Origin of the sequence: Flavobacterium aerium (assembly GCF_030766725.1) — a bacterium.
Classification (GTDB): domain Bacteria; phylum Bacteroidota; class Bacteroidia; order Flavobacteriales; family Flavobacteriaceae; genus Flavobacterium; species Flavobacterium aerium.
The window spans coordinates 230,686-288,356 of the sequence record NZ_JARQWR010000005.1 but is presented as its reverse complement, the minus strand read 5'-3'; the positions used below and the strand labels follow the sequence as shown (position 1 = coordinate 288,356).

Genomic DNA, 57,671 nt, shown 5'->3' with positions numbered 1-57,671 from the left:
ATTGAAAGTACAAGAACCTCAAAAAGTAGTATTACACTTTGAAAAAGGAGAATTAGTGGGATTAAACGATACCAAAAATAATCCTACACAAAACATTGTTGCTTTAGAAGAATTGGCCAGTGCTTATGCAATTGGTAGAGATATTCACGTAGGTGATACTATTATTGGAATTAAAGGAAGAGTAGGTTTTGAAGCCGCAGCACCAATCATTATTATAAAAGCACACCACTTGTTAGAAAAACATGTATTGACCAAATGGCAACAATACTGGAAAGAACAATTGGGCAACTGGTATGGAATGTTATTCCATGAAGGGCAGTTTTTAGATCCGGTAATGAGAAACATTGAAACATTCCTAGCCGATACACAAGCAACCGTAACAGGAAGTGTCACAGTATGTTTAAAACCTTATCATTTTTCATTAGAAGGAATTGAATCGGCACACGATTTAATGAATACTACTTTTGGTCAATATGGTGAAATGAACAATGCTTGGACTTCAGATGATGCCAAAGGTTTTATAAAAATACTAGGGAATGCACAAACAATATATTCATCTGTAAACCAATTGAGTTATGATTAAAGTTGGAATAATAGGCGGTTCTGGATATACTGCCGGTGAATTAATCAGAATATTGATGCACCATAGTAAAGTAACCATTGATTTTGTGTACAGTACAACGAATGCCGGAAAATCAATTGCTTCGGTACATCAAGATGTACTGGGTGATTTGGAATTAGATTTCACCGGGCAAATCAATCCACAAGTGAATGTTGTATTTCTCTGCTTAGGCCATGGAAAATCGAAAACATTTCTTTCCGAAAACACTTTTGAATCCCATACCCGAATCATCGATTTGAGTAATGATTTCAGATTGCAAAAAGAGGCTGAATTTCAAGGAAAACCTTTTGTATATGGATTACCTGAATTGAATAAAACAGCTATTCAGAAAGCCAATTACATTGCCAATCCAGGTTGTTTTGCTACAGCTATTCAACTGGCATTATTGCCTTTAGCAGCGCAACAAAAGCTTACAGAAGCAGTGCACATTAATGCCGTAACAGGAAGTACAGGAGCTGGTGTGCAACCAGTAGCAACAACTCATCATAGCTGGAGAGCTAGTAATATGTCCCATTATAAAGCATTTTCACACCAACATTTGGATGAAATCAATCAAAGTGTAGTGCAATTGCAAGAGAATTATACGGACGAATTACTGTTTATTCCTAATAGAGGTGATTTTTCAAGAGGAATTTTCGCAACCTTATACACAAAAGTGAATCAGAATATAGAAGACATTCTTGAAATCTACCAATCGTATTATCAAAATCATCCTTTTGTAACGGTTACCACAGCAGATATCCATTTGAAACAAGTAGTTCAAACCAACAAATGTATTATCAGTTTGGTAAAATCTGGAGATCAACTTTTAATCACATCTATCATTGATAATCTGATTAAAGGAGCATCTGGACAAGCGATTCAAAATATGAATTTGATGTTTGGTTTAGAAGAAAAAGAAGGTTTACAACTAAAACCAGGAGGTTTTTAAAAAATAAAAAAATGAGTTTATTCAACGTTTACCCAATATATAATATTACCCCAACCAAAGCATTAGGAGCAACCGTTTGGGACGAGAACAACCAACCTTATCTGGATTTCTATGGCGGTCACGGTGTGATTTCTGTAGGGCATTCCCATCCAGATTATGTAAAAACGGTTACAGAACAATTACAAAAAATTGGATTTTATTCCAATTCAATTCAAAATCCGTTACAAGAAGCATTAGCGAAACAACTCACACAACAATCGGGTTATGGAGATTATAGTCTTTTCTTGTGCAATTCAGGGGCTGAAGCCAATGAAAATGCATTAAAGCTCGCTTCATTTTATACCCAAAAATCGAAAGTAATTAGTTTCAACAAAAGCTTTCATGGTCGTACTTCTGCTTCTGTTGCTGTAACGGATAATCCTTCTATCGTTGCTCCAATTAATGCAAATCATCCCGTTGTGTTTCTACCTTTAAATGATATTGACGCTGTAAAACAGGAAATTGAAAAAGGTGACATCTGCGCAGTAATCATTGAAGGTATACAAGGTGTTGGCGGATTAGATCAAGGAACTACTGCCTTTTTTCAAGCATTGGAAAAATTATGCCACGAGCATAACGTAATTTTAATTCTAGATGAAATTCAAAGTGGTTATGGAAGATCTGGTAAATTCTTTGCGCATCAGCATCATGGCATTCAAGCCGATATTATTTCGATGGCAAAAGGAATGGGGAATGGATTTCCAATTGGTGGAATATTAATCAATCCAAAATTCAAAGCTTCCTTTGGTTTACTAGGAACAACCTTTGGAGGAAATCACTTGGCTTGCGCCGCAGCATTATCCGTTTTGGCTATTATGGAACAAGAAGCTATTTTGGAAAATGTAATGATTCAAAACGAGTATTTCGTCAAAGCAATGCAAAATATCCCTGGAATTAAGGCTATTAAAGGTCGTGGTTTGATGTTAGGTCTGGTTTTCGATTTTGATGTCGCGGAACTACGAAAAAAATTAATCCTTGAACAGTTTATTTTCACTGGAAGTGCTTCTCAAAAAAATCTTTTGAGAATCTTGCCACCCTTGAATATTACACACAAGGACATTGACCAATTTGCCCAAGGATTACAAAACGCTTTACAAACATTATAATACTAAAATCATGAAAAAATTCACTTCTGTAGACGATATAACAGATTTAGAGGAATTGATTTTACTGGCTAAAAAAATTAAATCAAACCCTTATAATAATGCCGAATTAGGCAAGAACAAAACACTAGGATTATTATTCTTTAATCCTAGCTTAAGAACAAGATTAAGCACTCAAAAAGCTGCTTCAAATTTAGGCATGCATTCGATGGTCATGAACCTCAACACAGAAGGTTGGAGTTTAGAGTTTGAGGATGGTGCTATCATGAATGGTGGAAAGGCAGAACATATTAAGGAAGCTGCTCAAGTGGTTTCTCAATATTGTGATGTTATTGCAATAAGAAGCTTTCCTACTCTAACCGACAAAGAAAAGGATGAAGAAGAGCAGGTCATTAGTGCTTTTGTACAATATGCTTCAGTACCCGTAATTAGTTTAGAAGGTGCAACTGAGCATCCTTTACAAGCGGTTGCCGATGCTTTGACTATTCAGGAATATAAAACCAAGAGAAAACCAAAGGTGGTTTTAACATGGGCCCCACATCCTAAAGCATTGCCGCATGCAGTTCCCAATTCTTTTGTAAAAATGATGAAATTATCAAATGTAGATTTGGTTATTGCACATCCAGAAGGATATGAACTGAATCCAGAAATTACCAAAGGAGCTACGATTACGCATAATCAAGATGAAGCTTTTGCAAAAGCCGATTTTATTTATGCTAAAAACTGGAGTTCGTATCAAGAATATGGGCAAATTATTTCTAGTGATCCAAACTGGACTGTAACTCCTGAAAAAATGGAATTGACTAACAAGGCAAAATTCATGCATTGTTTACCCGTAAGAAGAAACATGATTGTCAGTGATGCGGTATTGGATAGCGAAACCTCTATAGTAATTCCTCAAGCGAATAACAGAACGTATGCAACACAGGCTATTCTGACTCAAATTTTGGAACATGAAAATTAAACAATCATTAACCATCGTAAAAATTGGAGGTAATATCATTGATGATGCTCAGGCATTGACATCATTTTTAATGGCTTATTCCAATATTTATGGTCCAAAAATATTAGTCCATGGTGGCGGAAAATCTGCTACAAAAACAGCCGAACAGTTTAATTTAAAACCAGAATTTGTTGACGGTAGAAGAATTACTGATGCTCCTATGCTAGATGTTGCAGTAATGGTATATGCTGGTTTAATTAACAAACAAATTGTTGCACAACTCCAGGCTTTAGGCACTACTGCAATGGGTTTTACAGGAGCGGATGGAAATTTAATACAATCCGAAAAAAGACAACATAACACTATTGATTTTGGTTACGTGGGTGATGTCGTTACGGTTCAAACCAGTTTGCTTGAAAAATTATTGGCTACCGATATATCCTTAGTTTTTTGTGCTATTACCCATGATAATAAAGGACAATTATTAAACACAAATGCCGATACTATTGCAAGTGAATTAGCGATTGCATTATCGGATGAATACGATGTAAATCTGATGTATTGCTTTGAGAAAAAAGGAGTTCTATTGGATTTAAATGATGAAAACAGCGTTGTAAAACAAATGACTTTTGATTATTACAATGAATTAAAAACCGCTCAAGTTATCCATTCTGGCATGCTTCCAAAATTAGACAACTGTTTCTATGCCTTATCAAATGGTGTTCAGAAAATCAGTATTGGGGATCAAAGTCAAATAGAAAATACAACGGCGCAGTACACAACAATAAGCTTATGAAAGATAAAGCCACATTAACCACAGCAGCAATACAGTTACTAAAAGAGCTGATTACAACGCGTTCTTTTTCATCAGAAGAAGATCAAACGGCCTTGCTGATTGAAAACTGGTTTACAGAAAATCAAATCTCATTTCATAGAGAAAATAATAATATATGGGCATACAACCATTTTTTTGATCCTGAGAAACCTACGTTATTATTGAATTCTCACCACGATACGGTAAAACCAAATCATGGTTATACCAATGATCCTTTTGATGCTATAGTAAAGGAAGGAAAACTCTATGGCTTAGGTAGTAATGATGCGGGTGGTTGTTTAGTTTCACTGATCGCAACATTTACACATTTTTACAAAAATGAAAACCTAAGCCATAATATCGTGATCGTGGCTTCAGCGGAGGAAGAAAGTAGTGGTCCAAATGGTTTAAACAGTGTTTTGAAACATTTACCTCAACTGGATTGTGCTATAGTGGGTGAGCCTACAGAAATGCAATTGGCCATTGCCGAAAAAGGATTATTAGTCCTCGATGTTGCTGTTCAGGGTACAGCCAGTCATGCTGCACATCAGAACAATGACAATCCAATCTATAATGCGCTTCCTGTTATACAATGGTTCAAGGATTTTAGTTTTGAAAAAGTATCACCTGTTTTAGGCCCCGTTAAAATGACCGTTACCCAAATCAATGCGGGAAAACAACACAATGTTGTACCATCTGATTGTCATTTGGTTGTGGATATCCGTGTAAATGATTGTTATAGCAATCAGGAAGTGCTAGACATTGTACAAAACAATATTCAAGGTGTACAACCGCGTTCTCTGCATTTAAATGCTTCGGCTATTGCAATCGAACATCCATTAGTTCAGGCAGGAATTGCATTGGGTAGAACAACCTATGGCTCTCCTACTCTTTCGGATCAATCTGTATTGAGTTGTCAGTCTCTTAAACTAGGACCTGGTAATTCGTTACGCTCTCATACTGCCGACGAATTTATTTTCGTCGAAGAGATAGAACAGGGTATCGCCTTATATATACAAATACTTTCAGATTTTCTGAATCAATACTAATATCCTAAATACAATACTTATGAAACTTTGGGAAAAAGGAATAGCAACCGATCTGCAAATTGATCATTTTACCGTAGGAAATGACAGAACATTGGACTTGGTTCTCGCAAAATATGATGCTTTAGGATCTATCGCTCATGCAAAAATGCTGCATCAAATTGGTCTTTTGACTTCTATTGAAACGGATGCCTTAGTACAGGCTTTGGAAGAAATTTTAAATGATATCGAAAAAGGACAGTTTGTGATTGAAGATACTTTTGAAGATGTGCATTCAAAAATTGAATATTTATTGACTGAAAAAGTGGGTGAAGCTGGGAAAAAGATTCATACAGCACGTTCTAGAAATGATCAGGTTTTGGTCGATATGCATCTGTATCTCAAAGATGAATTGATTGCAATCAAAGAACAAGTATTGGATTTATTCGATTTGCTAATGGAATTATCCCATCAGTATCAAAATACCTTAATGCCAGGTTATACACATTTTCAAATTGCGATGCCTTCTTCTTTCGGATTGTGGTTTTCTGCTTATGCCGAAAGTTTGATTGATGATATAACCATGCTGAATGCTGCACTTGAGATTGTAGATCAGAATCCTTTGGGTTCGGCTGCTGGTTATGGAAGTTCATTCCCAATCGACAGAACATTTACAACTAAAGCACTGAATTTCTCTACTTTGAAATATAATGCTGTGGCCGCACAAATGAGTAGAGGTAAATCGGAAAAAACAGTTGCATTTGCGTTGAGCAGTGTAGCGGCTACCCTATCTAAATTTGCTATGGATGTTACAATTTATATGAGTCAGAATTTTGATTTCATTACACTACCCTCGCATCTTACTACAGGATCGAGTATTATGCCACATAAAAAAAATCCAGATGTTTTTGAATTAATCAGAGGCAAATGCAATAAAATTCAAGCGTTACCTTACGAGTTAACCTTGTTAACGAATAACCTTCCAAGTGGTTATCATAGGGACTTTCAATTGTTGAAAGAGGGATTATTCCCTGCCCTTCAAAATCTAAAAGCCTGTTTGGACATGTCTTTGTATGCAACCAAAGATATTCAGGTTAAGGAACACATTTTAGAGGATTCAAAATATGATTACCTCTTTACTGTGGACGCTTTAAATGAATTAGTCCAACAAGGAATGCCTTTTAGAGATGCGTATAAAATAATAGGAGAACAAACTGAAAAGGGTACTTTTCAATCACCTAAGAAAACACAACATACGCATGAAGGGAGTATCAACAACCTTTGTTTAAGTGAAATTAAACATAAAATGAAAAACACTTTCTAATCAAAAGTATTGGCAATCAAAAAGTTTCGAATATAGATTCGAAACTTCTTTGGTTGTTTGTAAACAACAAATCTTTTTATTCGAAACCAAAATTCCTACTAAATACATATATTTGAGTATTAATCATCTTAAATCATATCGTATTGGGACAATTCGAAGAACAAGCTACCCAGACTCTTTTTGAAAAAAATCTAATTTCAGCAGAGCAGCTTAACCAAATAAAGGAATATCGTAGCTTGAGTATTTTTTCTCTTTATGGAGAGCTCAAATTATTTCTGTATTTATCGGTTATATTATTTACATCTGGAATTGGAATTTTAATTTATCAAAATATAGATACGATAGGACACATTGCTATTTTGTCTCTATTATTGATTGTTACAATAGTCTGTTTCTATTTCTGTTTTAAAAATGCTACAGGTTTCCAAAAAGAAGATTCCAGCTTTGAAAATCCCGTATTACATTATCTAGTACTGACCGCAACAATCTTAAGTTGCATTTTTGTAGGGTATATCCAATTCCAATATGAGCTTTTCGGAACGCATTATGGCATTGCGACATTAGTGCCTACTATTATTAGTTTTGGTTGTGCTTATTATTTTGACAATAAGAGTGTTCTAGCTATTGCAATAACAGGTTTAGCGGCCTATATTGGTCTATCGGTTAGTCCACAGACTTTACTTCACAATGATTTTTACACCACAGATACATTAAGTTATTCTGCTATTTTACTGGGTGTTTTATTAATTGTTTGGACAATATACAGTTCGAAAATTAATTTAAAAACACACTTTAATTTTATTTATTTAACCTACGCCTTACATCTGATTAGTATCGCCTCCATCAATAATTTATTGGAAAGCTATTGGTTGATTTCTGCCGTTATTTTAGCTATTTCAACCTATTACTTCTATAAAGCTAGTTATCAGAATTCCTCCATTTCACTATTCGTCTTTACCATTGTATATGCCTATATTGGAATAAACATTGTGATTTCTAAATTCATATTCAATCATTTTGATGAGTATGTATTATATCTATTACCTTTTTATATCATAGGATCCATTTTGTTATTTATCAAATTAATTAAAAACTTCAATAAACAAAAAGCAAATGATAGTATACGATAAGAATTTATTGAAGAATCTCTTTTTAGTAGATGAAGTTCAGACTTTACAAAAAGCACATTTCATTACCAAAGAACAGATGCAAAATGCAATCAAAGAATTGCCAATACTTAAACGTCAGGAAAATATTTTAATTCGTCTGGGATTCTTTTTATTAGGCGTGTTTTTATATTTGTCAGTTTGTGGTGTAATATCCCTATTAGGGCTTCCCATTATTTCTGATTCTTACAAGGCTTTCTGCTATCTTTTTGCTATAGTGGGCTTGGCAGGAACAGAATTTTTTGCAAGACTAACGTATTATGGATATGGCTTAGATGATGCATTCGCCTTTGGTACATTATTAACTCTTGCTCTAGCCATTGGCATTTCAACTGAGGGAAATAATATATTAGCCATTACAATAACGACATCCATTGTTTCTCTTATCCTGTACCTCCGTTATGTACACTTACTTTCAATAATTATTTTTTGTGTTGCTTCCATTGCAACATTGGGATATGCGACCTATAATTATCTAGAAATTGGAGAAGTGATTCTACCCTTTGTAATAATTTTGTATTCCATCCTACTCTATTATACCAGTAATATGTTCCTTAAGAATTTAAAGGCTCCCTTTTATTATAATGGGCTTATATTAGTAAAAAGCATTAGCTTGTTATTATTCTATTGCTCTGGTAATTACTATATTGTGAGAGAACTTTCGGCAACGATTACATTCGATTATTATGAAATAAGTCCAGAAATTCCTTTTGCATTCTTTTTCTGGGGTTTTACGTTTATTATTCCAATTGTATATTTAATTTTTGCATTACGAAATAAAGATCGAATCTTACTATGGATGGGCTGCTTGGCATTTTGTTTCTCCATCTTTACCTTCCGATCCTATCATCATATTTTACCAACTGAAGTTATGCTGACTTTTTGCGGATTGTTGCTTTTTGCTTTTACTTACTTTTTTATAAAAAAGATAAAAGATAATGTCGTGGGACTTACCTTTAAACCGGATCGATTTGACAATCCTAATGCATTGCTGAATGCAGAAGCATTGCTAATTGCATCGGCATTCAATATAAAACCAGAACTAAAAGTAGAAGACTCACCTATGGAATTTGGTGGTGGAGGCTTTAGTGGTGGTGGTTCAGGAGAAAGTTTCTAAAAGAAATCATCTGCATAAATAAAAGAGTTCCGAATAGCTATTCGGAACTCTTTTGTTATACTTTATTTCGTAGTCTAAAAATGTACATCATCGGCACTAGATCCATAAGTCGCTGGTAACGGAATGTCTAATAAGCGTAGATATACTCCCATTTGGGCTCTATGATGGATAATCTGACTCATTGCATGACGAATTAAATCTCCTTTGGAAAACGTAGCATAAATGGTTTCTCCATTGCGTAATGTCCATGGTTCTGCTAAGATTTTCTCATTCTCCGGAAGTAGCATACTTTTTCCATCTACCAATGATTTCTCAAAAAAATCCAATAGTTCGGGTGTCGAATTAATAGGTTTAGGAACATACGGAGTAGTTGCAAAGTCCAATTCGTCCGTAGTATAAGCCATCGTAATCCATGTAGGCAGTTCTGCAATATGCGCCCCTAACGTACGAATATCCATACTTTTAGGATGGGGCTGCCAATCGAATTTGTCCGAAGGGACTGCACCAAGAATTCTTCTTGTTGCACTCGATTCTGCATTTAACTCTTTTAAATACAATTCAGTTAAGTTCATAATTTAGATTGTTTGTTAGTTTGGTTTAGTAAAAATAATAAACATAACGCACATAATAACAAACACTTATCTATAATAAATCAAGAACAAGCAACACAATTTCAACTGATTATAATCTGATATTTATATTTCTGAAGCTAATGCTTCGGCATCTATATCACTGTGTGAAGTGTTATAAACCGATTTTCCCTTTTTTATTAAAAGTAATTGAGGAGATTGATGTACTACATTAAATCGCTGTGTAATCTCATTCGAAATATCACGATGTTCTAATAAATCTAGAAAATAAGCCACTACACTATCTTCTGATAGATTATATTCTTTTTCAAAATTTTTCAACGCCATTCGACTGATACTGCATCGAGTACTGTGTTTAAAAATAATCACTGGTTTTTCTTCAGAAATTGCCACAATTTCGTCCAATTGACTTATATCGTTTAAATCAATCCACTGAATCGCATTAGATTGATCTTCATTCCCTGCATTTGAATCTCCAAATATTTTACTAAATATGCTCATATCACCTAATTGTGTTTAAATTGAATGTAAAAAACAAAGCTATAACATTACAACATTCGTTTTACATAACAAAAAGTTAAAGCGACATTTCTGTATTTCATAAGAAAATTAAGAATAATTTAGCGCAAGCACAACCTTCATCTCTTAATAAATCATTACCTTTAAGTTCCGTTTTTTTCATAAAAACATTCATTTTGTCGCAATACAAGACAATTTGTCTTTCTACTCAACTCAAAAGTGGTCATTTTGTCAGATTTCACTTATTGGAACACTAATTGAAAAATAGATACCAAAGAAGATAAAAAAAGATAAAAATATGAACTTAAACAATTATACTATAAAATCACAGGAAGCGATACAGCAGGCACAGCAGCTTGCTCAAAGCTTAGGTCATCAGCAAATTGAAAATGAGCATTTATTCAAAGCTATTTTTGAAGTTGATGAAAATGTAGCTCCGTTTATACTGAAGAAACTGAATGTAAATGTTCCTCTATTTATTCAAATATTAGACAGTACACTTCAAAGTTTCCCTAAAGTATCAGGAGGTGATTTAATGTTATCTCGTGAAACGGGAAATACATTAAATGAGGCCAATAACATTGCTAAAAAAATGAACGATGAATTTGTTTCTATTGAACATTTAATACTAGCAATATTCAGCTCAAAAAGTAAAGTTGCTCAAATCTTAAAAGATCAAGGAGTAACTGAAAAAGGTTTAAAATCGGCTATTGATGAATTGCGTAAAGGCGAAAGAGTAACCTCTGCTAGTGCAGAAGAAACCTACAATGCTTTAAATAAATACGCTAAAAATTTAAATCAATTGGCTAACGATGGAAAATTAGATCCTGTTATTGGTCGTGATGAAGAAATCAGACGTGTATTACAAATTCTATCACGTCGTACCAAAAACAATCCAATGTTAGTTGGAGAACCTGGTGTTGGTAAAACAGCCATTGCGGAAGGTCTTGCCCATCGAATTGTTCAAGGTGATGTTCCAGAAAATCTAAAAGATAAAATTGTATTTTCTTTGGATATGGGAGCCTTAATTGCCGGAGCAAAATACAAAGGAGAATTTGAAGAACGTTTAAAATCGGTTGTAAAAGAAGTTACTAGTGCAGAAGGAGATATTGTATTATTCATTGATGAAATCCATACTCTTGTAGGTGCTGGTGGTGGTGAAGGTGCTATGGATGCGGCTAATATTCTGAAACCGGCTTTAGCCCGTGGAGAATTAAGAGCTATTGGTGCTACAACTTTGGATGAATATCAAAAATATTTTGAAAAAGATAAAGCCCTTGAAAGACGTTTCCAAAAAATCATGGTAGATGAACCGGATACAGAAAGTGCCATCTCTATCTTGCGTGGTATTAAAGAGAAATATGAAACACACCATAAAGTACGTATCAAAGACGAAGCAATTATTTCTGCAGTAGAATTATCGCAACGTTACATTACCAATCGTTTTCTTCCCGATAAAGCCATTGATTTAATGGATGAGGCTGCATCAAAATTGCGTATGGAAATCAATTCCAAGCCAGAAGAATTAGATGTATTAGATCGTAAAATAATGCAACTCGAAATCGAAATTGAAGCGATTAAACGTGAAAATGACGAAACGAAATTAAAATCATTGGGGATGGAAGTTGCCAACCTCAAAGAAGATCGAAATGAAATATATGCACGTTGGAAAAGTGAGAAAGATGTAGTCGATAATATCCAAACAGCAAAAACTGAAATTGAGAACTTCAAATTAGAAGCGGAAAAGGCAGAACGTGAAGGAGATTACGGAAAAGTAGCGGAAATACGTTATGGTAAAATAAAAGATGCCCAAGAGCGTCTAAACCTATTGCAAAAACAGTTAGAAGAAAACCAAAACGGAGAACACTCTCTTATTAAAGAAGAAGTAACCTCCGAAGATATTGCTGAAGTAGTAGCAAAATGGACCGGTATTCCAGTAACTAAAATGCTACAAAGCGAGCGTGAAAAATTATTGCGATTAGAAGATGAATTACACCATAGAGTCGTAGGACAAGAAGAAGCTATCGAAGCCGTGAGTGATGCAGTACGTAGAAATCGCGCAGGATTACAGGATCAGAAAAAACCAATTGGTTCATTCCTATTTTTAGGAACGACAGGAGTAGGTAAAACCGAATTAGCAAAAGCCTTGGCTTCGTACTTATTTGATGATGAAAATGCAATGACTCGCATTGATATGAGTGAATACCAAGAACGTCATAGTGTGAGTAGATTAGTCGGTGCACCTCCAGGATATGTAGGTTATGATGAAGGAGGACAATTAACAGAAGCTGTTCGTAGAAAACCTTATTCTGTCGTATTGTTAGATGAGATTGAAAAAGCACATCCTGATACATTCAACATCTTATTACAGGTATTGGATGAAGGTCGATTGACTGATAACAAAGGTCGATTAGCCGATTTTAAAAATACGATTATCATTATGACCTCTAATATGGGAAGTCATATTATACAAGAGAAATTTGATAATTTAAACGGTAGTGTCGAAACTGCTATTGAACTAGCAAAAGTAGAAGTGCTTGGTTTGTTAAAACAAACCGTTCGACCTGAATTTATTAATCGTATCGATGACATAGTGATGTTTACACCACTTAGTCAGGATAACATTAGACAAATTGTAAACATTCAATTGAAATCTGTATCCAAAATGTTAGCGTTGCAAAACATTACTTTGGATGCAACACCAGAAGCAATTGATTACATCTCGAAAAAAGGTTTTGATCCACATTTTGGAGCTAGACCCGTAAAACGAGTGATACAAAAAGAAGTTCTAAATGAACTATCGAAAGAAATTTTATCAGGAAAAATAACAACTGATAGTATAATTCTTCTGGATAGTTTTGATGGGAATTTAGTGTTCCGTAATCAAACTGCGGAGCATACCGAAAATGAGTTCGTAAACGAATAATTTTTTTTTTGAGTTTAATACTTTGAGGAAACACCTCCTTCTCGATATTGCATTGAGATCGAGGTGTTTTTTGTATATAAAATAATGCTGCTATAAAAACCAATAGCCTCTACTATTCATTTAGTAGAGGCTATTCGTTTTTTTTTTGAGAGCGTTGATTTTATAAAAAAGAGAGCATTTAATATTCTTCTAAATAGTAATCTTAAATTGATTTATAAATTCTGTTAATCGGAATACCTAGATTGTGTTTTAAAATTACTCTTTCATCGGTAATTCCCCAAACTGTAGTTTCAACTACTTTTTTAGAAATATCATCTTCAAAAAAGATTTTAATTTTTTCATGTTCTAGATTACCTAATGAAAGTGCTCTATCTAAATCTGTTTTTCTACGGCAAATTGCGTCTGAATCACTCAATACATCGTTTTTTGGAAAAGTCAATGTATCGATGATTTCTTTGTCTATCGTCTCGAATGTCGTCATTGTAAAGTGTAATGTAATTAATAATTAAATTAGTGGTACATAAAATTAAAAAAATATAATCAAACCGACCAACTATTTAAGATAAAATATAGCTATACTTTAACATATTTAGTAGGTAAAATGGCATTGTGTTGCTACTCTTGAAAAAAAATCCTTCTTATTTGTGTTTTTTTTAAGATATTTACGCAACCATTATCCCATTTTTTTATCTTTCTAATAAACTATTAAAAAAATACATCTATGAAAACTTTCCAATTAAAAACTATAGCCTTAGTATTATTTGTCACTACATTATTCTCTTGTAGTAATAGTGATAATGACTTGGGTATTGAAACTCCAGAGGTTGTAAAACCTGCTTTAGTATCGAATGTAACAGGCCCAGCAACTGCTCGCGCAAATAAACAAGTTAAGATCGTTGTTGAATTTAAAGTAGAAAGTAATTGCGGTTCTCTAAATCGTTTTATTACAACTACTGAGGATGTTGATGTTGCTCGAGTAGAAGTAGAAGCGCGTTATAGCGGACAATGTTCTCCACAGATCATTACCAGAACAGTTGATTATGTTTTTGCAGCACCGGCAGTAGGAACGTATAAAATTCGTTTTAAAAGCGGTCCATCAGAATTCATAACACATACTATGGAAATAACACAATAACAAAGTATCACAATAAAAAAAGCACTAACTCATTCGACTTAGTGCTTTTTTTATGCTGCAAATTTAAATTTTGTTTGTAGTCTATTCATTCTAGTCCAGAACTTCTTACTTTTAGGGTTCAAAAAATAGAGTGAATCAAATTGTACTCTATTTTGGCAATTAATTATTTTATACCAACTATGACATCACCTAAAAGATACCTCATTTTATTACAAATAATCTGCCTACTATTCTATACACAAACAAAAGCTCAAGATGATTTTGGAGGAAATCCATCTCATTTAAACTGGCAAGTACTTACTTCTCCCGCAGCCAATATTATATTTCCACAAGGCTTAGAAGCTAAAGCAGCTCGAATCAGTAATATTATTAATACTGTACAGGAAAATAATAGTCAAAGTGTAGGAGATCGCTTTAAAAAAATTAATATCGTCTTACAAAACCAAAATGTAAATGCCAATGGCTATGTAGGATTAGCTCCTTTTTGCAGTAAGTTCTTCACTACTCCACCTGAGGATATGAATCGACTAGGTACCTTAAACTGGTTAGATAACCTATCGCTGCACGAATACCGCCACGTTTTACAATATGTAAATGCCAATAGAGGTTTGACTAAAATATTTGACGTACTTCAAGGAGAATCTGGTTGGGCTGTACTCTCTCATTTGAGTATTCCAAATTGGTACTTTGAAGGAGATGCTGTAATGACCGAAACCATGTTATCGAATGCTGGTCGCGGGAGAACTCCTTCTTTTACAGTAGAACAAAGAGCTTTGGTTCAAGCGGGAATTAACTACCCTTATATGAAAGCTCGAAATGGTTCTTATAAAGATATCGTTCCCAGTCATTATCCATTAGGATACATGATGCTTTCCCAATTACAAACTGAAAAAACGGACACCTTAAACAAAAAAATTCTAGCCGACGCAGGTCGATATAAAGCTGGATTTTATCCTTTTAGTAGTGCTTTGGAAAAATATACTGGATACAGAGCACCTTCTCTGTATACTGCTTCTTGGAAAGCATTTCAACAGAAATGGAGCAGTCACCTCAATAAAACACAATTAACCTCAACAAGCGTTATTACGCCAAAACAAAAAGAAACTGTTACCAATTATTACTTTCCTCAATTTGATACCAAAGGTTCAATTATAGCTTTAAAAAATGACTACAAAAGAACTGAAGCAATCTACAGAATAACAGAAAATGGTGAAGAAAAGATTACCACAATGGGTTACAATCTTGGACAATATCTTTTCTATAATAATGAGAAATTAGTATGGACAGAATTGAGTCAACATCCTAGACGTACCAATATCTCCTACTCTGATATTTATTTCTATGATATTTCAAAACAAGAGAAAAGAAAAATCACTACAAAAGGAAAATATTTCTCTCCTGTTATTTCAAGTGATGGAAGAACAATCATTGCAATTCATATCGACGAATTACAACAGCATACCCTACAATCTATTACAACTGAATCTGGAGCAACTCAAATTCTTTTACGTTTTGACAATGACGAATTTATCTCGCGATCTACAATCGCTACAGATAATAATGCGGTCGTTTATATTTTCAAAAAAAACAACCAAATTGCACTTTACAAATACAATCTGACAGATCAAACGAATACCCAACTAACTCCTTGGACGGCTCATGTTATTGATGACCCACGCGTTCATGAAAATTATGTGTATTATACAGCTGGTTTCAGTGGAATTGACAATTTATATAGAACACCACTCAATGGTTCACAATCTGTAGAACAGCTCACTTCTGTTCCTGTAGGCGCTTACCAACCCGCACTTAGTACAGATGGTAAAAAGTTACTCTTCACAGAATTTACCGAAAAAGGATATATTATTTCTGAGATGAGTATGGAAAATAAAATAACAGACAATAAAGCTTCCATTGTAATCGAAGAACCCAATACCATGGCTATTTTTGGCAATCCTGGCTTTACTAAAAAAGGCAATATATTGGACAAGGTGCCTACAAATGAATATCCTATTAAATCCTACAATGGCCTTTTCAAAGGTTTGCGTTTCCATAGTTGGAATATTGCTCCCGACCTATCTACACCTACATTATCATTACAAATGAATAATTATCTCAATGATGTTAGTGTGATTTTGAATGGTGGTTATAATAATAATGAAAATGGAGTTTTTTACAATGGAAAACTATCCATTGCCCGATGGTATCCGGTCATTACATTAAACACTGCTCAAAGGGAACATTCTGCTTACTACCAGTCGAGTGCTACAAATATCCGAACACTCTATTTCAATGAAACCAGTTTTGGTGCATCGGTAGCCTTACCGTATCATTGGATAAAAGACAATTTCTCTACTCAATTTTCTATTGCTTTAGGAGCAGATCATCATATCCTAACCAAAAGAAGAACACGCGTACAGGATTATGCTACTTCAAATTTGAATACTTTTGATGCTATCATTCAGTTCTCTTCTCTAAAAAGAATTGCAAGACAAAATATGGGTTCCCGATTGGGGATTAGTGGTCGTTTCGAATATTATAGAAATATAAGCAATGCCGAAAATGAAAAAATAAAAATGCTTGGTGCTGTTTATCTTCCAGGTATTGGTGCTAATCACAACTTAAAATTAGGAGTGGGATACCAAAAGGAATTATTAACCAATGAGTTTCAATTTTCTGATAATTTCAATTACCCAAGAGGATATGAAACTCCTGTTAATGATCAATTCACTAAATTTTCTGCCGATTATGCCTTTCCTTTGTTCTATCCAGATTGGGGGTTTGGTGGAATCACATACATCAAGCGTATTAGTGCAAACTTATTTTATGATCTAGGAAAAGCAACCTTAAAAGGATTTGACAGAAGTACTACCTATCAATCTGTGGGTGTTGAGTTAACTTTTGATACTACATTCTTTAATGCAGCTCCTATTAGCATTGGTTTTAGAGGTTCTTATTTATTAAATGAAGATCCGTTTAATCTTAATACTACCTTTGTTCCTTCTATTTTCTTAGCCGCTGGATTTTAAAAAATTATTACAAATACAATGAATACTACAATAAGCAATGAATTTCTTTCAGTAACTATAAATGATTTAGGTGCTGAATTAATTTCTATAAAAGATACAAACAACAAGGAATATATGTGGAATGCGGATCCAAAATTTTGGAACAAAAATTCACCGATACTATTCCCTATCATTGGCTCTATAAAGAATGATACTTATATCTACAATGACAATCAATATCATTTAGACCGACATGGTTTTGCCCGAGATTCTATTTTTAAAATTATAAAAACAAGCGAAAATAGTATTTGCTTTTCCCTTTCAAATTCTGCTACTACTTTAGTACTTTACCCTTTCGCTTTTGAACTGCGAATTACCTATACATTGATTGAAAAAAGTATTGAAGTAAGTTACCATGTAAAAAACAAGAGTGAAAATCGTATGCCTTTTTCAATTGGAGCACATCCTGCCTTTGCATTACCCAATGCTTTTACCGACTATGCTATTGAATTTGAAAAAGAGGAACCATTAATCAGTCATATCTTAAAAGATGGGCTACTAACACACGAAACGGAAGGCATTGCTACAATAGATCGAAAATTACCGTTATCCTATTCTTTACTCAAGAATGATACTTTAATATTCAAAGATTTAAAATCAAAACAGGTAACGCTACTCGATCATTCTACTCCTCTATTAAGAGTACATTTTGATGGTTTTACTACATTAGGAATTTGGACACAAATCAATGCACCTTATATTTGTATTGAACCTTGGTATGGACATGCTGATCGACATACTGCTACGGGTGATTTATTTGATAAAGAAGGAATTATTGCCTTAGATCCAAAAGAAGATTTTAAAACTTCGTACACTATTGAACTTTGTTAAACAAGATTGTATCTTTAGAAAAAAATTAAATGAAACGTATTACTGTATTTTGCGCCTCTAGTTTTGGCATTTCAGATATTTATAAAACACACGCTATTGAATTAGGAAAGGCATTGGCCAAAAACGATATTGAATTAGTATATGGCGGTGCAAATATTGGATTAATGGGAGCTGTTGCAGACAGTGTTCTAAATTCTGGTGGAAAAGTACTGGGTGTATTACCTCATTTCCTAAAAAATAAAGAAATTGCTCATGAGAATCTTACTGAACTATTTTTAGTAGACAGTATGCATGAGCGTAAAACCAAAATGAATGAACTCTGTGATGGCGTCATTGCATTGCCAGGTGGATTTGGTACTTTAGAAGAACTTTTTGAAATGCTTACTTGGGCACAATTAGGCCTACATAAAAAACCTATTGGTATCTTAAACACCAATGGTTACTATGATTACCTCATCGCCTTTATAGAGCATATGACTGGACAAGGTTTATTAAAAGAAGCCAACCAAAAGATGCTATTAGTCAGTGATTCTATTAATGATTTACTGGATCAAATGAGACGATATGATCCACCTACTGTTGGCAAATGGATTACAAATACTACAACGTAAGACTTTAATAAAAAAAGCCCTCAAATCAATTTGAGGGCTTTTAATTTATAATTAATTTGTTACTTATTGAACTGCTAATGATGCATTCACATTACCGTATCCAAAATTGGCATTTTTATTTGGATAAAAATTACCAGATTGTTTCATTTTGTTCAATACCTGATCTCTTGTCCATGAAGGATTTTTCGACCATACTAGTGCTGCTATTCCCGCTGTTGTAGCTGTAGCTACAGAAGAGCCACCTACATATGAACTTTCATTGTTATAGTATCCTAATACTGGTATAGTACTTAATGTTCCTGCACGTTCCATAACGACAGTAAAGTCGATTTTACCCCCTTTATGACAAACATCACATTCTTGGTGTGTTGCAGACTCCTTCACTCCTGTTACTGCTACTACTTCTGCCATAGAAGCTGGGAAAATTACTCCAACAAAATTGGTGAAACTTGTAGATGTTCCACCTGCTCCAAAAATCAATTTTCCTTTACTATAAGCATATTTTATTCCATCTTCAATTCTTCCTACAGAAAAAATATGCCCCATAGACATTGAAATAATTTTTACATTCGCATTATTTCCTAAAGCTGTAAATGCCTTTTCTACTCCTTTTTGCTCATGATATCCTTCTAGAATGACATTTGAAGCGGCTCTATACACAATAAGATTTGCATTATAAGCAACTCCAACTGGTTGACCATTATCATTCCTTGGCGCTGTTGCAACCGCTGACATACTTGTACCATGACCACACTTATCATTAGATCCATCCGTAGTACTAGACCAAGGCCAAATCGAATCTACATATACTCCATACTTTTGAATTGTTCTTCCAGAAGATTGTCCATTATTAAAATTACTGCCTAATAATGTTTGGCTATCAGAAACACCTGTATCTACAATTCCAATCGTTACACCTCTACCTGTACTTGTACTCCATGCTGTGGGTATATTGTGTTTATAAAAATTCCAAGGCACTCTTGCATTGGGTGTAACTGTAGTATAATCTGCTGAGGATATTGCCTCACCATCAAACCCACATCCCGAACTAGAACCTGAACTCGAGGATTTAGATATATTTCCTTTTGCATCAAAATATCTGTAATCTGCTGGTTCTATGTAACGGATTCCTTTCAATTGTCTCAATTGATTAATGGTTTCAATTTTCGTTACAACCACATCAATGATTGTCAAATAATCATCTTGACCCACTAGGGTTTTTTCTGTAGAAATCCCTTCTGAATCTGCAATTAATTGTAGTAATTCTCTTTGTTGATTAGCGCTTCCTGATAATTTTGAGCGATCAAAATCATTCGCACTACTTCCAAAACCAATTGTAAGTATATTTTGACCTCGAACTACCGCACTCCAAAGCATATGATTTGAAGCTTCATTCCAATTAAATGTGCCTTTGGTTTGAATAGATTCATCAATTTTAGCATTGATTTCTACAGCTGTTAGGGGGTCTTTCGGTGATTCTGGTGGATTCCCATTAGGAATAGAATCGTTAAATCCTTCTTTAGAGCAAGAAGTAAGCAATATTAAAGTTAAAATAACTAGATTAAAATAGATTTTCTTCATAATTAGATGCTTTTAAATTAATAATGTTTCTAATATACTAAATTAACACTTGCAAGCGTTCCTTTATTATTATTTTTACATAAAAACAACTTAAACCCAACATGAAGAAAATATTTTTTCTGACTCTTTTTTTTACAATTGGATTCACGCAAGCACAGACTTATGTTAAACTGAATGGATTATCAACTGTAGTTGGTCTCCCAAATGCAGGTTTTGAAACCAGTATTGGTAAAAAAATGACTTTTCAGTTGGATGCAGTAACTTCCGTTTGGAAATCCCGAAACGGCGCTCCTTTTCAGTTATTGATTGTAATTCCTGAGGTCCGTTATCATTTTAATGAAAAATATAATGGTTTTTATGTGGGTGCCCATGTAGGTGGTGGTGCTTTTAGATTACAAAAATGGAATTATAACAATACCAATAAATATCAAAAAGGCTACAACTACTATGTTGGAGCAACTATTGGTTACCAATGGAAACTAAGTGATAAATGGCTTCTTGATGCTTTTGTAGGAGGTGGAACACAACAAGGTGCTTACAAAGGTTATTACATTGGAACAGATGAGCGTTATGAAACTGCTAAAAATTATAATAAAAGTGGGGAATGGTTACCGTATAGAGGTGGTTTAATGATTGCTTATAAAATTGATTAAATAGCTCCTTATTATTCTAAAATAAAGCTTTTCTTCTTTCCGATTACTTTTAAATTCTGTTATATTTGATGGTATTAACATGCGATCATAAATAACATGAATGAACTTCAGAAACAATTTCAAGAAATAAAAGAACATCTTCAGTTTGAAGATTATACTTTACTAACTAAAAGGATTATTGATCTTACTTTAGATACTGAAGATTTATTTTTCTATAAAAAAACCAATGAGCTTTTAATTTGGTTGGATAACAATCCTACTGCTTCCGAAGATAAAAAAACTAAATTTTCTCTTCTTTTGGAAGAGTTGTATGCTGATCTAGCCCCAAAATTCAAAGTTCAAAATCAATTATTAGTTCGCACTGAACAATTGAAAAAACAATACTCTAGTTCTCAATTTGCTTTAGGTCCTATTAATTTGAATATTCACCAAGGTGAAATCATCGGTTTAGTAGGTGAAAATGGTAATGGAAAAACAACCTTACTCCGTTTACTTTGTGGAGAATTATATGCTTCTAGCGGATCAATTCAATTCAATTTCGACTATAGTGATTTGTATGATTTACGTACCAAATTAGTTTATATTCCTCAACGTACCGCAACCTGGCAAGGTTCTATGTTTGAAAATCTTCAATTTACAGCAGCTAGTTACGGTTATAAACCCGAAGAAAATGAAGTTGTTGTAGAACTAACTATAGCGCGTCTTGGACTACGAAAATTCAGGAATCATGGATGGAAAGATTTATCTTCTGGTTATAAAATGCGTTTCGAATTAGCCCGAATGTTATTGCGAAAACCAAAAATATTATTAATTGATGAGCCTTTGGCCAATCTTGATATTCTAGCACAGCAAACGGTTTTAGAAGATTTCCGCGCTATTGCAAAATCGCCATTCAGACCCATTGGGATTATTCTAAGTTCACAACAGTTATATGAAGTTGAAAAAGCTTCGGATCAGGTTATTTTCTTAAAAAATGGTGAACAAAAAAATCTACATCATAAGAACGTACCTGAAGGTACTGTAGTGGAAGACAAACATTTAATCATCGAATTTGAAAGTGAATGGACACAAACACAATTGAATACCCTATTCGGTAACCATCAACTTATTAGTTTACAATTTAATGGAGGTACTTATATTGCTACTTTTCCAACTGCTGTAACTCAATTTGATTTCTTGAATATTATAATCAGTAATCAGATACCGCTGCATTATTTCCGTAATATTTCTAATTCATCCAGACGATTTTTCGTATCCTAATCCATATTATTATGTTTCAAAAAATTCAACGCTATTTATTAATCAATCATCCGCTCCTGTGGAACACTAAGATTGTACCTACAGTAGCTATTCTAATACTTTTCCATATTTGTTTTTTTGCAATAGGGTATGTTGGCGAAAATATAAATTTTTCTGAGTATAATTATTATTATAGTTCCAATTTCATCGATAATGGAATTATCGTTTTCATTAGTATTCTAATATCTGTATTGACTTTTATTGTATGGATGGTTCTCTATTGCAGGAATAATGCATTCAAATCCTTTTATCCCAAAAAGAGTAATGCTTTGTTTAAAGAGTGGTGTATTATTTTAATCATTTGTTTACTGAACTGTACTTATACTGTATCTTATTTTTATGGTATTAATCTTAAAATAAAAAGCTATTACTCCGAAGAAGTTGTTATGGAACGTGCTAACATTATATCGATGGCTTCCCTTTTTGTTACAGATCAATATTATAACATGAATGAAATTCGATCTAAAAATGACACGGTTAAATATCAAGGAAAGATATACAGCATCAATTCACTCATTAATCAGAGAATGTACAATAGTTTAGATTCGTACACACATTCTAATAATGAAATTCGAGTGAAAAACTGGTTAGTAAATAACCAAAAAGACAGCGTCGTATGGGTTATGAAAGAGTTCATTAAAATTGCTGACGTTCACCAATTAAAAGCAAATATTACTGCAGAAAAATGGTCTGATCTAGTTTATCATGCTCCGGAATTTACAGAATATGAAACTATCAGCCGAATTAAAAAAGAGCTGTATAGTAATAATAATATAGAAAACAAATATTATGTTCCCTTCAATTCGTTAGAACGTACATACAGTAAGTTATCCCAAGCATGGAGTGATCCTTTCATGGATTTATTTGCTTTGAATTTTATATTATATGTCACTATTATAAGTTCTTTCCTTGTGTTTTCTTTCAAAACGACCTCTGGAAGAAGTTGGCTTATTGCTTTTGTCGCTCTCAATGTAGTAGGAATTATTACTGGAATATTTGCTGCAATTTTCAATTCTATTATTACATATTCTATTATCTGGATCATCATAATCATTCTACTTTTCCTTTACTACGTTTCTGTTTGTATTCAAAAAAACGGAAAACGAAAGTCAGATATTATTTTGAATATTGTGCTTTGGTTACTCCCAATATTACCTCTTATAGTTTATGGGCTTCTCCTAGAGTTTACCAAAGATTACTATTATGCCCAAAGAAAATTAGAAGTTATTCAAAGTGGCATTACATCTATTGAAGTTCCTTACAACTATAGCACACATAATTGGTTACAAGATAATTTTCAATTATTCTTATATATTAATAGTGTCTTTATCATCCTTTACATGTTCTTTTTCTCTAAAATGATTCAGAAATGGAAAGGAATCCCAGAAGCATAAAAAACAAAAAAGCAGAAAAAATATTTTTCTGCTTTTTTTATATCGATATTATTTTGAAATTTTAGGTAAGGTTTTAATATAAAGCTCTTCCACTTCTTTCCGAGCCCAAGGAGTTTTACGGAGAAAAGTAAGACTGGATTTAATACTTGGATTTTCATTAAAGCATCGAATCTTTACAATTTCACCTAAGGTATCCCATTGATAATAGGCAACCAAATGCTCTAAAATTTGTTGAAGTGTTACTCCGTGTAGTGGATTATTGGCTTGAGTATTTTGCATCGCACAAAATTAAACTTTATTTCTCTAAAAAAGAATTAAATCCAATCGTTCCTAGGTTTTCTTCAAACTCTTCATCGTTATAAAAGCAATATCTTCTGTTACCTGTGTGGGTGAATTGCAATCACAATTAGTCATCCCGACAACATAAATACCTTCACTTGGAATGTAAACTCCCATTGTTTTAAAGCCAAATACACTTCCACCATGTTCTCTTACCGGAATCCCATTAATTTCTTTTAAATGCCATCCATATCCATAAGTAAATTCCTCTCCATTATTCAATTTGTATTTTGTAAATGCCTTTTTTAACGTTTTAGCCTCCAGCAAGAGATTTTGGTTTAAAGCATTTTGCCATTTTAGCATATCACCTACAGTAGACATTAATGAGCCTGATGAAAAAGGAACAGTAAAACTAATTCTTGTTTTGTTGACATATCCAGACTCTTTCTTTTGATAACCATAGGCTCGTTTTTTCACAATTGCGACATCACTAGCATATCGCGAATGACTCATTCCTATCTTTTCGAAAATGTTTTTATTAATATATTCTTCGTAGGTTGTCCCAGAAACTAACTCTATTATATAACCCAAGACTACATAACCTGAATTATTGTATTCAAATCGTTCTCCAGGTGTAAAATCAACAGGTTCATTTTTAAAAAAATCTACCATATCTTTTGGAGACAAATCCTTTTGGGCTATTTCTCGAAGCCCTTTCATTTTAGTAAAATCTTTAATCCCCGAAGTATGAGTCAATAAATGATGTATTGTGATCTTATCTCCAGCAGGATAATCAGGTATGTATTTGGAAATAGGATCTGTGACCTTTAACTTCCCCTGTTCTTCCAACATCAGTGTAGCGATCGCGGTAAATTGCTTTGTTATTGACCCAAGTTGAAATACATTTTCAGGTGACAAATCACTCTCTAGTTCTATGTTCGATTTGCCATATGCTTTTTCGTAAATTATTTTCCCTTCTTTGGCTACTAAAAACGCACCTCCTGGTCCATTTTTATCCTTAAAGACATTGAGCAGTAAACTATCAATTTTTGATTCTAAATTTTGCGCATGAGCAACATTTAATGGATTGCTCAAAATCATATAGAAAGCCAAAAACAGACCACTTTGGTTCAAATATTTAACAGCAGAAAAGGGAAATATATATTTCCCTAATTCTTTACTTAATCGTTTAAATTTCATTCTTTTGATTGATGATTGACTGATGATTATCAATTATTTATCTAGGTTTTTAGTCAATTTAAAACCTATAAACAATGCAGCTCCTGCCATAGTGAAAATGATTGCTGGATACACTGCATTTGCATCTAATGATGTATAGGTAGTCAATAACAAGGCTACAAAAACCCCTATTCCTATACCCATTAGTAAAAGCGACAGATTTAAAAGAATAACCCTGTAAAAGAAGCTACTTCTTTGACGATTACTTGTAAAAATTGTTGCATCAGCTCCTTTTTCGATAAGGGCTAAACGTTCTCTGTTTCTCGTAGATACATAAAGATAAAAAATACCGAAAATGCATAGAAACAGACTTATTGGAACTAAAATACCTTCATTCATGGCTTTATTGTTTAAGTTAGTTAATGTATTCAGAACCTATGACGACAGACTTTTTAGTTTGGTTACATCCATCAATAAAATATTTTATTTTAGCAACCTGTAACCAAATCCATTTTCTTGTCGTCCTATAGACTATACACGGGATACACGACTTACAACCATATGAATAATATCGACGACCAACATTATATCAATCAAATAATTGCAGGAAACTCAAATGAGTTTCCTGTATTGGTTAATCGGTACAAGGATTTAGTATTTACCTTGGCTTATAAAATGGTTAAAAATAGAGAACTCGCCGAAGAAATATCGCAAGATGCTTTTATAAAAACATATAAGTCGCTCCATTTATTTAAAGGAGAATCTAAATTCTCTACTTGGATTTACAAAGTCACTTATAATACCTGTTTGGATTATTTAAAAAAAGGAAAAAAAGAAAATACTGTTGTTTACATTGATGATTACAGGGAACATCAGGGAAAAACCACTGACAACTTTCTGAATGATCTTGATGAAAACGAAAGAAATCAAAAAATTCAGGACTGTTTGCATTTACTCCCCAGTGATGAAGCATTTTTGATGGTTTTATATTATTTTGATGATTTATCCCTTGGAGAGATTGCAAAGATTGTGGATATTAATGCCAATAATATTAAAATCAAACTTTTTAGAACTAGAAAAAAACTAGCTTCCATTTTAAGGGAGCGATTAGGACCCGAAATAATAGAATATTATGAAAGAGAACGAGGATAAACAACTGGAAAAATTAGTCGATCAGATCATGAAGAGCACTACATTAGAATCTCCTTCATTTGATTTTACTTCAAAAGTAATGTCGCAGGCATTGGCACTCAAAACCAATAATGCAACGGTATATAAACCTTTGATTTCAAAACCCATTCTTATTGGAATCTTGGGAAGTTTTATTGCGTTGATTATTTATCTCTTTACAACTACAAAACCACTAGCGGATAGTTCGTTTTCAGGTATAGATTTCAACCTTGTTAGTGCTCCTATTGTATCATCGATTTTTAAATTTTCTGAAATAACAATTTATACAACGGTATTTGCAACCATTGCGCTATTTGTACAAATTTATTTCTTTAAAAAGCAATTTGAAAAACAACTTGAATAATAAAATAGCTACTATAACTGATCTAGTTTAAACAAGAAATGGATACAACAAAAGTTATATCTATTCCCCTATTTTGATATATTTATCCTTAATTTGCAGGTAAATTAACCAAAGTTAGAAGCATACAATCGCACCCAAGATAACTTACGGGCTCATAAATCACTTTTATAAGCACTGTTTAAATTTATCCATTTTAATACCATGAAAAAATTATTAGTACTAATCGTTATGCTATCGTTTATTCCCATGCATTCACAACAAAATGAAACAACTGTAATTTATCTTATTCGCCATGCAGAAAAAGCAGATCAAAACTACAATACTAACTTATCTGAAGCAGGCAAAATACGGGCTCAAAGTTGGGCCACAATTTTAAAGAGTGTTCCTTTTGATGGTTTCTACAGCACTCCTTACAATAGAACTCAACAAACAATACAACCTACCGCTGATGCTAACAAAAAAGAAATTTCAACCTACAATCCAAAAGATTTTTCTTTAGATCAGGTCATTGAAAAACATTTAGGTAAAAACATATTGGTAGTGGGACATAGTAATACAATACCAAAACTCATCAATCAATTTCTTAAAGAAGATTACTACGTAAACATTGATGAATCTGAATTTGGAAATCTTTACATTATTACGATACAAGGAAAAACGGTTTCTCACCAATTGCTACAACTATAAAAACGAATCGATCTAAAATGTTGTTGTTTTGTCCATTTGTTGTTACATTTGCACCCTTATGATAAAAAAGATTAACATACTTAATAAAAGAGCTCGATTCGATTATGAAATAATTGAAAAATTCACAGCAGGTATTGTTTTATCGGGTACTGAAATCAAATCTATTCGTTTAGGGAAAGCTTCCATTACGGAAAGTTTCTGTGAATTCAGTAACAATGAACTTTTTGCCATTAATATGTATGTTGAAGAATATACATTTGGAAATCAGTTCAATCATAAAGCCCGAAGTGAACGTAAATTACTCTTAAACCGTAGAGAATTAAAAAGCTTACTGAAAAGTGTACAAAATAAAGGTCTTACTATTGTGCCCTTGAAGCTGTTTACTAATGATAAAGGATTAGCAAAATTAGAAATTGCACTTTGTAAAGGAAAGAAAAATTATGATAAGCGTGAATCGATCAAAGAACGTGATGTAAGTCGTGATATTGACCGAATCAAGAAATCATTTTAATACCATAAAAAAAGCCTAATGAATAAAGATCATTAGGCTTTTTTAGTATTCTTAGTTTTTATTTTCTAGCAGTGGAACAAAACGAAACTCTCCAAATTCATGTTTTTCAAACTGCGTTTCATTTTTTCGAATTAAAAGAGTCATAATCTGAGGATCTTCTCCTAATGGAATAACTAATCTACCTCCGATTTTTAATTGGCTCATCAACGGTTTTGGAATAATTGGAGCACCCGCAGTAACAATGATACTATCAAAAGGAGCGTGATTTGGTAATCCTTTATATCCATCTCCAAATGAAAGATGTTTAGGACGAATCCCTAATTTTGGCAACAAAAGTGAAGTCGTTTTAAACAATTCATTTTGTCTTTCCACACTAAATACTTTTGCACCCATCATATAAAGTACAGCGGTCTGATATCCTGACCCAGTTCCTATTTCTAGGACTTTATCGTCTTTCTTAATTTCCAATAATTGACTTTGAAAAGCAACCGTATAAGGTTGTGAAATAGTTTGCCCAGCTCCAATAGGAAATGCCTTATCTAAATAAGCAAAATCTTCAAAGCTAGAGTTCAAAAAAAGATGACGGGGGATTTTTCGGATAGCATCCAGAACATTTTGATCTGTAATTCCCTTTTCTTTTAAAACAGTAGCTAATTGATTGCGAAGTCCTTGGTGTTTTGAAGTGTCTTTCAAGATAATTTTAATTTGATTTGGTAAAAATAAGAAACCTAAACTAATATCCAAGACCCATTTTGGTTAAGGTTTCACCTTTATATTTTACAATTTAAAACAACGTTATTTTGCCATTAATATATTGGTAAATACTCAAATAATAGTATTTTTGTTTAAAATTATTTTTTATGCTTAAAGTAGGAGTATTGGGTGCTGGTCATCTAGGAAAAATTCATTTACGTTTACTAAAACAATCTGAAAAATACGATTTAGTTGGATTTTACGATCCCAATCAAGAAAATGCCTTAAAAGTTGCTCAAGAATTTGGTTATACAAATTTTAGCTCAATTTCTGAATTAATAGAAGCTGTAGATGTTGTAGATATCGTCACTCCTACCCTTTCTCACTATGAATGTGCTAAAGAGGCGATTAAAGCAGGTAAGCACGTTTTTCTGGAAAAACCAATTTCAAATACAGTAGCCGAAGCAGAAGAAATTATTGCTTTAGCCAAACAATATAACGTTAAAGGGCAAGTAGGTCATGTGGAACGTTTTAATCCTGCCTTCAAAGCAACTAAGGATATGATCGAAAATCCAATGTTTATTGAAACGCATCGTTTAGCTGAATTTAATCCTCGTGGTACAGATGTTCCTGTAGTATTGGATTTAATGATCCATGACATTGATGCTATCCTTAGTGTGGTAAATTCAAAAGTAAAGAGTATTAATGCTAGTGGTGTTTCTGTAATCAGCGACACTCCTGATATTGCCAATGCTCGAATTGAATTTGAAAACGGTTGTGTGGCTAACTTAACCTCTAGTCGTATTTCCTTAAAGAATATGCGTAAATCCCGTTTCTTTCAACGCGATGCTTACATCTCTGTAGACTTCTTAGAAAAAATATGCGAGGTTGTAAAAATGAAAGATGCTCCTGAAGTTCCTGGAGATTTTGATATGATTTTGCAAAATGCTGAAGGAGTTAAAAAACAAATTTATTTTGACAACCCTTCTGTTGAGCCAAACAATGCTATTCTGGATGAGCTAGAAAGTTTTGCAGATGCGATAAACAACAATACTACACCTGTAGTAACACTTGAACAGGCAACAGAAGCTTTACGTGTAGCATATCAAATTATTGATTGCTTTAAAAAATAAATACAAGTAGACTTAACTAATCTTTTAATATAATATAAATGAAAAATATAGCTGTTATCGGAGCGGGAACAATGGGAAATGGTATTGCCCATACTTTTGCTCAAAGTGGTTTTAATGTAAAACTTATTGATGTTTCAGAAAAATCATTAGATAAAGGAATGGCTACTATCGCGGGTAATTTAGACCGTATGGTAGCAAAAGGAACCATTACTGAAGCCGATAAAATCAAAACAATTGGTAATATCATTACGTATACAGACATTAAAGATGGTGTTGTAAATGTAGACTTAGTGGTTGAAGCAGCTACTGAAAATGTAATTTTAAAATTAGATATTTTCAAAACCTTAAACGAGGTTTGTGATGAAAATACAATCCTTGCAACCAATACTTCTTCTATCTCTATTACTCAAATTGCAGCAGTAACTAAAAATCCAGAAAGAGTAATTGGAATGCATTTTATGAATCCAGTGCCGATCATGAAATTGGTAGAAATCATAAGAGGATACAATACTTCTGATGAAGTTACTAAAACAATCATGGATTTATCAGTAACTCTTGGAAAAGTACCTGTTGAAGTGAATGATTATCCAGGTTTTGTAGCAAACAGAATCTTAATGCCAATGATTAATGAAGCTATTGAAACATTATACAATGGTGTTGCTGGAGTTTACGAAATTGATACTGTAATGAAATTAGGAATGGGGCACCCAATGGGGCCACTTCAATTAGCTGATTTTATTGGTCTTGATGTATGTTTAGCCATCCTAAATGTAATGTATGATGGTTTCAAAAATCCAAAATATGCTCCATGCCCATTATTAGTAAATATGGTTAGAGCAGGTAAACTTGGTGTGAAATCTGGTGAAGGTTTCTACGATTATTCTGTTTCTAAAAAAGCAGAACAAATCTCAAAACAGTTTATATAATGTTATAAAGTTTCAAAGCGGAAATCAATATTTTCCGCTTTGAAACTTCAACTTACAAAAATGGCAAAAATAATCCCTTTCAAAGCAGTAAGACCTACACGAGACAAAGTAAGCTTAGTAACTTCAAGGTCCTATGAGGATTATACCGCAGCAGAATTAGCCTCTCAATTGGATTTTAATCCAATGTCTTTCTTACACATCCTGAATCCTGCTTATACAAATCAACAAAAGATTGCTTTTGAAAAACGCTATAAGCAAGTACATCAAAAATACCAGGAATTTAAGAATGAACACATTTTAATACAAGATCAAAAACCTTCAGTTTATTTACATCAAATTGTATCCAAAGGACAAATATTTACAGGAATCATTGTAGGTACTAGTATTGAGGATTATAAAAATGAAGTAATCAAAAAACATGAAGATACTCTAGAATTTAGAGTTGAATTATTCAAGGATTACATGAAGTTTGCCGGTTTTAATACAGAACCTGTATTAATGACCTATCCTGACAATATTATAATTCAACAATGGATTGATGAAAAAATTCAAAATCAACCAGAGTATGAATTTTCCAGCACCAATAAAGATGTTCATTATTTATGGAAAATTGATAATGAAGAGGAAATCATAAAATTACAAAGTCAATTTGAACAGATTGGTGATTTATATATTGCTGATGGTCATCATCGTTCTGCCTCCGCCGAAATGCTTTTTGAAGAAAACAGTACTTCTCTAAAAGAAAGTCAAAATTATTTTATGAGTTTCTTAATTGCCGATAGTAATGTAAAAATTTACGAGTACAATCGCTTGATTAAAGACTTGAATGGTCATACCAAAGAATCATTTATTGAAGCTATAAAAGATTTTTTTATTGTAGAAAATAAAGGTCAAGAATTATACCATCCTAAAAAGAAACATGATTTTGCAATGTATCTTGATGGCGAATTTTATGGTTTACAATTGAAACAGGAAAAATGTCATTTTGAAACAATATTGGATCATTTGGATGCTCAAATTTTATATAATAAATTGCTTTTCCCTATATTAGGAATAGAAGATTTACGCAATGATGAACGAATTGAATATGTCCCAGGAAAACAATCTATTCTAACGATTAAGGAAATGGTTGATGATGAAGAGTTTGAAATTGGATTCATGTTATTTCCTTCTACAATATCGGAAATCAAGAATATTGCTGATGAGAATTTGATTATGCCTCCAAAGAGTACCTACATTGAACCCAAATTCCGCAGTGGATTGATTGTTTATGAACTATAATTCAATCTATCACAATTTTTAATTTGTGTTGTGCATTATTTCATCAACATTAAATTCTTTAACCTTATATAAAATTAAAGATGTCTATTCAAGATAACATTAAACAGATTAAACTTCACCTACCAGAACAGGTAACTTTAGTAGCAGTATCCAAAACAAAACCTGTTATGGATATTCAACAAGCTTATGATGCTGGACAGCGTATTTTTGGAGAAAACAAAATCCAAGAAATGGCAGAAAAACAGGCACAAATGCCAAAAGATATTCAATGGCACATGATTGGCCATGTTCAGTCTAATAAAGTGAAATTTATGGCCCCATTTGTTAGTTTAATACATGGTGTAGATAGTTTAAAATTATTACAGGAAATAAACAAACAAGCGTTAAAAAATAATCGCACTATTGATTGTCTTTTACAGATGTATATCGCCGAAGAGGAAAGTAAATTTGGTTTAGATCAAGATGAATTAACCACTTTATTAGAATCTGAGGAGTATAAATCCTTGAACAATATAAGAATTGTCGGTCTAATGGGAATGGCCACTTTTACAGATAACAAAGTCCAAATAAAAAAGGAATTTACACAACTAAAATCAATTTTTGATACGACAAAAATGAACTATTTCACCGCAACGAACACATCATTTTCTACCCTTTCAATGGGAATGAGTGGGGATTACCAACTTGCAATTGAAGCAGGTAGTACAATGGTTCGAATAGGAAGTAGTATCTTTGGTACGCGATAATTAATTATTTACATTTTTTAAACATTAGCAATACTATATCAGAACAATTTGTACGCAATAATTGACATAGAAACAACAGGGGGCAAATACAACGAAGAGGGTATTACAGAAATTGCTATATATAAATTTGATGGACATGAAATTGTTGATCAGTTCATTAGCCTAGTTAATCCTGAGATTCCAATTCAACCTTTTGTTGTAAAACTAACGGGGATAAATAATGCGATGTTACGAAGCGCTCCAAAATTTTATGAGGTAGCCAAACGAATTATAGAAATCACACAAGACTGTGTTATTGTAGCTCACAATGCTCAATTTGATTATAGAATATTAAGTACTGAATTCAAACGTTTAGGCTATGATTTTAATTGCGAAACACTTTGCACCGTTGAGTTATCCAAAAAATTAATTCCAGAACAAACTTCTTATAGTTTAGGTAAATTGGTTCGCGCCCTTGGGATTCCTATGAGTGATCGCCATAGAGCGAGTGGTGATGCAATGGCAACAGTGAAATTATTCAAAATGCTATTGGAAAAAGATCTGTCGAAAGAGATTGTAAAAAGTCTAATTAAAACAGAAGCTAAAACAGGTATATTGCCTAAATTCCAAGACCTCATGGAATCTGTACCGGCAGTTACGGGTGTGTATTATATTTACAAAGAAGACGGAACTATTATTTACATTGGTAAAAGTAAAAATATAAAGAAAAGGATTAATCAACATTTCACTGGTACTTCTCGAAAAAGCAAAAAAATTCAGACTGAGGTATTCACTATATCCTATGATGACACTGGGAATGAATTAATTGCACTTCTAAAGGAATCCGAAGAGATAAAGGTGAACAAACCCATCTATAACAGGGCACAAAGGAAAACTATTTTTCAATGGGCATTGTATGTTGAAAAAAATAAGGACGGATATTTAAATCTTGTCTTACAAAAAACGGATGGTCGTAAAAAAGAAATCACTTCTTTTACTACTATTCTGGAAGGGAAAAATTTCTTATTCAAAATTGTAGAACAATACCAACTGTGTCAAAAATTAACGGGATTATACGAAACTTCAAAAAATTGCTTTCAATATGACATTAAGCAATGTAATGGAGCTTGTATCGGGAAAGAAACTCCTGCCGAATATAATGTAAGGGTGCAAAAATTTATTGAAGAGAACCAATTTCAATCTCAAAATATGGTGATTGTTGATAGAGGTCGATCTATTGACGAGCGCAGTGCTATATTGATTGAAAATGGGATTTACAAAGGATATGCCTTTTACAATTTAAATTACCAAATTAATACCTTAGAAATTCTACGAAACATTATTATCCCGATGCAACATAATCGTGATATCAAAAACATTATACAAAGCTATTTGAGAAAAAAGAAAGATCTTAAAATTATTCATTTTTAATCCTAACCCCACTATTATGATAAAAAATCATGAGGTAAGAATAAAACGGTTTAAATCAAAACTTGAAATTCTCAAACAAAAAATACATATCGTTATCTATGGTGTGAACACACTTCCTGGTAGATTATTTGATGCTATTTTATTAGTAGTCATTCTACTCAGTGTTGTACTTGTGATGCTAGAATCTGTTGATAGACTAGACACGAAATATCATACATTTCTTGTGGTTTCGGAATGGATTATTACTGTTTTTTTCTCTATCGAATATGCATTAAGGATTATCTCAAACAAAAAGCCTTTAAGTTATATTTTCAGCTTTTATGGAATCATCGATTTACTATCAATATTACCGATGTATCTTTCTTTCTTTATACCTGGGTCAAAAATATTATCGGTTATACGAGCCATTCGATTATTAAGAGTTTTTAGAATATTAAATTTAGTTCACTTTTCAGGCCAAGCAAATGTTTTAAAAAATGCTTTAATCGCCAGCAGAACAAAAATTATTGTGTTTGTTTATTTTATCCTTGTAGTTTCAATATTATTAGGCGCAGTAATGTATGTTGTCGAAAGTAAAGAAAGTGGCTTTACAAGCATCCCTAAGAGCATTTACTGGTGTATTGTTACACTGACAACTGTTGGATATGGAGATATTGCTCCAGCCACCACATTAGGACAAGGAATTGCTACATTTATCATGATATTAGGATATGGAATCATTGCTGTTCCCACGGGTATTGTATCAGCGGAATTTGCTTTTAGCGCCAACAAAGATAGAAATCTAGCACCTACTCCTACTCCAATAAAAACTTGCCCGAATTGTACCTCAAGTGGGCACTCAAACAGTTCCAACTTTTGTTATAATTGCGGAAATAAATTAGATAATGAAAAATAAGTTTCTCATCACAATAGTAGGACCAACAGCTATTGGCAAAACCGCATTGAGTATTTACATTGCCCAACAGTTACAATGTGAAATTATTTCTTGTGATTCTAGACAATTTTTTAAAGAAATGTCAATTGGTACAGCTGTTCCTTCCACAGAAGAACTAAATGCTGTAAAACATCATTTCATCCATAATAAATCTATTTTTGACAACTATACTGTAGGCGATTTTGAACGAGAAGCCATCACCAAATTAGAAGAATTATTTCAACATCATGATTATGCTGTCATGGTAGGTGGATCTGGCCTTTATGTCGACGCCGTAATTAAGGGCTTCGATGATTTTCCAGATGTTCCAACAGAAGTAAGAGCTCAAATTATTAGTGACTATGAAAGTAAAGGAATAGAATATCTACAATCTGAACTTCAAACTTTAGATCCTGATCATTATGCTATCGTAGCTCAACAAAATCCGCAGCGTTTAATGCGTGCATTAGAAATATGTATTGCCACTGGTAAACCCTATTCTTCTTTTTTAAATCAAAAGAAAAACATCCGTAATTTTTCCTCTATTAAAATTGGATTGGATGCCGATCGCCCCATTATTTACAACAGGATTAACCAGCGTGTTGACATTATGCTTAATCAAGGCTTATTAGAAGAAGCGAAAGCACTTTATCCACATAAAGCATTAAATGCATTACAAACTGTAGGTTACAGGGAACTATTCAGTTATTTTGATACCGAAATTTCATTGGAATTTGCTATTGAAGAAATTAAAAAGAATACCCGTCGTTTTTCAAAAAGACAATTAACCTGGTTCAAGCGAGATGAAGATACACAATGGTATGATATCGCAACGCCAAAAGAAATTATAATGACTTACATTAAGTCAAAATCAAAACAATAAATTACAATTATGCCAATAGCTGAAAATTTCAAATCTATCCATAGTAAAGATTGGGAAATCGATTTTACACAGTGTACTCCCAACGGATATTTAAAATATACAGATCTATGTAACATATTACAATTAACTGCTGCTGATCATTCCTACACAGGAGGATTAAGCTTTACTGATATGCAGCAATATGATCAGGCATGGGTATTAAGTCGTATTCGTGTTGAAGTAGATGAATTACCAAAATGGCAGGATACCGTTACTGTTACTACTTGGATTATGGATATGCAAGGTTCTCGTTCTATTAGAGCTTTAGAAATGTATTGCAATGGCAAAAAAATAGTTGGTGCAACTACTTTTTGGGCTGTCTTTAATACTAAAACAAGAAGACCCGATGTAATTACTTTACCTCATGATCATTTTGAATTATTCCCTGATAAAAATCCAACCTTAGAATCATTTTCAAAAGTCAATATCGCTATTGAAACTCATAAAGTAACAGACCGAAAAGTGGTACTATCAGATTTGGATATTGTGAATCATGTAAATAATGTAAAATATTTGGAGTGGTGTCTAGATCAAGTAGACTACATCGCGATCATGAAGCAAAAACTAAGAAGTTTTGACATGAATTTCATGAAAGAATTAAAATATGGTGATACCGTAAGTATCAATGAAAATGCAGTTGAGCATCAATCAGTCTATACGATTTCAAAGGAAGATAAAATTTGTTTTGCTTTACAGATTAATTGGAAATAAAAAAGCCCCGATGTTTATCGGGGCTTTTTAGTTTATTTCTCTACAGCGTTCTTAACGACTAATCTGAATCCTTCACCGTGGATATTTAAAATTTCCACTGCATCATCCAATTTCAAATACTTACGTAATTTAGCAATATAAACGTCCATACTTCTTGATGTGAAGTAGTTATCGTCTCTCCATATTTTCGTTAATGCTAATTCTCTTGGCATTAAGTCATTTTCATGAAGTGCTAACATTTTCAATAATTCATTTTCCTTTGGAGAAAGCTTAATTGGCTCCTCATTTTTGTATGTCAAGAAACGTAGTTTTGAATTTAAATGGAATCCTCCAATATTGAATTCAAACTTAGTAACATCTGTTTTACTCTCTGATGCTTTTCTCTGAATAATTGCTCTAATTTTCATTAATAGAACTTCAGAATCAAAAGGTTTGTTCAAATAATCATCTGCACCAACTTTATAACCTTTTAATACATCTTCTTTCATTGATTTTGCTGTCAGGAAAATCAAAGGAATTTCTTTATTTTTCTCTCTGATTTCTTTTGCTAATGTATACCCATCTTTATAAGGCATCATTACATCTAAAATACACAAATCAAAGGTATCTTTTTTAAATTTCTCGAATCCTTCCATCCCATTTTTTGCTAATGTGACGTCAAAATCGTTTAACATTAAATAATCTTTTAAAATTGATCCAAAGTTAGGATCGTCTTCAACCAAAAGAATTTTTTTGTTTACAGCTTCCATAATTTTTAATTTATTAGTGGTAATTTTATTATAAAGGTACTTCCCTTACCTTTTTCACTTTCAACAAATATCTGACCGTTGTGGTCATCTATTATCCTTTTTACATATGCTAGGCCCAACCCATGCCCTTTCACATTATGTAAATCCCCAGTATGTTCTCGATAAAATTTCTCAAAAATTCTTTTCTGAGCAATCTTACCCATTCCCGCACCTTGATCTTTTATCTTTATAAGAATAAAATCTTTTACGTTTTCAGTAAAAACATCAATTTTGGGTTGATCTGGAGAATATTTTATGGCATTATCCAGCACGTTTACAATTACATTAGTAAAATGTACATCATTTAATAATGTTGTTGTTCTTGTTGCTTTAAAATGCGTTTCTATCGTACCTTGTCGATCTTCAATGATTAATTTCACATGCTCAATTGCATCTTCAATAACTTCATTAATATCAAGCGGTTCTTTATTTATTTCTAGTTCTTTTCTTTCAAGTTTTGAAATCCTTAATACATTCTCAACCTGAGCGTGCATTCTTTTATTCTCATCTCTAATCATCTGAAGGTACCGTTGTACTTTCTCTTTATCATCTATTATTTTAGGATTCTTTATCGCATCTAAAGCTAAATTAATTGTGGCAATAGGTGTTTTAAACTCATGTGTCATATTATTAATGAAATCTGTTTTGATCTCAGAAATCTGACGCTGTCTTATTAATTGATTCAATGCGCTAACATAAGCAATAATAATAATTAATGTAAATATTATTGACAATGATGTTATCCCAATAAGTGATGAAAATAAAAATCGTTCTTTTTGTGGAAAACTAACCAACAATTGAAATTTACTATTCCCATCATTATCTGTATAAACAGGAATTCCATAGGTTGCATTTTTATCAAACTTAAATTTATCTGATTTTACTTTTGTCGCTAAACCTGTACTGTAAATACCATATTCAAAAGGAGTATTAATCCCATAATTTGACATTTCTTTATCCAGTAATTCCTTTAATTTTTCTTTAGAAATTCTATCCTGTAATGGCTTTAACGCTGCAATATCTTTAAATGATATTTCAAACTGTGCCTTATCCAAAATATCCAATCTACCCATTTTTTCAATCTTTAAATCGGGTGAGGCATTATTTTGAATACTGGAGTTATCAATAGGACTTCCATTATAAATCTCAGTACGTCGTTTTGATACAAAACTTTTCAGTTTTAATGAATCTGATTTATTATCAAAGAACGATGATGAATTAATATTATAATCTAATGGTATAATACTATTTGAATAAATAATAGTTTCATTTGTTCGAGTATCTCTCTGAACATAAAAAAACTGTAATAATTCACTTTGTTTGGGATCTTTACCAATACTATCTTTTAACTGATTGTATTTAGTCAAAAAACTATAGGTTTCTTGCTCTTGTAGCTTATCTGCTACATTCCCAATAACCTGTTTAACGTGATATTTAAATTGCTCTTCGTTGTTATTCAACGAAGAATTTATCCAATATACCTGCACTAGAATTATCCCAATTAAGGATAAACTCATCAAAACTACTAATAAGCGAAACAATGTTTTATTCATCGAAACAAAATTAACATTTTAACAATTATTCCTTAAATATATTAACCAAAGATTAACATCTAATTTCATTTTTATTGTTTTCTTAGTTTTTCAAGAATAAATCGTGCTTTTTTCATAGCTAAATCAAGGTCTTCGTTATCAATAATGTAATTACTTAGAGATTTCTTTAAATCATCCGACCACTGATTATTAATTCTTTGCATTACTTCTTCTCTTTTAACACCATCACGACTCATTACACGTTGTATTCGTACCTCTTCAGGTGCTGTAACCAAAATTATTGCATCACAATCTTTATAACTTCCACTTTCAAATAGTATCGCTGCTTCTTTAATCACAACTGATTCATTCTTATGCTCCTGAACCCATTCTTCAAAATGTTCTCTTACCGCTGGGTGTACAATTTTGTTTAATACCTCTAACTTGGATTTATCTTGAAATACTATTTCAGAAATTTTTGTACGATCTAAATGACCGTCTACTACTATAGATTTTCCAAAAACATTTTGAATTTCCTCCATGACTATTGGAGTATCCATTAACTTTTTCGCTTCACTATCAGCAATATAAATAGGAACTCCTAAAGATTCGAAATATTTCGCTATAGTTGTTTTCCCGCTTCCTATACCTCCTGTTAAACCTACAATCTTAGGTTTTTGAATTATATCTTTCTCCGTCATATTATTATACTTTAAAAAATAATTCTGGAAATACTTCCTGAGGTTTACGTTTCAAAACTCGAATAGTAACAAATGATTTTAAAAAACCTATTCCATATCCATAAAATTGTATAAAAGCAGCATACACAGATAGTATTCCTATTTTTAAACTTTTGTTCTCAATAGTTGATGTTGTTAACAGAATAACAAAATACAAAATATAGAGATACAACAACACACTCGTAAGTAGAAAAGAAGCCAATAAGGCAACAATAAAACCAATAAAAAACACTGACGGAAAGAAAAAGGTCAGTTTACTGTATTGTGGATACCAACTATCCAAAATTGGACGGGCTTTTCCAAACTTATTGACTTGTTTATAAAACTTAGACCAATCAATCCTCCTCTTATGATATACATACGCATTTGGAAGTAACTTAGTTTTATAATTCATATTCCATAACCTAATGGATAGATCAGGATCTTCGCCGGGATGTATATTGCCAAAACCAGAGGATGCTTCAAAAGCCTTTTTAGAAAGCCCCATATTAAAACTTCTAGGTTGGAATTTTCCAATCTTTTCAGATCCTCCACGGATTCCTCCTGTCGTTACAAATGAGGTCATAGCAAAATTTATGGCTTTCTGGATATCCGAAAAAGAATCTAATGCTCTATCTGGACCACCAAAACAGTCAACGTATTCTTCATTTAGAGCTTTTTCTACTTCTATTAAATAATTCTCAGGGATAATGCAATCGGAATCTAGGATAATAAAATAATCACCCATAGCCTTTTTCATTCCATAATTTCTGGAATCTCCCGGGCCAGAATTTGGTTTATTATAATATGCAATCTTCAAACGAGTAGAATACTTTTCTACAATATGTTCACATGGAATAGAAGAACCATCTTCAACAATTACAATTTCAAATTCTTTAGAAAAAGTTTGTTTTGACAAACTTTCTAGTAATTCATCAATCTCATCAGGTCGATTATATACAGGAATAATAAACGAAAAATTCATAGACACAAAAAATCAATATTTATTAATTGAATCTACAAAGGTATATGTTAAAAAAACAAAAGCCATCTTTTCAGATGGCTTTTAAATTATTTTTTCTTCATTTTTATACAAAAAAGCTTATCTATTACTAGATAAGCTTTTCTTATAAACTATTTAAAGGATTATTGTTTAACCACTTTAACTGTTTTAGTTAGATTTTCAGAATTTACATTCACTAAATATACCCCTTTTACTAAAGCTGACATATCTAATTGTGCTTGATTTGCATTAATTGTTCTAGTCATTACTTCTTGACCTAATAAATTATAAACCGATACTGAAGATATGTTTTCAGCATATGATAAATTTAATACATCTTTTACTGGGTTTGGATAATATGCAAATTTAGAGGCATCAAATGTCTCAGTACCTAAAGTAGCGTTATAAGCCGCTATCTTAAATGTACCTGGCGTAGCTGGTCCAAAAATACCTTCGTATTGCCATACTCCTACGTAAATTGTTTGACCAGGCGTTAGACCTGTCAATGATAATTTTGAGAAAAATGAAGTATCATCATCTGGATTATCATCATTACATCCACTAGCAATTGGCACTAAAGCACCACAAGTACCTGTAAACGCAGCCATAATAGTATCATCATTTCCAGATGTACCATCTTGACCTGTTTCAAGTGTAAGCTTTCCATCTGCTGGAACTACTACACTAAACCATACATCGTTTGCAGCTGAAGAAGAACAACTTGGAACAACAGTTCCTGTTGATGCATTCACTGATGTTGAAGTTACTGCACTTGCAACAAAAGTTGTACCTACTGTTAATGCTGTTGCGGTACCACAATTGTCATTCACTGCTGGGACTGCTAATGTTTTAAAAGCAGTACTAGTCCATGGACTAAAATCACCACTTCCACAATTTGCACGAATATATGCTGTATAATTTGTATCCGGTGTTAATGAAGACAAAGGCGTTGTTGTTCCTGTAGTTACATTTACCATAGTTCCTGTTCCTTGCGTAAATCCTGTGATACCATACTCAACTTCAAATGAAGTTGCTGTAGAAGTCCATCCTAAATTAGCCGCAACCGTTGTAATTCCAGAAGCAGCAAATGATGCTGGTTCCATACAAGTCGGTTTTGGTCCGCTAACTACATCGTCGATATCAAAATAAAATTGATCAGTCGTAGTAATGTAAAAAGCCACATAAACTGTTTGACCAACATAAGCTGTTAAGTCATAAGAATATTTTTGAAATGCTGCACCCCCTGGAGGAGAAACTGCTGCTGCTAAAGTAACAGTGAAGTCAGCCGCTGCATTTCCTGTAGTTGATAATTTCACTGCAACTGTTTCTTGATATAATGGATCTCTACTTCTACCCCAAAATGAGATTAAATCTGTACTTGCCGCTGCAACAGTAATTGCAGGTGTAACTAAATAATCCGCATGCGCAGTAGATGAGTAGCCTATACCAACTGCATTTGTTCCTGCATGTGCTGTAACAGCACCACCTGTAAAATCTATAACCTGCCATGTATTTGTATCCCCACCATTAATTACTGTCCAACCTAATGGAAGTGCAGTAGAACCTTCAAAACCTTGGTTAAACTGGGCAAATCCTAACAACGGTAATAATAGGAATAATAAAAATAATTTTCTTTTCATAATGTATAATTTTGAGTTAGTATTAACCATAAAAGTATTAATTTTTTCTTAAAAAAAGAAACTATACGTTACAAATTAATATTTTAACATATCTATAAACATAAAAAAAGCTGCTCTTTCGAGCAGCTTTAATATTTAATTGATTGTAAACAAATACTGTTATTGTTGTTTAATCACCTTAACTGTTTTTGTATTATCTCCAGAATTCACTCTCACTAAATATGCTCCTGCAGCTAATGCAGACATATCTATTTGTGATTGATTTGCATTTACAGTTTTTTGAATCACTTGTTGACCCATTAAATTGAATACTGCAACAGAAGTAATATTTTCTGAATAAGATAAATTCAATACATCTTTAACTGGGTTTGGATAGTAACTGAAATTTTTATTATTAAATGTTTCTGTTCCTAAAGTACCCGTAATAGTTAAAGTGTATGCTGTAGATTGTGGTGGTGCTAATGTTGAAATCACGATATAAAAAGTCTGACCTGCTTCAACATTAAATCCATTAATATTTATTGGTCCACCCACTGCATTATTAACTGCACCAGCAACACATGTATTACCAATTAAGTTACAAGCTGTGTAAACAAATACACCTACATTACTTTGAGTAGGGTTTAATCCGATATTAATCGTACCATCACCAACTGCAGTATATGCATATACAACATCATTACCATTTAAATAATTCGTTGAAACTCCACATGATACCCCAGCTACACCTTCATAATTATCTCCATAATTAGACGTATTATCAGTCGTAGTATATGGTAAATCTGATCCACTTACTGGAATTGCATTCTCACATAATGAACCTAATCGTAATGTATTGAAAGTTGTTGGAGCTGACCAATCACTTGTATTATTATCGGAACAAATAGCACTAATTACAATTTCATATTCTGTCCCAGGTACTAAATTTGCTATAGTAGCACTTGGTGTTGATGTTATTGTACCAGGTGTTGTAGGAGTTCCCGTTCCAACTGGTTGAACAACATATTGCCATTGTGTTTCTGTTCCACTCGGTGTCCAAGAAACTGATGCTCCTTCTGTTGTAATTTGACTAACAGTAATTGCAGTTGGAGGGAAGCAAGTAATCACTTTCTCAACAACGAAATTATCAACATAGAAGTAAACATCCGGTGAAGTACTTGATGTTTTAGCAAAGAAACCAACTTTAACAATACCTGTATAACCTGCTAGAGCAATTACTTCAGTTTGTCCTGTATTAGTAACTGTCGATGTATTATTGTACGTTTTAATTGTATTTGCATCCGCCCAAGTTGCTCCTCCATCTGTAGAGATAACCACTTTTACTACGTGAGTACTAAATCCTGAAGCAGGAGAAGTTGTTCCTGAATACATTGTTAATGCAGCATCATATTTCAATTGGAAAGGAATAGTTCCATCTCCTAAATCAATTTGATTTGAAATTAACCAATCAGAACTAGTTCCATATAAGTTAATTCTAGCGGAATTAGAACCGCTTGTTACATTTCCATAAGCTCCATTAGACCATTTACCATCTACTGTTGTTATTGCAGCAGGTGTTGTTCCTAAAGCGCCTTTAGATTCTGACCAACACAATGGGTTTGGTGCATATCCTGTATAAGAAGCAAAAGTTTGAACTACTGTTGGAGCTAATTCAGGACCACAAAGAGTTGTAAAATTAACTGGGTCTGAATTCAAACTACTATCCGTCGCGCTACATACTTCTTTTACAATAAAAGAGTAAACTGTAGAACTATTAAGCTGAGAAATAGTTAACGGTGCAACTGCATTTGTAACTATTGTACCTGTACCTGGAGTAAATCCAACTGGACCGTACTCTACTGTATAATTTGTTCCAATTCCAACCCAAGATAAAGTTGCTTGGCTACTTGTAACATTCGCAGCAACTAATGTTGTAGGAACTGGACAAGTAGGTGTAACTACTAATTTGAAATCATCAAAAGCAATATACCATGGCGAACTGCTTGGTTGATTTACTCGTACTGAGAAATAGTAAATTCCTGAAGTTGTAGGAACAAATGTTCTTTTCACTTCTTTGTAAGCTTGTATTGAAATTGGTCCTGTACCTGGGGCAGTAAATGAACCTCCTAATTGAGTTCCACCAGTACCTAATTGACTATTGTTTCTAAATACATCTACAACCCATCCTGTATATCCATCTCCTTGAGTAAAGAAACTAAAATCATACGACACTCCTGCTTCTAACTGGAAACCAGGTGTATGCATAAATTCATTTGTTGCACTCCAAGAATTTCTTAAATATTTTGTTCCTGTTCTAGGTGTATTATAAGATGTTTCATCAGATGTAGCCCAATCTCCATTTTCTTTTTTCCAACAAGGAGGAAATGAATCAGACCCTACCGAAGTAAGACCTTCAAAACCTTCTGTCCATGGTAAAGTTGAAATTGGATCACATGTAGTTGTGAAATTATATGGTCCACTCCATGTACTTTTCCCTAAAGTAGTACCACAATCTTGTCTTACATAGTAAGAGTAAGCTGTTTGACCTGTTAATGGTGACAAAACATAATCATTTGTTACACCAGTCAACATTGTTCCTGAACCTTGAGCAAAACCTGGAGCACCATATTCAACATCAAATAATGTTCCTGTGCTGATCCATGTTAATTTCGCTGAGTTATTTGTTATAGCTGAAGCTGTTAAACTTTGTGGCTCTGAACAAGCTGGCTTAACCTGCCATATTACATCATCAATATATACTGCATTTGAAGGAGAACCAGAGTGTCTGAACGCTAAAGTCGTATTTGCTCCAGGTGTCGTTCCTAATTCAATTATTTTTTCTTCATATGTCGTTGTTGGTGCTGGAAAAGAACCTACCATAACAAATGTTGATGCATCATTAGGATTCGTTAAATAACCTACTTCAACTACTCCATTTACAGAGAAAGATGAACTTGATCTTAATTTAAAACGAAGTCTATGTGTTCCTGCACCTGCATTACTTACTGGCCTCATTTTCACAACAGCTCTATTTGTAGCCGAAGATGAATACATATAAAGCGCATTAGGTCCTGTAAAGAAACTAGACGCATCTAAATAAGCTGTACCTGAAGATCCAACTTTACCCCAACAAGACGGGAAAGTACTTGTAGCTACCGTATCAAAGCCTTCTGTAAATTCAGTTACTGTTGAACATACTGTTCTAAATGCAAATGGACCACTCCAAGCACTTTTTCCGTTAATTCCACAATCTCTTCTTACATAATAAGAGTAAGCTGTATCTCCTAAAAGTCCTTCTAATAAAAAGTTATTTGTTACTCCTTCAATTAGAGCTCCTGCTCCTTGTACAAATCCAGTAAGTCCATATTCAATATCGAATAATGTACCTGTACTAGCCCATGAGATATTTGCAGTTGCATCTGTAATATTTGAAACTGCTAAAAGTGAAGGCTCAACACATGGAGGTGCAATTTCAACTTTAAAGTTATCGATATAGAATCTAAAATCAGTATTAAAATCTGAGCTGTATGCATAGAATCCAATTTTAACAACACCAGTATAACCTGCCAAAGAAATTTTTTCACTTCTTCCACCAGCTGGGATGTTAGTATTATCATAGGTTGAAATTACATTCGCAGCAGACCATGTAGCTCCATTATCTGTAGAAACTACCACTTTTACAAATTTTTCAGCCATTGACGTAAGAGCAGTTGATCCTGAATAAGGAATAACTGAGGCATCAAATTCCGCACGGAATTCAGTTGAGCCATTTCCTAAATTTATTGATGGGGAAATTACCCAGTCATTTCTTGTACTATATAATTCTATATAAGCTGCTTTACCATTAGGATTTGTAGCGGCTAAATTATTATAATTAGCTCCCGCCCAACCACTAGTTGTACCTGTTAAGGTTAATGCAGTTGTTCCTAATAAACCTGTCCCTTCAGACCAACAAGCTGGATCTGGAGCTGTAGTTCCATAAGTAGAAAAATTTTCAACAGCTGTAGGTGCTATTTGAATTGTACACGTTGTCATAAAGGTACCAACATTACCCCAAGCAGAAGATTCTCCTGCACCACATAGTGAACGAATATAAAGTACATATGTAGTCGTTGGTAATAAAGCAGTAAAATTAAATGTTGTAGCAGCTACTGTTCCTGTAGCCACTAAACCAGTCGCTCCACTTCCGGCAGCTCCTGTTGTACGTAACTCATATTCATACCCGTTTGCCGGAGCAGTTGCAGGTGCTGTCCATGATCCTGTAGCAGAAACATCCAAAACATTTGTAAATGGTAACCCTATCGGTGAAACACATGAAGGTGCAGCTCCTTGAGTAATCGCAATATTATCGAAAATTGTCCAATAATCTCCTGCATTCCAAGTTACATAAAAACGAACAAATAGATTTCCTGGTACAGCACTAAAAGTAACCGTTTTTGTAGCACAAGTAGTCGCAGGAACGTGGCTAGTAGCATCTATTGTACTTGCTGTTGTCCATGGCCCAGAAGCTGAAGTAGAATACTCTACTTTTAATGTACCAAATGTAGTTGGGGTTCCAGCATAAGGAGAAGCATAATTAACAATTTTATAATCAAAATTCATTGTTACCAATCCTCCATTTGATGTCCCTACAGATGGTGACACTAATGATTTCGTTGTTGCTCCAGAATATGGGTTTGCTCTATACGAACCAGTCTGACAAGCTAAATCTGTAGATCTAGTACCTCCAATCCAACCCGCATCACCTGTTGCAGTCCAGTTTTGAGTATAACTCACTTGTGCTGTCGCACTCGTACTAAATAAAATAAATAGCAACGGCATTAACAACACAGACAACCTCGATCCTAGGCTATTCAGCCAATGATCTTTCAAACCAATGTCTAAAACGCTCCTTTGCTGAGTGGGGTTTTCATCCCTAGCAAGGCCATAAGCGCCGATAATAGTAATTTTTTTCATAAAATTATAGTAATTAATTAGTGGGCGTAATTTAATAAAAAATTAAGTATTATTTAATATTTTATTAAGTATTATAAGCAAAATTAAATTTTAACACTTAACTATTAACAAACCACACAACTTTAGACACTTCTTAACACCAGCAATAACAAGATAATTATCGATAATCCGCATATTATTTTAACAATTATCACTAATTCTATATTTTCACAAAATGAACCAAATTCTTAATATATCTAAACAAAAAGACATATCTGTATTTTGTCCTAACTTAAATTTAACCTCAAAAAAAAAATCAATTTAATGTAAAAAATAAAGCCAAAAAAAAGAGCCCAGTTAAAAACTGAGCTCTTTGTTATAATTTTATGTCTTTATACAAGACAATAAAGTTCGTCTTATTTTACAAATGTTTCCATTACTTCAGCACTTACTCCCATATTAGAGAAACCACCGTCATTGTATAGATTTTGTAACGTTACTCTTTTCGTTAAGTCAGAGAACATCGCTACAGTATAGTTTGCACAGTCCATTGCAGAAGCATTTCCTAATGGTGACATCTTATCAGCATAAGCAATAAATCCATCAAACCCTTTTACTCCTTGACCTGCAGTTGTAGGTGTTGGAGATTGAGAGATTGTATTTACTCTTACTTTCTTCTCTTTTCCAAAGAAATATCCAAAACTTCTAGCGATAGATTCTAAATATGCTTTATTATCAGCCATATCATTATAATCAGGAAATACACGTTGTGCTGCCATATAAGTAAGCGCTACAATACTTCCCCATTCGCTCATTGCATCTTTTTTATACAAAACCTGCATTACTTTATGAAATGATACTGCAGATACATCCCATCCTTTATGAGTGTACTCATAATTCATATCTGTATAATGATTTCCTTTTCTCACATTCACTGACATTCCAATTGAATGTAAAACGAAATCAATTTTGCCTCCTAAAATTTCTACAGCTTTATCTACTAAATTTTCCAAGTCTTGAACAGAAGTAGCATCAGCAGGAATAATTTGTGATCCAGTTTTTTCTGCTAATTGATTAATTGAACCCATTCGCATTGCGATTGGCGCATTTGTCAATACAAACGTACCTCCTTCTTCATGAACTCTTTCAGCAGTTTTCCAGGCAATAGAATTTTCATCTAATGCTCCAAAAATAATTCCTCTTTTACCTTTTAAAAGATTATAAGCCATAACGTAATTTTTTATATTATTTAAATCTCAATTTAATTTTTTCAAATGTACTCATTTTATTCTTTACCCTATCTAAGCCAGCATTCATATTATCAATAAAAGCGGGATTCATTGCTTTATTTCTTGCATCTTTGTAGTATTTATAAGCCTTGAAATAATCTCCTTCCATTTCATGAATCTTACCTAATTCGCTATAAAAAGAAGCAAAATCAATCCCTTCTACTGTATTTAAAGCAAGGTCAATTAATATTTTCGCCTCTTGATAGCGTCCAATATCTACCAATAAATAAGAATAATTCAAGTAAGATGGTGGATATTTTGGTGTAAATTTCATCGCCAACTTATAGTGGTATTCTCCTTTTTCATAATTACTGTACTTTGTACAATATATCCATCCAATATGATTATGAGCTCTTCCATAGTCTGGAAATTGCTGTAATAATTCTTCTAATAACTCTTTCCCTTCCGTAATTTTTCCTTCGGTAATAAGTGTATCTGCTTTTAAAAATAGATTCTCTGCGTAACTAATATTTTCTTCCATACTTCTAATTTTTCGTAATTAATAATTCTTTCGCATGCACTAAAGCACTTTCAGAAATATCATTACCTCCTAACATTTGTGCTATTTCAATAACACGCTCTTCTTGATTCAAAAACTTCAACTCAGATAGCGTTCCTTCTCCTACCGTTGATTTAAACACTTTATAATGCTGATTTCCTTTGGCAGCAATTTGCGGTAAATGTGTAATTGCAAAAACCTGCATATGCAAACTCATTTCTATCATGATATCACCCATTTTATGAGCAATTTCTCCAGAAACACCCGTGTCAATCTCATCAAAAATGATCGTTGGTAATTTTGAATATTGAGCCAATATTGCTTTTACTGCTAACATTATTCTTGATAACTCTCCTCCTGATGCAACTTTCTTTAATAAACCAAAATCAGACCCTTTATTTGCTGAAAACAACAATTGAATTTCATCTTTTCCATTTGGATAATAATGTTCCATTGTGTTTAACGTAATATTAAATCGTGCATTAGGCATTCCCAATTGTTCCAAAATAGCTACCAGCTTGTCTTGCAAAATGGGTATTGCTAAGTTTCTATTTTCATGAATTATCAAGGCAAAATGATCCAATTCATTTTGTTGTTCTGTAATCGTATGCTCTAATGTAGCAATTTTTGACTCCAGATCTCCTACAGCCAATACTTTATCATCTAAAAGCTGTTGAATTTCAATTAATTCCTCTACTGTAGTAACTTGATGTTTTTTCTGTAGATTATAAATGCTTTGCAACTTCTGATTTATCAATTCCAGTTCTTCAGGATCATTGACTAATAACTCCGTACTTTGAGCTACTTCTTCAGCGATATCATCCAACTCTAGTTGTACGCTTGTAATCCTCTCAAAAAGCTGCTTGTAATCTTCTGAAAAAACCGCTATTTTCTGCAATGAGGCTTTAACTTCTTTTAGATTTTGTAATACACCAACTTGTTCTTCATTTAGAACTAGTAATGATTTATCTAAAGCTTGTTTAATAAACTCAACATTATTTAGCTTTTCATAATTAGTTTCTAGCAATTCTTGCTCACCTGCTTTTAATTGTGCCGCCAATAATTCTTCCAATAAAAAAGTATTATAATCCTGCTCCTTGATTGCTTCTTGGCGTTCAGATACTAACTTATTAAGTAATGATTTATTGCTTTTATATTTTTTTAATCCCGATTGATAGTTCACAATTGCATCTTGATGGTTTGCAATTGCATCTATAATCTGAAATTGGTAATTTTCTTCTGATAATTCCTGCGTTTGATTTTGAGAATGTATATCTATTAAAAAAGCGCTTAAATTCTGTAGTTCCGGTAAGTTTACTGGGCTATCATTAATAAAGGCACGTGATTTCCCTGAAGGCAATATTTCTCTTCTTATGATTGTATTTGAATCATAATCGAGATCATTCTCTTTAAAAAAATCTTGTAATTTGTATTTAGATATTTCAAAATGTGCTTCAATTACACATTTCTCTTCTTTATTTTTCAGCGAAGACAAATCGGCTCTTTTCCCAAGAATCAAACCTAAAGCTCCTAGTAAAATTGACTTTCCTGCTCCTGTTTCTCCTGTAATAATGGAGAACTTATCTGAAAAATTAATCTCTAACTTTTCTATCAAAGCAAAATTCTTAATGGAAAGCGTCGTTAACATCAATAGTATGTTTTAGTAAATTATATAGATTGCTATAAAGATTTAGCAATTCAATTTCAATAATTATTAATACGTGATTTTACCCCATTTACTGGAGTTCAATGGTGATATACGATTTAAGTTATCCAATAAATCAGTCACGCTTATTTTAGGTCCATCCGTAAAGACAGAAACAATTTCATCTGATTTAGCATCAAAAAAGACACGTGTTAAAAAAGCATTTGGTCTAACTTTATGTAATTTATCTAGGGTAGCTAATGCTGTTTTAATCTTTTCTTTTGCTTCTTTCTGATTTTCACTCATCAAATCCATTCCTTCGTAATGGTATTGATATAATGCTTCTCTAAATGGTCCGTATGTATTTGATAAAATATCGGTAATTAAAAAGTATCGATTTTGATTTCCATCCGATTGCTTCCATCCTTTGTAATTACTTTGTTGCGATACATTCATTATTGTTTGTGCTACCTGATAATATGGTGTACCACCATTTAATGTAAAAGTATCTGCATCTATACCAATAATAATGTTAGCATAATAAGCGATTACTGAAACTAGATTTGAGTCATGACTATTGGGATCAAAATATAGATTTTCAAATTCTACGTATTTAAAATTAAAATCTTTGTCATTAAAATTAAATACCGGAGAAGAATACGATGAATTGTAAACAGGTCTAGATGACTGCACTTGAATTGTTGCTGTAAACTGATCAGAATTGTATGCCGAAACATTAATAAACATCGAACAGTCTATTCTCTCATTCTTTTTGAATGTCAAACCGGACCATTTGGTGTTATTAACAAATTCCGTTAACGACTTCTCTAATGTTTTAAATATTTGATTATTCGCATTTGTAACTCGGTCATAATTTATTTTAACCGCACAATTTAGTTCTTGAGCTTGTAGCCCAACAACACACAACAAAAGCATTAATACAAATAGTTTACGCATGATAATATTTTATTATTTTATTTAAAATATCTTCCGCAACTTCTTCTTTCGATTTTAGTTGCATTGGTTCTATATTAAATGATTTATCAATAAAAGTAATTTTATTCGTTGGTTTACCAAAACCGGCACCCTCATCATTTAAAGAATTTAAGACAATCAAATCTAAGTTTTTTTTCTGAATTTTCAACTTCGCATTTTCAATTTCATTTTCTGTTTCTAGCGCAAAGCCAATTAAAAACTGATTTTTCTTTTTCTGTCCTAAAGACACTAAAATATCTTTTGTCTTTTCTAAAGCAATCGAAAAATTATCTTCTGTTTTTTTTATTTTCTGTAATGCTACTGTTTGCGGTCTATAATCCGCTACAGCAGCAGCAGCAATTGCAGCATCTACGTTATCAAAATACAGATGACAGGCATCATACATATCTTGGGCTGATATCACATTTACTACTTTTATTGAAGCTTCTTCCACTTTTAAATGAGTAGGTCCTGCAACAAGTATTACTTCTGCACCAAAACGGGCTGCAGCATTCGCTAATTCAAAGCCCATTTTACCAGAGGAGTGATTCCCAATAAATCGGACGGGATCAATCGCTTCATAAGTAGGCCCTGCAGTAATTAGTATTTTTTTACCTTTTAAAGGCAATTTACTTTCTAAATCGGCCTCTAAAAAAGCAATAATATTTTCAGGTTCTGCCATTCTTCCCTCTCCTGACAAACCACTAGCTAATTCTCCAGATTCAGCTGGAATAATAACATTACCAAACTCCTTCAGTGTTTTAAAGCTAGATAAAGTAGATGGATGCTTGTACATATCTAAATCCATTGCTGGAGCGAAATATACAGGGCATTTTGCGGAAAGATAAGTTGCAATTAAGAGGTTATCGCTATTTCCCATACACATTTTGGAAAGTGTATTTGCAGTTGCAGGTGCGATAACAAAAAGATCAGCCCAAAGAGCCAAATCAACATGATTATTCCATACTGCATTTTCATCTTCTTCATTAAAGAATGTAGAAAATACAGGATTTTTAGACAATGTAGATAACGTAAGCGGCGTTACAAAATCTTTAGAAGCAGGTGTCATAATCACTTGGACCTGAGCACCTGCTTTTATAAAAAGTCTAACTAAAGAAGCTGTTTTATATGCGGCTATCCCACCAGAAACTCCTAGTAATATTTTTTTACCACGTAAAACAGACATCCAATAATTATTTATTTGTTTCTCTATAGTAGATTTTGTTTTCTAACCATTCTTGAACTGCTAAAGCGTGTGGCTTAGGCAATTTCTCATAGAATTTAGATACCTCAATTTGTTCTTTATTTTCAAAGATCTCCTCAAGACTGTCATTGTAAGTCGCAAATTCTTCTAATTTCTCAATTAATTCTTTTTTAATTTCAGAATTAATTTGATTTGCTCTCTTAGCCATAATTGTTATAGCCTCATAAACATTACCTGTCGGTTCCTCAATCGTACTCTTATTGTAGGTAATAGTGTTAACTGGAGCAGTAGTCTTTTTTAAATCCATGACTTTTTATTATTTAGAAAATTGTTGTAATTCTTTTTCGATTGAAGCATACATTTTGTCTGCTTCTTTTTTGTATTCTGTATCCTCTTTAAACTTCAATAAATTAGTATAGGCTAATTTTGCAGTAGCTAATCTTTCTTCCATTTTAGAAGGAATACTGTTTATTGCAAGATTATAAGCTGAATCTAATTTATAATATAATGCTTTTTCTTTAAATGGTGTACCTGGATAATCTGCCACAAAGTTATCTAATGCTTTGATTGCTGATTTGTAATCTGATATTGTATTATATTGTTTTGCAATTTCATAGGCTTTCATTTCTAGTTTAACACGTAGAGATGTAGCTAATTCATTTGCTTCACCGATATAAGTTGAATTTGGATAGTTATTGATGAAAGCTTGAAGCTTTTCAATAGCTTTATAAGTATCCGTTTGATCTAATGTATATCGTGGTGATAAATACGCATAACTTTTAGCACCTAGATAAGCAGCTTCTTCTGCTTTTTCACTTTTTGGATAGGCAGATGCAAAGCTTTCAAATTGATATCCTGACAAATAATACTGGTTTTTTGTTTTATAATACGACTGTGCGAACATATAAAACATCTTTTCTGCCTGAGGTTTTCCTCGGTAAGAAGGTGCTATTTGTTCAAAAAGTCGAATTGCTTTTGTGTATTTCCCACTTTCATATAATTTTTCGGCTGTGGCATATTTTAAAGCTACATCCTCTGATTTCAAAGCCTTTTGAAGATCACTACATGAACTAAAAACAAGAACTACAAGTATTATCGATAGAAATTTATTCATTTTTCATAAAAGGTTTTATTGATTATTCAGACTTTAACAGTCTATAAAAACCAACGGCAAATTTAGTTAATAATTAGAGAATACAAAACATTTTTTTCATAGGACTCAAAAAGCCTGAAAACAAAAAAAAGATGCCCTTAAACAGACATCTTTTGAAACTCTTATTTTTGTTATTTATTGTACTACAACTTTTTGTCCATTGAAGTTTTTCATATCATTATCAAACATGTAAAGTCCTCCTTTATCATCTCCAATTAAATTGATTTTATCCAAGATGGTTCTTGCCGAAGCTTCTTCTTCTATTTGCTCAGAAACATACCATTGTAAGAAGTTATGTGTAGCATAATCTTTCTCTTCTAAACTAATATGAACTAAATTATTGATACTTTGAGATACCTTTACTTCATGCTCAAATAATTGTTTAAACAATGATTTAAATGAAGAATAATCCAAAGAAGGCTCATTTGTCGCTAAGATTTTAGCTTGTCCTCCTCTTTGATTTACATACTTTATCAATTTCAACATATGCATTCTCTCTTCATCTGATTGTGCATACATAAATGTTGCAATTCCTTCAAATCCCTGAACTTCAGCCCATGAAGCCATTGCCAAGTAAATTTGTGAAGAATCTCCTTCTACTTTTATCTGATCGTTTAATGCTTTTTCTATCGTTTTTGACAACATATTTTTATGGTTTTAATTTTAAAAATAATTACTAATTTACAGTTTTACTTACAAATTGTGTAATCCTAGATGCTAAATCTTCGTTAACATTTACTAACGGTAATCGCACTGTATCTTCTGATAATTTTAAAGTTTTGAAAATCGCTTTTATCCCAGCTGGATTTCCTTGCTCAAAAATCATATCGATACTGTCCATTAATTGATAATGTAATGCATAGGCCTCGTCTACTTTTTTATCTAATCCTAAACGAACCATTGTAGAAAATTCTTTTGGAAAACCTTCTCCGATTACAGAAATAACTCCTGCTCCACCGGCTAAAACCATAGGTAAAGTAACCATATCATCTCCAGAAATCACTAAGAAATCCTTTGGCTTATGCTGTATTAATTTCATTGCTTGTACAATATCTCCAGCTGCTTCTTTAATACCAATGATGTTTTTAAAATCATTGGCTAGTCTAATTACCGTTGATGGCAACATGTTGCTAGCTGTTCTTCCTGGTACATTATATAGAATTACTGGAATTGGCGATGCTTCTGCAACTGCTTTAAAATGCTGATATACTCCTTCTTGTGTTGGTTTATTATAATATGGTGATACCGATAAAATAGCGGAAAATGCTGAAAAATCTCTTGTCTTTAATTCCTCTACTACTTTATGCGTATTATTTCCTCCTACACCCAAGACCAAAGGTAATCTACCATTATTGGCCTCAATAATCGTCTTTATAACAAGCTCTTGTTCTTCCTGACTTAATGTTGCTGCTTCCGCAGTTGTACCTAATACAACCAAATATTCTACACCTCCATCAATCACATAATTAACAATTCTCACTAACGCTTCAGTATCTACTGAAAAATCTTTTTTAAATGGAGTCACTAAAGCCACTCCAGTACCTACAAATGATTGCATGATTATACTTTGTTTAATATTCTTAAATACTTAAATAACTCTGTGGTAAAAACCTCATAATTCTCTGCATTGGTATTAATCATAAAATGATTTAACCTCTTATCTATCGTTGAAAATCCAACTTTAAAATTTGCTTTAGAATTATTTGTAATTAACATCAATGCTAATTTTTCTGTATCATAGTAACTAATTAGCATGTCAAACTTTTCTTTTACAAAATTTTGCACATCTTCATTATTTATCTGACCATCCCACCCTATTTGTTTATTACTAAATGTTGGGTATTTATATTCTTCGTTTTTCTTTAATCTATCACGATAAACTAGTACCTTTATTTTGTTTTCTGGAATGCCATTTTTGACTAAACTCTTAATTAGGGCTTCTTTTTCTAAGAAATAAGTCTCATCAATTAATAGTCCAATTGTTCTTACAACGTCATTTGAATGGTTATCCTTTACATTAAATAAACTCTTTTTTAATATTTTTTTTGCTGAAAAATCCTTTATAAATTTTATAAACATATTACTTTTGCTTGAAATACAAAATTAACCAAATAAGTATCACCTAGAATGACAAATCTAAAAAAGTATAACATTGTTTTAAAACAATTTGTTTTATTTATAACAATTACTGCTCTTTATTCTTGTAGTCAACAAAAAAACTACCTTGATAAGATTGAAGGAAAGAAAATTGGTATTACTAACCAATACAAAGAAGTATCTGAAATAGAGAATTTTATCAAACCTTACCGAGAGCATATCAACAAAGATCTTGATAATGTTTTGGCTTATTCTCCTATAACATTGGATAAAAGTAAAGGTGAATGGCAAACGAACATTGGTTGCTTAATGGCTGATGTTACTTTACAAAGAGGTAATATTGTTTTTGAAGCGCGTGAGCATAAAAAAATTGACATCTGTTTATTAAACCACGGTGGTATTCGCGCTATTATCCCTAAGGGTAATGTTACAACACGTACAGCATTTGAAATTATGCCTTTTGAAAATAATTTATTTATTGCTGCTATAAAAGGGAAACAAGTGATTGAAATGGTTCAATATATTATTGCCGAAAAGAAACCACACCCTCTTTCAGGAATGAAAATTGTTCTGGACAAAAGCGGTACTTCTTACAAAAGTATTACAGTTCAAGGACAACCTGTAGATTTAGAAAAAACATATTACGTTGCTACATCAGATTATTTGATTAATGGTGGTGATAGTATGAATTTCTTCAAGAAGGCTACAGCACAATATGACATGGATTACAAACTACGAAATGTTCTAATTGATTATTTCAAAGAGGTAGATACACTTCCAACGACATTTGAACCAAGAATTATTCAAGAATAAACTAGTATTGTTTTACTCATACAGCACAAAAAAATGAAAAGAAGAGACTTTTTACAAAAAACAGCAGCTAGTTCCGCTTTACTTAGTTTAAGCAGTTTACCATTAACGAGCTTCAACACTTTAGCAGACAAACATATTACGATCCTTCATACGAATGATGTTCACAGTCATATTGATCCTTTTGGACCGGAAGATCCACGAAATGCTAATATGGGTGGAGCTGCCAGAAGAGCAACATTAATAGAAAACATTCGAAAAGAAAATCCAAATGTTCTATTATTAGATGCTGGTGATATTTTTCAAGGAACCCCTTATTTCAATTATTATGGTGGTGAATTGGAATTCAAGTTAATGAGCATGATGAAATATGATGTGGCTACTCTTGGAAATCATGATTTCGATAATGGCCTGGAAGGTTTTTTAGCCCAATTGCCTCACGCAAAATTTGATTTCATTTCTGCGAATTACGATTTCTCAAAAACAATATTGGATGGTTATGTAAAACCTTATAAAATATTCAATAAGGGCGGTGTCAAAATTGGTGTTTTCGGACTAGGTGTTCAATTGGAAGGCTTAGTAGATAAAAAAATGTACAAAGAAACGGTATATAGTAATCCTATTGAAGTAGCTCAAGACATGACTCGAATTCTAAAACATGAACAAAAATGTGATTTAGTAATTTGTTTGTCACACATTGGTTACAACTATAAAAATGAACCTAACCGCGTATCTGATTTAATATTAGCTGCCAAAACCAAAGACATTGATCTTATCATTGGTGGAC

At 32.9% G+C, this 57,671-nt stretch carries 55 protein-coding genes (2 of these 55 only partly in view); 31 read left to right on the top strand and 24 right to left on the bottom strand.

The genetic code is table 11. From position 1 onward, the window contains the following. From P6733_RS09085 to P6733_RS09045, 9 genes are all read left to right on the top strand, one after another. A protein-coding gene (locus P6733_RS09085) for an argininosuccinate synthase (RefSeq protein ID WP_306352543.1) crosses the window boundary here: on the top strand, positions 1-583 show its 3' portion. It extends 611 nt beyond the left edge of the window; only the last 583 of its 1,194 coding nucleotides appear in the window; the start codon falls outside the window, past its left edge; it ends in the stop codon at positions 581-583. Beyond that, positions 576-1,553, top strand: a complete 978-nt coding sequence (gene argC, locus P6733_RS09080) for an N-acetyl-gamma-glutamyl-phosphate reductase (RefSeq protein ID WP_306352542.1) — start codon at positions 576-578, stop codon at positions 1,551-1,553. Before P6733_RS09085 ends, argC begins: the two co-directional genes overlap by 8 nt. Before the next feature lie 11 nt (positions 1,554-1,564). Then, positions 1,565-2,698 carry an aspartate aminotransferase family protein gene (locus P6733_RS09075; protein WP_306352541.1) on the top strand — a complete coding sequence of 378 codons (1,134 nt, stop codon included), beginning with the start codon at positions 1,565-1,567 and terminating at the stop codon, positions 2,696-2,698. Positions 2,699-2,708: 10 nt separating this feature from the next. Continuing rightward, positions 2,709-3,659, top strand: a complete 951-nt coding sequence (locus P6733_RS09070) for an N-acetylornithine carbamoyltransferase (RefSeq protein ID WP_306352540.1) — start codon at positions 2,709-2,711, stop codon at positions 3,657-3,659. Further along, positions 3,649-4,434 carry an acetylglutamate kinase gene (gene argB, locus P6733_RS09065; protein ID WP_306352539.1) on the top strand — a complete coding sequence of 262 codons (786 nt, stop codon included), beginning with the start codon at positions 3,649-3,651 and terminating at the stop codon, positions 4,432-4,434. The genes P6733_RS09070 and argB overlap by 11 nt, the downstream gene beginning before the upstream one ends. After that, positions 4,431-5,501: a M20 family metallo-hydrolase gene (locus P6733_RS09060; protein ID WP_306352538.1), complete on the top strand. Its 1,071-nt coding sequence runs from the start codon at positions 4,431-4,433 to the stop codon at positions 5,499-5,501. The genes argB and P6733_RS09060 overlap by 4 nt, the downstream gene beginning before the upstream one ends. 19 nt (positions 5,502-5,520) lie before the next feature. Next, complete coding sequence (argH, locus tag P6733_RS09055) at positions 5,521-6,801, top strand: argininosuccinate lyase (RefSeq protein ID WP_306352537.1); 1,281 nt, start codon at positions 5,521-5,523, stop codon at positions 6,799-6,801. 143 nt (positions 6,802-6,944) lie between these two features. Beyond that, positions 6,945-7,931, top strand: a complete 987-nt coding sequence (locus P6733_RS09050; protein ID WP_306352536.1) for a DUF2157 domain-containing protein — start codon at positions 6,945-6,947, stop codon at positions 7,929-7,931. Beyond that, complete coding sequence (locus tag P6733_RS09045) at positions 7,915-9,084, top strand: hypothetical protein (RefSeq protein ID WP_306352535.1); 1,170 nt, start codon at positions 7,915-7,917, stop codon at positions 9,082-9,084. Before P6733_RS09050 ends, P6733_RS09045 begins: the two co-directional genes overlap by 17 nt. 74 nt (positions 9,085-9,158) lie before the next feature. Here the strand turns inward: P6733_RS09045 and P6733_RS09040 are convergent, their stop codons facing one another. Together P6733_RS09040 and ytxJ are read right to left on the bottom strand one after the other, a co-directional pair. Next, positions 9,159-9,656: a DinB family protein gene (locus P6733_RS09040; protein ID WP_306352534.1), complete on the bottom strand. Its 498-nt coding sequence runs from the start codon at positions 9,654-9,656 to the stop codon at positions 9,159-9,161. A 123-nt stretch (positions 9,657-9,779) separates the two neighbouring features. Continuing rightward, positions 9,780-10,175, bottom strand: a complete 396-nt coding sequence (gene ytxJ / locus P6733_RS09035; protein ID WP_306352533.1) for a bacillithiol system redox-active protein YtxJ — start codon at positions 10,173-10,175, stop codon at positions 9,780-9,782. 316 nt (positions 10,176-10,491) lie between these two features. On the opposite strand from ytxJ, the gene clpB reads away from it, so the two are divergent. Further along, positions 10,492-13,119: an ATP-dependent chaperone ClpB gene (gene clpB, locus P6733_RS09030; RefSeq protein ID WP_306352532.1), complete on the top strand. Its 2,628-nt coding sequence runs from the start codon at positions 10,492-10,494 to the stop codon at positions 13,117-13,119. A gap of 202 nt (positions 13,120-13,321) precedes the next feature. Here clpB and P6733_RS09025 read toward each other — a convergent pair whose 3' ends face one another. Then, a complete protein-coding gene (locus P6733_RS09025) occupies positions 13,322-13,600 on the bottom strand; it encodes a hypothetical protein (RefSeq protein ID WP_306352531.1) in 279 nt (92 codons plus the stop codon). A 240-nt stretch (positions 13,601-13,840) separates the two neighbouring features. Between P6733_RS09025 and P6733_RS09020 the strand changes: the two genes are divergently transcribed. The 4 genes from P6733_RS09020 (at position 13,841) to P6733_RS09005 (ending at position 18,764) form a co-directional block, all read left to right on the top strand. Continuing rightward, positions 13,841-14,254, top strand: a complete 414-nt coding sequence (locus tag P6733_RS09020; protein ID WP_306352530.1) for a hypothetical protein — start codon at positions 13,841-13,843, stop codon at positions 14,252-14,254. Positions 14,255-14,433: 179 nt separating this feature from the next. Beyond that, positions 14,434-17,283 carry a TolB-like translocation protein gene (locus tag P6733_RS09015; protein WP_306352529.1) on the top strand — a complete coding sequence of 950 codons (2,850 nt, stop codon included), beginning with the start codon at positions 14,434-14,436 and terminating at the stop codon, positions 17,281-17,283. 18 nt (positions 17,284-17,301) lie between these two features. Then, entirely contained in the window at positions 17,302-18,153 is an 852-nt protein-coding gene (locus P6733_RS09010) for an aldose 1-epimerase family protein (RefSeq protein ID WP_306352528.1), read from the top strand. A gap of 29 nt (positions 18,154-18,182) precedes the next feature. Next, on the top strand, positions 18,183-18,764 hold the full coding sequence (locus P6733_RS09005; protein ID WP_306352527.1) for an LOG family protein: 582 nt from the start codon (positions 18,183-18,185) through the stop codon (positions 18,762-18,764). A 63-nt stretch (positions 18,765-18,827) separates the two neighbouring features. On the opposite strand, the gene P6733_RS09000 is transcribed toward P6733_RS09005, so the two are convergent. Continuing rightward, the gene (locus tag P6733_RS09000; protein WP_306352526.1) at positions 18,828-20,345 is read right to left on the bottom strand and encodes a S8 family peptidase; all 1,518 of its coding nucleotides are present in this window, start codon (positions 20,343-20,345) and stop codon (positions 18,828-18,830) included. A 101-nt stretch (positions 20,346-20,446) separates the two neighbouring features. On the opposite strand from P6733_RS09000, the gene P6733_RS08995 reads away from it, so the two are divergent. From P6733_RS08995 to P6733_RS08985, 3 genes are all read left to right on the top strand, one after another. Further along, on the top strand, positions 20,447-20,998 hold the full coding sequence (locus P6733_RS08995; RefSeq protein WP_306352525.1) for a DUF3575 domain-containing protein: 552 nt from the start codon (positions 20,447-20,449) through the stop codon (positions 20,996-20,998). Positions 20,999-21,094: 96 nt separating this feature from the next. Continuing rightward, positions 21,095-22,258: an ABC transporter ATP-binding protein gene (locus P6733_RS08990; RefSeq protein ID WP_306352524.1), complete on the top strand. Its 1,164-nt coding sequence runs from the start codon at positions 21,095-21,097 to the stop codon at positions 22,256-22,258. Between the two features lie 11 nt (positions 22,259-22,269). Then, entirely contained in the window at positions 22,270-23,691 is a 1,422-nt protein-coding gene (locus P6733_RS08985) for a hypothetical protein (RefSeq protein WP_306352523.1), read from the top strand. A 48-nt stretch (positions 23,692-23,739) separates the two neighbouring features. Here the strand turns inward: P6733_RS08985 and P6733_RS08980 are convergent, their stop codons facing one another. From P6733_RS08980 to P6733_RS08970, 3 genes are read right to left on the bottom strand one after another with little or no spacing between them, the layout of a single operon-like run. Further along, positions 23,740-23,970, bottom strand: a complete 231-nt coding sequence (locus P6733_RS08980) for a VF530 family protein (RefSeq protein ID WP_306352522.1) — start codon at positions 23,968-23,970, stop codon at positions 23,740-23,742. Between the two features lie 51 nt (positions 23,971-24,021). After that, positions 24,022-25,170: a serine hydrolase domain-containing protein gene (locus P6733_RS08975; RefSeq protein WP_306352521.1), complete on the bottom strand. Its 1,149-nt coding sequence runs from the start codon at positions 25,168-25,170 to the stop codon at positions 24,022-24,024. Between the two features lie 33 nt (positions 25,171-25,203). After that, positions 25,204-25,548: a DUF6249 domain-containing protein gene (locus tag P6733_RS08970; protein WP_306352520.1), complete on the bottom strand. Its 345-nt coding sequence runs from the start codon at positions 25,546-25,548 to the stop codon at positions 25,204-25,206. Between the two features lie 162 nt (positions 25,549-25,710). On the opposite strand from P6733_RS08970, the gene P6733_RS08965 reads away from it, so the two are divergent. The 4 genes from P6733_RS08965 to smpB all read left to right on the top strand — a co-directional run bounded on the left by P6733_RS08965 (position 25,711) and on the right by smpB (position 27,881). Further along, positions 25,711-26,301 (top strand): RNA polymerase sigma factor, encoded by a 591-nt coding sequence (locus tag P6733_RS08965; protein WP_306352519.1) that lies wholly within the window; start codon positions 25,711-25,713, stop codon positions 26,299-26,301. Continuing rightward, positions 26,282-26,683 carry a hypothetical protein gene (locus tag P6733_RS08960; RefSeq protein ID WP_306352518.1) on the top strand — a complete coding sequence of 134 codons (402 nt, stop codon included), beginning with the start codon at positions 26,282-26,284 and terminating at the stop codon, positions 26,681-26,683. The genes P6733_RS08965 and P6733_RS08960 overlap by 20 nt, the downstream gene beginning before the upstream one ends. Before the next feature lie 201 nt (positions 26,684-26,884). Then, a complete protein-coding gene (locus P6733_RS08955; RefSeq protein ID WP_306352517.1) occupies positions 26,885-27,370 on the top strand; it encodes a phosphoglycerate mutase family protein in 486 nt (161 codons plus the stop codon). A gap of 58 nt (positions 27,371-27,428) precedes the next feature. Next, positions 27,429-27,881: an SsrA-binding protein SmpB gene (gene smpB / locus P6733_RS08950; protein WP_306352516.1), complete on the top strand. Its 453-nt coding sequence runs from the start codon at positions 27,429-27,431 to the stop codon at positions 27,879-27,881. Between the two features lie 51 nt (positions 27,882-27,932). On the opposite strand, the gene P6733_RS08945 is transcribed toward smpB, so the two are convergent. Continuing rightward, entirely contained in the window at positions 27,933-28,574 is a 642-nt protein-coding gene (locus P6733_RS08945) for a protein-L-isoaspartate(D-aspartate) O-methyltransferase (protein WP_306352571.1), read from the bottom strand. A gap of 167 nt (positions 28,575-28,741) precedes the next feature. Here P6733_RS08945 and P6733_RS08940 point away from each other — a divergent pair, with 167 nt between their 5' ends. The 8 genes from P6733_RS08940 (at position 28,742) to P6733_RS08905 (ending at position 36,616) form a co-directional block, all read left to right on the top strand. Then, positions 28,742-29,707: a Gfo/Idh/MocA family protein gene (locus tag P6733_RS08940; protein WP_306352515.1), complete on the top strand. Its 966-nt coding sequence runs from the start codon at positions 28,742-28,744 to the stop codon at positions 29,705-29,707. Between the two features lie 38 nt (positions 29,708-29,745). Then, complete coding sequence (locus P6733_RS08935; protein WP_306352514.1) at positions 29,746-30,633, top strand: 3-hydroxyacyl-CoA dehydrogenase family protein; 888 nt, start codon at positions 29,746-29,748, stop codon at positions 30,631-30,633. 60 nt (positions 30,634-30,693) lie between these two features. Then, entirely contained in the window at positions 30,694-31,914 is a 1,221-nt protein-coding gene (locus tag P6733_RS08930) for a DUF1015 domain-containing protein (RefSeq protein WP_306352513.1), read from the top strand. Positions 31,915-31,994: 80 nt separating this feature from the next. Continuing rightward, entirely contained in the window at positions 31,995-32,660 is a 666-nt protein-coding gene (locus tag P6733_RS08925) for a YggS family pyridoxal phosphate-dependent enzyme (RefSeq protein WP_306352512.1), read from the top strand. 48 nt (positions 32,661-32,708) lie between these two features. Beyond that, positions 32,709-34,070, top strand: a complete 1,362-nt coding sequence (locus P6733_RS08920) for an exonuclease domain-containing protein (RefSeq protein WP_306352511.1) — start codon at positions 32,709-32,711, stop codon at positions 34,068-34,070. 16 nt (positions 34,071-34,086) lie between these two features. Next, positions 34,087-34,965: an ion transporter gene (locus P6733_RS08915; RefSeq protein ID WP_306352510.1), complete on the top strand. Its 879-nt coding sequence runs from the start codon at positions 34,087-34,089 to the stop codon at positions 34,963-34,965. Next, positions 34,955-35,866: a tRNA (adenosine(37)-N6)-dimethylallyltransferase MiaA gene (gene miaA / locus P6733_RS08910; RefSeq protein WP_306352509.1), complete on the top strand. Its 912-nt coding sequence runs from the start codon at positions 34,955-34,957 to the stop codon at positions 35,864-35,866. The genes P6733_RS08915 and miaA overlap by 11 nt, the downstream gene beginning before the upstream one ends. 9 nt (positions 35,867-35,875) lie before the next feature. Further along, a complete protein-coding gene (locus P6733_RS08905; RefSeq protein WP_306352508.1) occupies positions 35,876-36,616 on the top strand; it encodes an acyl-[acyl-carrier-protein] thioesterase in 741 nt (246 codons plus the stop codon). A 32-nt stretch (positions 36,617-36,648) separates the two neighbouring features. Here the strand turns inward: P6733_RS08905 and P6733_RS08900 are convergent, their stop codons facing one another. From P6733_RS08900 to P6733_RS08825, 16 genes are all read right to left on the bottom strand, one after another. Further along, complete coding sequence (locus P6733_RS08900) at positions 36,649-37,365, bottom strand: response regulator transcription factor (RefSeq protein WP_306352507.1); 717 nt, start codon at positions 37,363-37,365, stop codon at positions 36,649-36,651. 5 nt (positions 37,366-37,370) lie between these two features. After that, a complete protein-coding gene (locus P6733_RS08895; RefSeq protein WP_306352506.1) occupies positions 37,371-38,957 on the bottom strand; it encodes a sensor histidine kinase in 1,587 nt (528 codons plus the stop codon). Between the two features lie 71 nt (positions 38,958-39,028). Next, a complete protein-coding gene (gene coaE / locus P6733_RS08890; RefSeq protein ID WP_306352505.1) occupies positions 39,029-39,637 on the bottom strand; it encodes a dephospho-CoA kinase in 609 nt (202 codons plus the stop codon). A gap of 4 nt (positions 39,638-39,641) precedes the next feature. Next, a complete protein-coding gene (locus P6733_RS08885) occupies positions 39,642-40,640 on the bottom strand; it encodes a glycosyltransferase family 2 protein (protein ID WP_306352504.1) in 999 nt (332 codons plus the stop codon). A 161-nt stretch (positions 40,641-40,801) separates the two neighbouring features. Further along, a complete protein-coding gene (locus P6733_RS08880) occupies positions 40,802-42,298 on the bottom strand; it encodes a T9SS-dependent choice-of-anchor J family protein (protein ID WP_306352503.1) in 1,497 nt (498 codons plus the stop codon). 159 nt (positions 42,299-42,457) lie between these two features. Continuing rightward, complete coding sequence (locus P6733_RS08875; RefSeq protein ID WP_306352502.1) at positions 42,458-47,233, bottom strand: fibronectin type III domain-containing protein; 4,776 nt, start codon at positions 47,231-47,233, stop codon at positions 42,458-42,460. 395 nt (positions 47,234-47,628) lie between these two features. Further along, on the bottom strand, positions 47,629-48,441 hold the full coding sequence (locus P6733_RS08870) for an enoyl-ACP reductase FabI (protein WP_306352501.1): 813 nt from the start codon (positions 48,439-48,441) through the stop codon (positions 47,629-47,631). Between the two features lie 16 nt (positions 48,442-48,457). Further along, the gene (locus tag P6733_RS08865; RefSeq protein ID WP_306352500.1) at positions 48,458-48,982 is read right to left on the bottom strand and encodes a tetratricopeptide repeat protein; all 525 of its coding nucleotides are present in this window, start codon (positions 48,980-48,982) and stop codon (positions 48,458-48,460) included. 4 nt (positions 48,983-48,986) lie between these two features. Then, positions 48,987-50,648, bottom strand: coding sequence for a DNA repair protein RecN (gene recN, locus P6733_RS08860; RefSeq protein ID WP_306352499.1), 1,662 nt, complete (start codon positions 50,646-50,648; stop codon positions 48,987-48,989). 66 nt (positions 50,649-50,714) lie between these two features. Continuing rightward, positions 50,715-51,602 (bottom strand): type IX secretion system protein PorD, encoded by an 888-nt coding sequence (porD, locus tag P6733_RS08855; RefSeq protein ID WP_306352498.1) that lies wholly within the window; start codon positions 51,600-51,602, stop codon positions 50,715-50,717. Beyond that, positions 51,595-52,806 carry a bifunctional phosphopantothenoylcysteine decarboxylase/phosphopantothenate--cysteine ligase CoaBC gene (gene coaBC, locus P6733_RS08850; protein ID WP_306352497.1) on the bottom strand — a complete coding sequence of 404 codons (1,212 nt, stop codon included), beginning with the start codon at positions 52,804-52,806 and terminating at the stop codon, positions 51,595-51,597. Before coaBC ends, porD begins: the two co-directional genes overlap by 8 nt. A 7-nt stretch (positions 52,807-52,813) precedes the next feature. After that, positions 52,814-53,131: a DNA-directed RNA polymerase subunit omega gene (locus P6733_RS08845; RefSeq protein ID WP_306352496.1), complete on the bottom strand. Its 318-nt coding sequence runs from the start codon at positions 53,129-53,131 to the stop codon at positions 52,814-52,816. Positions 53,132-53,140: 9 nt separating this feature from the next. Beyond that, complete coding sequence (locus P6733_RS08840; protein ID WP_306352495.1) at positions 53,141-53,938, bottom strand: outer membrane protein assembly factor BamD; 798 nt, start codon at positions 53,936-53,938, stop codon at positions 53,141-53,143. 174 nt (positions 53,939-54,112) lie between these two features. After that, positions 54,113-54,622: a ferritin gene (locus tag P6733_RS08835; protein WP_306352494.1), complete on the bottom strand. Its 510-nt coding sequence runs from the start codon at positions 54,620-54,622 to the stop codon at positions 54,113-54,115. A 31-nt stretch (positions 54,623-54,653) separates the two neighbouring features. Beyond that, positions 54,654-55,535 (bottom strand): 4-hydroxy-tetrahydrodipicolinate synthase, encoded by an 882-nt coding sequence (gene dapA / locus P6733_RS08830; protein WP_306352493.1) that lies wholly within the window; start codon positions 55,533-55,535, stop codon positions 54,654-54,656. A gap of 2 nt (positions 55,536-55,537) precedes the next feature. Then, positions 55,538-56,056: a DUF6913 domain-containing protein gene (locus P6733_RS08825; protein ID WP_306352492.1), complete on the bottom strand. Its 519-nt coding sequence runs from the start codon at positions 56,054-56,056 to the stop codon at positions 55,538-55,540. A gap of 48 nt (positions 56,057-56,104) precedes the next feature. Here P6733_RS08825 and P6733_RS08820 point away from each other — a divergent pair, with 48 nt between their 5' ends. Beyond that, complete coding sequence (locus P6733_RS08820; RefSeq protein WP_306352491.1) at positions 56,105-56,887, top strand: 5'-nucleotidase C-terminal domain-containing protein; 783 nt, start codon at positions 56,105-56,107, stop codon at positions 56,885-56,887. Between the two features lie 33 nt (positions 56,888-56,920). Then, on the top strand, positions 56,921-57,671 hold the 5' portion of the coding sequence (locus P6733_RS08815; protein ID WP_306352490.1) for a bifunctional metallophosphatase/5'-nucleotidase. 164 nt of this gene lie beyond the right edge of the window; 751 of the gene's 915 nt are visible here — the first part of the coding sequence; it begins with the start codon at positions 56,921-56,923; its stop codon lies beyond the right edge, outside the window.

Bases quoted from the DNA above. Each gene is read 5' to 3' on its own strand.
- argC (WP_306352542.1), top strand. From the start codon at position 576: ATGATTAAAGTTGGAATAATAGGCGGTTCTGGATATACTGCCGGTGAA.
- P6733_RS09075 (WP_306352541.1), top strand. From the start codon at position 1,565: ATGAGTTTATTCAACGTTTACCCAATATATAATATTACCCCAACCAAA.
- P6733_RS09070 (WP_306352540.1), top strand. From the start codon at position 2,709: ATGAAAAAATTCACTTCTGTAGACGATATAACAGATTTAGAGGAATTG.
- argB (WP_306352539.1), top strand. From the start codon at position 3,649: ATGAAAATTAAACAATCATTAACCATCGTAAAAATTGGAGGTAATATC.
- P6733_RS09060 (WP_306352538.1), top strand. From the start codon at position 4,431: ATGAAAGATAAAGCCACATTAACCACAGCAGCAATACAGTTACTAAAA.
- argH (WP_306352537.1), top strand. From the start codon at position 5,521: ATGAAACTTTGGGAAAAAGGAATAGCAACCGATCTGCAAATTGATCAT.
- P6733_RS09045 (WP_306352535.1), top strand. From the start codon at position 7,915: ATGATAGTATACGATAAGAATTTATTGAAGAATCTCTTTTTAGTAGAT.
- P6733_RS09040 (WP_306352534.1), bottom strand. From the start codon at position 9,656: ATGAACTTAACTGAATTGTATTTAAAAGAGTTAAATGCAGAATCGAGT.
- ytxJ (WP_306352533.1), bottom strand. From the start codon at position 10,175: ATGAGCATATTTAGTAAAATATTTGGAGATTCAAATGCAGGGAATGAA.
- clpB (WP_306352532.1), top strand. From the start codon at position 10,492: ATGAACTTAAACAATTATACTATAAAATCACAGGAAGCGATACAGCAG.
- P6733_RS09025 (WP_306352531.1), bottom strand. From the start codon at position 13,600: ATGACGACATTCGAGACGATAGACAAAGAAATCATCGATACATTGACT.
- P6733_RS09020 (WP_306352530.1), top strand. From the start codon at position 13,841: ATGAAAACTTTCCAATTAAAAACTATAGCCTTAGTATTATTTGTCACT.
- P6733_RS09015 (WP_306352529.1), top strand. From the start codon at position 14,434: ATGACATCACCTAAAAGATACCTCATTTTATTACAAATAATCTGCCTA.
- P6733_RS09010 (WP_306352528.1), top strand. From the start codon at position 17,302: ATGAATACTACAATAAGCAATGAATTTCTTTCAGTAACTATAAATGAT.
- P6733_RS09005 (WP_306352527.1), top strand. From the start codon at position 18,183: ATGAAACGTATTACTGTATTTTGCGCCTCTAGTTTTGGCATTTCAGAT.
- P6733_RS09000 (WP_306352526.1), bottom strand. From the start codon at position 20,345: ATGAAGAAAATCTATTTTAATCTAGTTATTTTAACTTTAATATTGCTT.
- P6733_RS08995 (WP_306352525.1), top strand. From the start codon at position 20,447: ATGAAGAAAATATTTTTTCTGACTCTTTTTTTTACAATTGGATTCACG.
- P6733_RS08990 (WP_306352524.1), top strand. From the start codon at position 21,095: ATGAATGAACTTCAGAAACAATTTCAAGAAATAAAAGAACATCTTCAG.
- P6733_RS08985 (WP_306352523.1), top strand. From the start codon at position 22,270: ATGTTTCAAAAAATTCAACGCTATTTATTAATCAATCATCCGCTCCTG.
- P6733_RS08980 (WP_306352522.1), bottom strand. From the start codon at position 23,970: ATGCAAAATACTCAAGCCAATAATCCACTACACGGAGTAACACTTCAA.
- P6733_RS08975 (WP_306352521.1), bottom strand. From the start codon at position 25,170: ATGAAATTTAAACGATTAAGTAAAGAATTAGGGAAATATATATTTCCC.
- P6733_RS08970 (WP_306352520.1), bottom strand. From the start codon at position 25,548: ATGAATGAAGGTATTTTAGTTCCAATAAGTCTGTTTCTATGCATTTTC.
- P6733_RS08965 (WP_306352519.1), top strand. From the start codon at position 25,711: ATGAATAATATCGACGACCAACATTATATCAATCAAATAATTGCAGGA.
- P6733_RS08960 (WP_306352518.1), top strand. From the start codon at position 26,282: ATGAAAGAGAACGAGGATAAACAACTGGAAAAATTAGTCGATCAGATC.
- P6733_RS08955 (WP_306352517.1), top strand. From the start codon at position 26,885: ATGAAAAAATTATTAGTACTAATCGTTATGCTATCGTTTATTCCCATG.
- smpB (WP_306352516.1), top strand. From the start codon at position 27,429: ATGATAAAAAAGATTAACATACTTAATAAAAGAGCTCGATTCGATTAT.
- P6733_RS08940 (WP_306352515.1), top strand. From the start codon at position 28,742: ATGCTTAAAGTAGGAGTATTGGGTGCTGGTCATCTAGGAAAAATTCAT.
- P6733_RS08935 (WP_306352514.1), top strand. From the start codon at position 29,746: ATGAAAAATATAGCTGTTATCGGAGCGGGAACAATGGGAAATGGTATT.
- P6733_RS08930 (WP_306352513.1), top strand. From the start codon at position 30,694: ATGGCAAAAATAATCCCTTTCAAAGCAGTAAGACCTACACGAGACAAA.
- P6733_RS08925 (WP_306352512.1), top strand. From the start codon at position 31,995: ATGTCTATTCAAGATAACATTAAACAGATTAAACTTCACCTACCAGAA.
- P6733_RS08915 (WP_306352510.1), top strand. From the start codon at position 34,087: ATGATAAAAAATCATGAGGTAAGAATAAAACGGTTTAAATCAAAACTT.
- miaA (WP_306352509.1), top strand. From the start codon at position 34,955: ATGAAAAATAAGTTTCTCATCACAATAGTAGGACCAACAGCTATTGGC.
- P6733_RS08905 (WP_306352508.1), top strand. From the start codon at position 35,876: ATGCCAATAGCTGAAAATTTCAAATCTATCCATAGTAAAGATTGGGAA.
- P6733_RS08900 (WP_306352507.1), bottom strand. From the start codon at position 37,365: ATGGAAGCTGTAAACAAAAAAATTCTTTTGGTTGAAGACGATCCTAAC.
- P6733_RS08895 (WP_306352506.1), bottom strand. From the start codon at position 38,957: ATGAATAAAACATTGTTTCGCTTATTAGTAGTTTTGATGAGTTTATCC.
- coaE (WP_306352505.1), bottom strand. From the start codon at position 39,637: ATGACGGAGAAAGATATAATTCAAAAACCTAAGATTGTAGGTTTAACA.
- P6733_RS08885 (WP_306352504.1), bottom strand. From the start codon at position 40,640: ATGAATTTTTCGTTTATTATTCCTGTATATAATCGACCTGATGAGATT.
- P6733_RS08880 (WP_306352503.1), bottom strand. From the start codon at position 42,298: ATGAAAAGAAAATTATTTTTATTATTCCTATTATTACCGTTGTTAGGA.
- P6733_RS08875 (WP_306352502.1), bottom strand. From the start codon at position 47,233: ATGAAAAAAATTACTATTATCGGCGCTTATGGCCTTGCTAGGGATGAA.
- P6733_RS08870 (WP_306352501.1), bottom strand. From the start codon at position 48,441: ATGGCTTATAATCTTTTAAAAGGTAAAAGAGGAATTATTTTTGGAGCA.
- P6733_RS08865 (WP_306352500.1), bottom strand. From the start codon at position 48,982: ATGGAAGAAAATATTAGTTACGCAGAGAATCTATTTTTAAAAGCAGAT.
- recN (WP_306352499.1), bottom strand. From the start codon at position 50,648: ATGTTAACGACGCTTTCCATTAAGAATTTTGCTTTGATAGAAAAGTTA.
- porD (WP_306352498.1), bottom strand. From the start codon at position 51,602: ATGCGTAAACTATTTGTATTAATGCTTTTGTTGTGTGTTGTTGGGCTA.
- coaBC (WP_306352497.1), bottom strand. From the start codon at position 52,806: ATGTCTGTTTTACGTGGTAAAAAAATATTACTAGGAGTTTCTGGTGGG.
- P6733_RS08845 (WP_306352496.1), bottom strand. From the start codon at position 53,131: ATGGATTTAAAAAAGACTACTGCTCCAGTTAACACTATTACCTACAAT.
- P6733_RS08840 (WP_306352495.1), bottom strand. From the start codon at position 53,938: ATGAATAAATTTCTATCGATAATACTTGTAGTTCTTGTTTTTAGTTCA.
- P6733_RS08835 (WP_306352494.1), bottom strand. From the start codon at position 54,622: ATGTTGTCAAAAACGATAGAAAAAGCATTAAACGATCAGATAAAAGTA.
- dapA (WP_306352493.1), bottom strand. From the start codon at position 55,535: ATGCAATCATTTGTAGGTACTGGAGTGGCTTTAGTGACTCCATTTAAA.
- P6733_RS08825 (WP_306352492.1), bottom strand. From the start codon at position 56,056: ATGTTTATAAAATTTATAAAGGATTTTTCAGCAAAAAAAATATTAAAA.
- P6733_RS08820 (WP_306352491.1), top strand. From the start codon at position 56,105: ATGACAAATCTAAAAAAGTATAACATTGTTTTAAAACAATTTGTTTTA.